64 protein-coding genes, 1 tRNA gene and 1 pseudogene (2 of these 66 only partly in view) are annotated in these 53956 nt (G+C 65.5%); 9 read left to right on the top strand and 57 right to left on the bottom strand.

What is annotated here, in order from left to right; all coding sequences use genetic code 11:
• Both BN948_RS07180 and BN948_RS26925 read left to right on the top strand, forming a co-directional pair.
• A protein-coding gene (locus BN948_RS07180) for a phospholipase D-like domain-containing anti-phage protein (RefSeq protein WP_009518707.1) crosses the window boundary here: on the top strand, positions 1–2585 show its 3' portion. The gene continues 151 nt to the left of window position 1, outside the view; the window shows 2585 of its 2736 coding nt (coding positions 152–2736); the start codon falls outside the window, past its left edge; its stop codon occupies positions 2583–2585.
• 3 nt (positions 2586–2588) lie between these two features.
• Positions 2589–3374: a PD-(D/E)XK nuclease domain-containing protein gene (locus BN948_RS26925; protein ID WP_009518709.1), complete on the top strand. Its 786-nt coding sequence runs from the start codon at positions 2589–2591 to the stop codon at positions 3372–3374.
• 1075 nt (positions 3375–4449) lie between these two features.
• Here the strand turns inward: BN948_RS26925 and BN948_RS27200 are convergent.
• The 30 genes and pseudogenes from BN948_RS27200 to BN948_RS07030 all read right to left on the bottom strand — a co-directional run.
• A pseudogene (locus BN948_RS27200) lies at positions 4450–4584 on the bottom strand (glycoside hydrolase family protein); the annotation flags it as partial.
• Between the two features lies 1 nt (position 4585).
• The gene (locus tag BN948_RS07165; protein ID WP_009518711.1) at positions 4586–5086 is read right to left on the bottom strand and encodes a hypothetical protein; all 501 of its coding nucleotides are present in this window, start codon (positions 5084–5086) and stop codon (positions 4586–4588) included.
• Entirely contained in the window at positions 5083–5586 is a 504-nt protein-coding gene (locus BN948_RS07160; protein ID WP_009518712.1) for a lysozyme, read from the bottom strand. The genes BN948_RS07165 and BN948_RS07160 overlap by 4 nt, the downstream gene beginning before the upstream one ends.
• Positions 5583–5807 carry a DUF7940 domain-containing protein gene (locus BN948_RS07155; protein WP_035620921.1) on the bottom strand — a complete coding sequence of 75 codons (225 nt, stop codon included), beginning with the start codon at positions 5805–5807 and terminating at the stop codon, positions 5583–5585. The genes BN948_RS07160 and BN948_RS07155 overlap by 4 nt, the downstream gene beginning before the upstream one ends.
• Positions 5804–6109, bottom strand: a complete 306-nt coding sequence (locus tag BN948_RS07150; protein WP_009518714.1) for a DUF6127 family protein — start codon at positions 6107–6109, stop codon at positions 5804–5806. Before BN948_RS07150 ends, BN948_RS07155 begins: the two co-directional genes overlap by 4 nt.
• Before the next feature lie 65 nt (positions 6110–6174).
• Complete coding sequence (locus tag BN948_RS07145) at positions 6175–6525, bottom strand: DUF2793 domain-containing protein (protein WP_009518715.1); 351 nt, start codon at positions 6523–6525, stop codon at positions 6175–6177.
• A gap of 2 nt (positions 6526–6527) precedes the next feature.
• Positions 6528–7124, bottom strand: a complete 597-nt coding sequence (locus BN948_RS07140) for a glycosyltransferase family protein (protein ID WP_009518717.1) — start codon at positions 7122–7124, stop codon at positions 6528–6530.
• Positions 7124–9397, bottom strand: a complete 2274-nt coding sequence (locus tag BN948_RS07135) for a phage tail protein (RefSeq protein WP_009518718.1) — start codon at positions 9395–9397, stop codon at positions 7124–7126. The genes BN948_RS07140 and BN948_RS07135 overlap by 1 nt, the downstream gene beginning before the upstream one ends.
• Complete coding sequence (locus BN948_RS07130; protein WP_009518719.1) at positions 9397–9609, bottom strand: hypothetical protein; 213 nt, start codon at positions 9607–9609, stop codon at positions 9397–9399. The genes BN948_RS07135 and BN948_RS07130 overlap by 1 nt, the downstream gene beginning before the upstream one ends.
• Entirely contained in the window at positions 9606–9833 is a 228-nt protein-coding gene (locus BN948_RS07125) for a hypothetical protein (protein ID WP_009518720.1), read from the bottom strand. Before BN948_RS07125 ends, BN948_RS07130 begins: the two co-directional genes overlap by 4 nt.
• A 21-nt stretch (positions 9834–9854) precedes the next feature.
• On the bottom strand, positions 9855–10643 hold the full coding sequence (locus BN948_RS07120) for a DUF2163 domain-containing protein (protein ID WP_009518721.1): 789 nt from the start codon (positions 10641–10643) through the stop codon (positions 9855–9857).
• Positions 10640–12208, bottom strand: coding sequence for a hypothetical protein (locus BN948_RS07115; protein ID WP_009518722.1), 1569 nt, complete (start codon positions 12206–12208; stop codon positions 10640–10642). The genes BN948_RS07120 and BN948_RS07115 overlap by 4 nt, the downstream gene beginning before the upstream one ends.
• Before the next feature lie 70 nt (positions 12209–12278).
• Positions 12279–13337 (bottom strand): hypothetical protein, encoded by a 1059-nt coding sequence (locus tag BN948_RS07110; protein WP_009518723.1) that lies wholly within the window; start codon positions 13335–13337, stop codon positions 12279–12281.
• A gap of 17 nt (positions 13338–13354) precedes the next feature.
• Positions 13355–16051 carry a tail protein gene (locus BN948_RS07105; protein WP_009518724.1) on the bottom strand — a complete coding sequence of 899 codons (2697 nt, stop codon included), beginning with the start codon at positions 16049–16051 and terminating at the stop codon, positions 13355–13357.
• Positions 16051–16692 (bottom strand): DUF6441 family protein, encoded by a 642-nt coding sequence (locus tag BN948_RS07100; RefSeq protein WP_009518725.1) that lies wholly within the window; start codon positions 16690–16692, stop codon positions 16051–16053. The genes BN948_RS07105 and BN948_RS07100 overlap by 1 nt, the downstream gene beginning before the upstream one ends.
• Positions 16693–16696: 4 nt before the next feature.
• Positions 16697–16855 carry a hypothetical protein gene (locus BN948_RS27000; RefSeq protein WP_009518726.1) on the bottom strand — a complete coding sequence of 53 codons (159 nt, stop codon included), beginning with the start codon at positions 16853–16855 and terminating at the stop codon, positions 16697–16699.
• A gap of 26 nt (positions 16856–16881) precedes the next feature.
• Entirely contained in the window at positions 16882–17271 is a 390-nt protein-coding gene (locus BN948_RS07095) for a DUF6631 family protein (RefSeq protein WP_009518727.1), read from the bottom strand.
• 23 nt (positions 17272–17294) lie between these two features.
• Positions 17295–18041 carry a phage tail tube protein gene (locus BN948_RS07090; protein WP_009518728.1) on the bottom strand — a complete coding sequence of 249 codons (747 nt, stop codon included), beginning with the start codon at positions 18039–18041 and terminating at the stop codon, positions 17295–17297.
• 2 nt (positions 18042–18043) lie between these two features.
• Positions 18044–18232, bottom strand: coding sequence for a DUF7210 family protein (locus tag BN948_RS07085; protein WP_009518729.1), 189 nt, complete (start codon positions 18230–18232; stop codon positions 18044–18046).
• A gap of 7 nt (positions 18233–18239) precedes the next feature.
• Positions 18240–18665, bottom strand: a complete 426-nt coding sequence (locus BN948_RS07080; RefSeq protein WP_009518730.1) for a hypothetical protein — start codon at positions 18663–18665, stop codon at positions 18240–18242.
• 10 nt (positions 18666–18675) lie between these two features.
• Positions 18676–18957 carry a head-tail joining protein gene (locus BN948_RS07075; protein ID WP_009518731.1) on the bottom strand — a complete coding sequence of 94 codons (282 nt, stop codon included), beginning with the start codon at positions 18955–18957 and terminating at the stop codon, positions 18676–18678.
• Positions 18957–19979 carry a major capsid protein gene (locus BN948_RS07070; protein WP_009518732.1) on the bottom strand — a complete coding sequence of 341 codons (1023 nt, stop codon included), beginning with the start codon at positions 19977–19979 and terminating at the stop codon, positions 18957–18959. The genes BN948_RS07075 and BN948_RS07070 overlap by 1 nt, the downstream gene beginning before the upstream one ends.
• Before the next feature lie 68 nt (positions 19980–20047).
• Complete coding sequence (locus tag BN948_RS07065) at positions 20048–20425, bottom strand: head decoration protein (RefSeq protein ID WP_009518733.1); 378 nt, start codon at positions 20423–20425, stop codon at positions 20048–20050.
• Between the two features lie 3 nt (positions 20426–20428).
• On the bottom strand, positions 20429–21736 hold the full coding sequence (locus tag BN948_RS07060; RefSeq protein ID WP_009518734.1) for a S49 family peptidase: 1308 nt from the start codon (positions 21734–21736) through the stop codon (positions 20429–20431).
• 1 nt (position 21737) lies between these two features.
• On the bottom strand, positions 21738–23252 hold the full coding sequence (locus tag BN948_RS07055) for a phage portal protein (RefSeq protein ID WP_009518735.1): 1515 nt from the start codon (positions 23250–23252) through the stop codon (positions 21738–21740).
• 2 nt (positions 23253–23254) lie between these two features.
• On the bottom strand, positions 23255–23476 hold the full coding sequence (locus BN948_RS07050) for a phage head-tail joining protein (RefSeq protein ID WP_009518736.1): 222 nt from the start codon (positions 23474–23476) through the stop codon (positions 23255–23257).
• Positions 23476–23868, bottom strand: a complete 393-nt coding sequence (locus BN948_RS07045) for a hypothetical protein (RefSeq protein WP_009518737.1) — start codon at positions 23866–23868, stop codon at positions 23476–23478. The genes BN948_RS07050 and BN948_RS07045 overlap by 1 nt, the downstream gene beginning before the upstream one ends.
• Positions 23868–24359, bottom strand: coding sequence for a hypothetical protein (locus tag BN948_RS07040; protein ID WP_009518738.1), 492 nt, complete (start codon positions 24357–24359; stop codon positions 23868–23870). Before BN948_RS07040 ends, BN948_RS07045 begins: the two co-directional genes overlap by 1 nt.
• A gap of 26 nt (positions 24360–24385) precedes the next feature.
• Positions 24386–26344, bottom strand: coding sequence for a phage terminase large subunit family protein (locus tag BN948_RS07035; protein ID WP_009518739.1), 1959 nt, complete (start codon positions 26342–26344; stop codon positions 24386–24388).
• Positions 26344–26880: a hypothetical protein gene (locus tag BN948_RS07030; protein ID WP_009518740.1), complete on the bottom strand. Its 537-nt coding sequence runs from the start codon at positions 26878–26880 to the stop codon at positions 26344–26346. Before BN948_RS07030 ends, BN948_RS07035 begins: the two co-directional genes overlap by 1 nt.
• A gap of 116 nt (positions 26881–26996) precedes the next feature.
• On the opposite strand from BN948_RS07030, the gene BN948_RS07025 reads away from it, so the two are divergent.
• Together BN948_RS07025 and BN948_RS07020 are read left to right on the top strand one after the other, a co-directional pair.
• A complete protein-coding gene (locus BN948_RS07025; RefSeq protein WP_009518741.1) occupies positions 26997–27530 on the top strand; it encodes a DUF3489 domain-containing protein in 534 nt (177 codons plus the stop codon).
• A gap of 96 nt (positions 27531–27626) precedes the next feature.
• Entirely contained in the window at positions 27627–27992 is a 366-nt protein-coding gene (locus BN948_RS07020) for a hypothetical protein (RefSeq protein WP_009518742.1), read from the top strand.
• Here BN948_RS07020 and BN948_RS07015 read toward each other — a convergent pair.
• The 23 genes from BN948_RS07015 to BN948_RS06910 all read right to left on the bottom strand — a co-directional run bounded on the left by BN948_RS07015 (position 27959) and on the right by BN948_RS06910 (position 46052).
• Positions 27959–29221, bottom strand: a complete 1263-nt coding sequence (locus BN948_RS07015; RefSeq protein WP_009518743.1) for a site-specific DNA-methyltransferase — start codon at positions 29219–29221, stop codon at positions 27959–27961. The genes BN948_RS07020 and BN948_RS07015 overlap by 34 nt on opposite strands.
• Complete coding sequence (locus BN948_RS07010) at positions 29218–30615, bottom strand: site-specific DNA-methyltransferase (RefSeq protein WP_009518744.1); 1398 nt, start codon at positions 30613–30615, stop codon at positions 29218–29220. The genes BN948_RS07015 and BN948_RS07010 overlap by 4 nt, the downstream gene beginning before the upstream one ends.
• A gap of 351 nt (positions 30616–30966) precedes the next feature.
• Positions 30967–31365, bottom strand: a complete 399-nt coding sequence (locus tag BN948_RS07005; RefSeq protein WP_009518745.1) for a DUF6362 family protein — start codon at positions 31363–31365, stop codon at positions 30967–30969.
• On the bottom strand, positions 31358–31561 hold the full coding sequence (locus BN948_RS07000; RefSeq protein WP_009518746.1) for a hypothetical protein: 204 nt from the start codon (positions 31559–31561) through the stop codon (positions 31358–31360). Before BN948_RS07000 ends, BN948_RS07005 begins: the two co-directional genes overlap by 8 nt.
• Before the next feature lies 1 nt (position 31562).
• Positions 31563–32039, bottom strand: coding sequence for a crossover junction endodeoxyribonuclease RuvC (locus BN948_RS06995; protein WP_009518747.1), 477 nt, complete (start codon positions 32037–32039; stop codon positions 31563–31565).
• 140 nt (positions 32040–32179) lie between these two features.
• Positions 32180–34462 (bottom strand): phage/plasmid primase, P4 family, encoded by a 2283-nt coding sequence (locus tag BN948_RS06990; protein ID WP_009518748.1) that lies wholly within the window; start codon positions 34460–34462, stop codon positions 32180–32182.
• A complete protein-coding gene (locus BN948_RS06985) occupies positions 34455–34682 on the bottom strand; it encodes a helix-turn-helix domain-containing protein (protein WP_009518749.1) in 228 nt (75 codons plus the stop codon). Before BN948_RS06985 ends, BN948_RS06990 begins: the two co-directional genes overlap by 8 nt.
• On the bottom strand, positions 34679–35413 hold the full coding sequence (locus BN948_RS06980) for a PD-(D/E)XK nuclease family protein (protein WP_009518750.1): 735 nt from the start codon (positions 35411–35413) through the stop codon (positions 34679–34681). The genes BN948_RS06985 and BN948_RS06980 overlap by 4 nt, the downstream gene beginning before the upstream one ends.
• Entirely contained in the window at positions 35410–35892 is a 483-nt protein-coding gene (locus BN948_RS06975; protein WP_009518751.1) for a DUF6511 domain-containing protein, read from the bottom strand. The genes BN948_RS06980 and BN948_RS06975 overlap by 4 nt, the downstream gene beginning before the upstream one ends.
• A 9-nt stretch (positions 35893–35901) precedes the next feature.
• Positions 35902–36543 (bottom strand): hypothetical protein, encoded by a 642-nt coding sequence (locus tag BN948_RS06970; RefSeq protein WP_009518752.1) that lies wholly within the window; start codon positions 36541–36543, stop codon positions 35902–35904.
• A gap of 5 nt (positions 36544–36548) precedes the next feature.
• A complete protein-coding gene (locus BN948_RS06965; protein WP_009518753.1) occupies positions 36549–37403 on the bottom strand; it encodes an ATP-binding protein in 855 nt (284 codons plus the stop codon).
• Positions 37403–38161, bottom strand: a complete 759-nt coding sequence (locus BN948_RS06960) for a BRO-N domain-containing protein (RefSeq protein ID WP_009518754.1) — start codon at positions 38159–38161, stop codon at positions 37403–37405. Before BN948_RS06960 ends, BN948_RS06965 begins: the two co-directional genes overlap by 1 nt.
• Before the next feature lie 2 nt (positions 38162–38163).
• A complete protein-coding gene (locus tag BN948_RS06955; RefSeq protein ID WP_009518755.1) occupies positions 38164–38445 on the bottom strand; it encodes a hypothetical protein in 282 nt (93 codons plus the stop codon).
• A gap of 2 nt (positions 38446–38447) precedes the next feature.
• Positions 38448–38927 (bottom strand): hypothetical protein, encoded by a 480-nt coding sequence (locus BN948_RS06950; protein ID WP_009518756.1) that lies wholly within the window; start codon positions 38925–38927, stop codon positions 38448–38450.
• A gap of 11 nt (positions 38928–38938) precedes the next feature.
• Entirely contained in the window at positions 38939–39214 is a 276-nt protein-coding gene (locus BN948_RS06945; RefSeq protein WP_009518757.1) for a helix-turn-helix transcriptional regulator, read from the bottom strand.
• A gap of 174 nt (positions 39215–39388) precedes the next feature.
• The gene (locus BN948_RS06940; RefSeq protein WP_009518758.1) at positions 39389–39853 is read right to left on the bottom strand and encodes a hypothetical protein; all 465 of its coding nucleotides are present in this window, start codon (positions 39851–39853) and stop codon (positions 39389–39391) included.
• The gene (locus BN948_RS06935; RefSeq protein ID WP_009518759.1) at positions 39850–41271 is read right to left on the bottom strand and encodes a recombinase family protein; all 1422 of its coding nucleotides are present in this window, start codon (positions 41269–41271) and stop codon (positions 39850–39852) included. Before BN948_RS06935 ends, BN948_RS06940 begins: the two co-directional genes overlap by 4 nt.
• Positions 41268–41738, bottom strand: coding sequence for a DUF2924 domain-containing protein (locus BN948_RS06930; RefSeq protein ID WP_009518760.1), 471 nt, complete (start codon positions 41736–41738; stop codon positions 41268–41270). The genes BN948_RS06935 and BN948_RS06930 overlap by 4 nt, the downstream gene beginning before the upstream one ends.
• Positions 41735–41950, bottom strand: coding sequence for a hypothetical protein (locus BN948_RS26060; protein ID WP_009518761.1), 216 nt, complete (start codon positions 41948–41950; stop codon positions 41735–41737). The genes BN948_RS06930 and BN948_RS26060 overlap by 4 nt, the downstream gene beginning before the upstream one ends.
• Before the next feature lie 87 nt (positions 41951–42037).
• Positions 42038–42889, bottom strand: coding sequence for an OST-HTH/LOTUS domain-containing protein (locus tag BN948_RS06925; protein ID WP_009518762.1), 852 nt, complete (start codon positions 42887–42889; stop codon positions 42038–42040).
• Between the two features lie 24 nt (positions 42890–42913).
• The gene (locus tag BN948_RS06920; protein ID WP_009518763.1) at positions 42914–44749 is read right to left on the bottom strand and encodes a DUF262 domain-containing protein; all 1836 of its coding nucleotides are present in this window, start codon (positions 44747–44749) and stop codon (positions 42914–42916) included.
• Between the two features lie 25 nt (positions 44750–44774).
• A complete protein-coding gene (locus tag BN948_RS06915; protein WP_009518764.1) occupies positions 44775–45626 on the bottom strand; it encodes an ImmA/IrrE family metallo-endopeptidase in 852 nt (283 codons plus the stop codon).
• Positions 45627–45710: 84 nt separating this feature from the next.
• Complete coding sequence (locus BN948_RS06910; RefSeq protein WP_009518765.1) at positions 45711–46052, bottom strand: helix-turn-helix domain-containing protein; 342 nt, start codon at positions 46050–46052, stop codon at positions 45711–45713.
• Positions 46053–46287: 235 nt separating this feature from the next.
• On the opposite strand from BN948_RS06910, the gene BN948_RS06905 reads away from it, so the two are divergent.
• The 3 genes from BN948_RS06905 (at position 46288) to BN948_RS06895 (ending at position 48815) form a co-directional block, all read left to right on the top strand.
• Complete coding sequence (locus BN948_RS06905) at positions 46288–47523, top strand: hypothetical protein (RefSeq protein WP_009518766.1); 1236 nt, start codon at positions 46288–46290, stop codon at positions 47521–47523.
• A gap of 4 nt (positions 47524–47527) precedes the next feature.
• Positions 47528–48511, top strand: coding sequence for a hypothetical protein (locus BN948_RS06900; RefSeq protein ID WP_009518767.1), 984 nt, complete (start codon positions 47528–47530; stop codon positions 48509–48511).
• A gap of 73 nt (positions 48512–48584) precedes the next feature.
• On the top strand, positions 48585–48815 hold the full coding sequence (locus BN948_RS06895; RefSeq protein WP_009518768.1) for a DUF2188 domain-containing protein: 231 nt from the start codon (positions 48585–48587) through the stop codon (positions 48813–48815).
• Between the two features lie 292 nt (positions 48816–49107).
• Here BN948_RS06895 and BN948_RS06890 read toward each other — a convergent pair.
• The 3 genes from BN948_RS06890 to BN948_RS06880 all read right to left on the bottom strand — a co-directional run bounded on the left by BN948_RS06890 (position 49108) and on the right by BN948_RS06880 (position 50933).
• A tRNA-Ala gene (locus BN948_RS06890) sits at positions 49108–49183 on the bottom strand.
• A gap of 28 nt (positions 49184–49211) precedes the next feature.
• Complete coding sequence (locus tag BN948_RS06885; protein ID WP_009517185.1) at positions 49212–50105, bottom strand: NAD(P)-dependent oxidoreductase; 894 nt, start codon at positions 50103–50105, stop codon at positions 49212–49214.
• 96 nt (positions 50106–50201) lie between these two features.
• Positions 50202–50933, bottom strand: a complete 732-nt coding sequence (locus BN948_RS06880; protein ID WP_035620958.1) for a GntR family transcriptional regulator — start codon at positions 50931–50933, stop codon at positions 50202–50204.
• Positions 50934–51028: 95 nt separating this feature from the next.
• On the opposite strand from BN948_RS06880, the gene BN948_RS06875 reads away from it, so the two are divergent.
• Positions 51029–51925, top strand: a complete 897-nt coding sequence (locus BN948_RS06875) for an alpha/beta hydrolase (RefSeq protein ID WP_009517187.1) — start codon at positions 51029–51031, stop codon at positions 51923–51925.
• Between the two features lie 21 nt (positions 51926–51946).
• Here BN948_RS06875 and BN948_RS06870 read toward each other — a convergent pair whose 3' ends face one another.
• Entirely contained in the window at positions 51947–52924 is a 978-nt protein-coding gene (locus tag BN948_RS06870; protein ID WP_009517188.1) for a GMP reductase, read from the bottom strand.
• Positions 52925–53135: 211 nt separating this feature from the next.
• Between BN948_RS06870 and BN948_RS06865 the strand changes: the two genes are divergently transcribed.
• Positions 53136–53956: the 5' end (the start) of a UvrD-helicase domain-containing protein gene (locus BN948_RS06865; protein ID WP_009517189.1), read on the top strand. It continues 1543 nt past the right edge of the window; only the first 821 of its 2364 coding nucleotides appear in the window; it begins with the start codon at positions 53136–53138; the stop codon falls past the right edge of the window.

Raw genomic sequence — 53956 nt, 5'->3', positions numbered from 1 at the left:
CGGAGGTCAAGATCGTCTGCAACGTGGACATCCACCCGGACGACTTGAAGGTGGCTCAACTGCGCGAGAGCAAGATGCTGGGCCGCTGGAACGAGCGCGGCCTGGAGGCCGAGGCGCTGTTAAACCGCGAACGCTACCGGCGGCTGGACGCCTTTCTCCAGAAGCATGGGCAAGCAGTTCGCGTTGCGCCTGACGACATCTGTGGCTTCGTGCATGGCAAAGCGGGTGTGATCACGCTGGCCGACGGCCGCAGGCTGGGCTTCATCGGCTCGATGAACGAAACGCGCAGCGGCTGGCAGCGCCACTACGAAATTCTGTGGGAAGACGAATCGCCAGAAGGCGTGGCGTGGATTGAGGAAGAATTCGACTTCCTCTGGAACGCCGCCAAACCGCTGCCGCAGGCCGTGATCCGCGAAGTGCATCGGCGTGGCTACCGGCGCGAGATCGAGTTCACCGAGATCGAGGACGACGAGAGCCTCGCGCCTGCGGCGCTGATCGAGTCGCCGCTGTACCGCGAAGGGCAGCAACTCCAGCCGTGGCAGCAGGGCTTTCTGACCGAGTGCCTGCGGCACCAGCGCCTGTACGGCACGGTGCGTCTCCTGCTGGCCGACGAGGTGGGCTTGGGCAAGACGCTTTCACTGGCCACCGCCGCACTGACTCTGTGCCTGCTATCCGACAAGGACAATGGCCCGCGCCGTCCGGTGGTGATCTTCGCTCCCGCCACGCTGACCGAGCAATGGCAGACTGAAATGCTGGACAAGCTGGGCATTCCGACTGCGCGTTGGGATACCGTGGGCAAGGTTTGGCTGGATACGGACGAACGCGTTCTGTCGCCTGCGGGGCGCGAGCAGATCGCTCACTGCCCGCTGCGGATTGGCATCGTCTCCACCGGTCTGATGATGCGCGATTCGCTGGAGAAGCAGCATCTGCTGGGCATGCGCTTTGGCGTCGTCATTCTGGATGAAGCGCACAAGGCCAGAACGCGTCAGGGCTTCGGCAAGGAAGCTGGAACACCGAACGAACTGCTGGCCTTCATGCGTGAGATCGCCGCGCGGGCTGACCATGTGCTGTTGGGTACGGCCACGCCAATCCAGACCAACCCCGCCGATCTATGGGACTTGCTCGGTATCATGCACCAAGGCCCGGGGCGCTTCGTGCTGGGTCACGACCTTGCACCGTGGCACCGGCCTGACGAAGTGCTCGACATCCTCGCGGGCCGCGTAGAAGTGGAGACGCTTGCCCATGCTTGGGAACTGCTGCGCTCGCCGCTGCCACGCATGGAATCAACCAGCGAACCGCGCGCCCGGCGCTTGTTCTCCGCCATTCGGCAAGACTTGGGGCTACAGAATGGCGAGTGGCAAACCAACCGTTCGCTGGCCGACCTGACGGAGGAAACGCGGGAGATTCTGGAGGAGGAACTGGAACGCCGCATCGCCGGCGCCACCTTGTTCCAGCGCGAGAACCCGTTGGTGCGCCACGTCGTGCTGCGCAAGCGCCAGCAGCTTGAAGATGCAGATCTTCTGGCTCGCGTGGGCGTGGACGTCCATCCGGAACGCGAGCAGGTATCGGAACAACGCGCCTTCGATGCCTTGTTCGAGGGCAAGGCGCTGCGCACGTCGGAGGACTTCCGGCAGGCGTATGGCGAAGCCCGCGCCTTCGGCAAGGCGCTGGCCAAGCGTGGCAAGGGCAGCGGTTTCATGAAAAATCTGATGGAGCAACGCATCTGCTCCAGCATCCACGCAGGATTGGCGACGGCGCGGCGCTTGCTGCAAGGTAATTCCGAGCACGAGGAAGACGAAGAGCAGGAAGCCGACATCAAGATCGAAACGGGCGAAGAACGCGAAGTGCTGCAACGCCTGATCTCCCGGCTCGAACGGTTGGAAACCGATCCTAAGATGGAAGCCGTCGTCCACTTCCTCGACAAGGAGAAGTGGCTGGGCTTGGGCGTAATCATCTTCAGCCAGTATTACGACACGGCGAAATGGCTGGCTAACTCTCTGGCAGCCCGCTATCCGGAAGAAGCCATCGGCCTGTACGCAGGCGCAGGCCGCAGCCGCCTCTACCAGCGCGGCGACAGCGTGACCGTCGAACGCGAAACGCTCAAGCGCATGGTGGCCGAGCATCAGATTCGCGTCATGGTGGCCACCGACGCCGCGTGCGAGGGCTTGAACCTGCAAACCTTGGGCACATTGATCAACGTTGATCTTCCGTGGAACCCCACGCGGCTCGAACAGCGCATTGGACGCATCAAACGCTTTGGGCAACGGCGTGAAACCGTGGACATGCTGAACCTCGTTTTCGAGCAGACCGTAGACGAAAAAATCTACGAACGCCTGTCCGAACGCATGAAGAATCGCTACGACCTATTTGGCTCGCTGCCGGACACCATCAAGGACGGGTGGATTGATGACATCGAGACGCTGGGCGAACGGCTGGACGAATACATCAACGCCCAGAAGACCGCGACGGGCTTCGATCTGCGTTACACCGGCACGATGATGCCGCCGGAAAAAGATTGGCGCGAGTTCTCGGAAGTGCTTTCGAGGCGCGATCTCGCCACGCTGATGAGCACGGCGTGGGGATAAATCATGGAACCTGATCGCGCAATAGAAATCTTGGAACGGCAGCGTGCCGCCATTGATGGCTTGCGCTCATCGCGCCGTTCGCAAGAGTTCACAAAGTGGCAGCGTGACACCGAAGTGGCTGTGCAGAGGATTTTCGGGACTGATAGCCGCCACTCGGCGGATTTTTCTGAGATTCGTTACTCCTTGAGTATCTTCACGACCAGCACGCCGGACTCTGACTTCCATGAGGCGTATCTACGCGGGCTGGATACTGCAAAGTCAATTCTGTCCTCAATGATCGATGAGATTCGTGAATACGATCTGGACTCCGATTCCGATAGCCCGACAAGGGTACTTGGCGCATTGGAACAGGTGTGTCTGCGCTTTCACATGATCGCGCGACAGCTTCGCGTCCGGCACTCCAACAGAACGACACTGGAAATCAACGACGAATACGACGTCCAAGACCTGCTCCACGCCCTGCTGAAACTGAACTTCGACGACGTGCGTCGGGAAGAATGGACGCCGAGCTACGCCGGGGGATCGGCAAGGGCCGATTTTCTGCTGAAGGAAGAAGGGATTGTCATCGAGGTGAAGAAGACACGGCAAGGACTCAGCGTCTCGGATATTGGCGCTCAGTTGCTGGTTGACGTCGCCCGCTATCAGGCGCACCCGGATTGCAGGCAGCTTGTCTGCTTCATCTACGACCCAGAGGGACGAATTGGAAACCCGGTTGGCCTTGAGCGCGACCTCGAAAAAACTCCGGCCAAGATGCCGGTGAGGATCATCGTTGGCCCGAAGGGAACGTAGAGAGCCATGAGGTTCTGTCCGTGACGCAAGAGAATCCGCCATCCGGCGAGAAGCCGAAGAAGAACACATTGAAGTTGCTGCTTCGGTCGAAGCCTGCCGCACAAGTCGAGACCTTGGCGGGCCGCGTCTACCTGTATCCGCTGCGGGTGCGTGACATGACTGATTTCGGGAAGCTCAAACCTGGCGATGCGGTCAGCCAGATCAGGGCTTTCCTGCCGAGCATTGGCAGCTTGACCGTTGAATCCGACGAAGCACCGGAGCGCGTTCCGCTCGATGCCGCGATTACTGCTGATCTCTCGAACGACGAGATCGAGCGGATTGCTGACGCTTATGCCCAGTCGTCAGCGTGGCAGACGATCCGCGAAGGTTCGCAAGAGCGCACGCCTGCCGTGCGAGAAGCCGATGAGACGGCGTCTGTCTATCTGGTGCGGTTACTCAAGGCCGAAGTCGAGGACTATCACCAGAGATCGAAGCGAATGCACGAGAAAATGTTCGGCTCTGCGCAAAGTCTTTTCGATCAAGTTCGCAAGAGCACATCGGCCTTAGGGTCGACCTTGAGTGCCTACGAGGAGCTCACGAAAATTGCAAAGCCAGCGCCATTGGAAATCCAGCCTATTCGCACGGATCACTTTGATGCTTTGAACATGCAGATGGCGCAGCAAGTACGCGAACGCGCGGAAGAGCGTGCAGAAGAAATGGAGATGACGCGCCTGACGGGGAAGATGACTGCCGAATCCGCCAAGACTCTCAAAGATTTGGCGGAAGCTGCAACGACCCTGATGGAGCAGATGGACGAGCGCGACCGGAAAACCGATCAGTCCACACGCACACAAATCAAGATCGCGTTGTGGTCTGTTGCGTCTTCGGCAGTCTTGTCGCTGGTCGCTGCTGTTTTCGCGGGCTTCTCATTCTTCCAAGACCGGGACAACAACACCTCCGGCGATCAATGGCAGGTGAAGTTGCTGACCGTCATCGAGCAAGGAAATCAGCAGCGATCTACCGTCGAACGGGAGAATCAGGCTCTTCGGGAGCAGATGAAGGCTCTGGATGCCCGCATTGTGGATCTGGAAGCGGCTCAACGAGCCGAAGCCAGCAAGGCAGCTTCAGCAGCACGGCGCGAAACCAACCCCGGCAACACCCGCCCGCCGCCATAGACCCTGCGCAGCAGTTCCCGCGCTGCACCGGGCCAGTCTCGCTGGTTCACGCGACACTCAATGTTTGGCAATTGCCTTCATCTCATTCACCCACGCCTGCAACGCCCTCAGTTGCTCGGCGTTTTCGTGACAGGTCTGGTAGTTGCTGGCGACGGTTCTGGCGACGGCAGAAAGCGCAATTCTTGCGGCGGCCGCATCAGCATCTCCGGCGGGTTCGGGCAGATCACCGGCGGCGGCAGCGTCGTGCAGGCGCACAAAGCCACGGTTGATAGTGCAAGCAACATCGGCTTGAACGGGCACATAGACGGGAACCTCCTTGATGATGGTGTCGCCCTTCTCGCGGACGACGCGGACGCGGTCGACGTACTCGGTGACGACCTTGACGGTGGCTTCGGCCTGACGCTGGCGCATGGTGGCGGCTTGCAGGGTTTGTTGCTGGATGGCGGCGTCCCATTGCGCCTGAACGTGCCCGGCCCCTTTGATCCAGCCGAAGCCGATCAGCGCGGCGGCGAGTAACGCCAAGGCCAGCAGGCGGTACGGCCAAGGGATCAGCGTCATGGCGTGCTCTCCCCGAGGCACTGGCGGTACTCGGCCTGACGCCGCGTAGCGAGGCCACCGCACAGCCGCGCATTGACGGGCAGCGCGCAGTCCTTACCTTGGAAGAAGCGCCAGCGCAGCAGTTCTGCGCACGCTCCGGCGTAGTCCTCGGTGTTGAGTTTCCTCACCAGCGTGGACTGGCAGAACGCGCGGCTGCCGACGTTGTAGGAGAAGCTCACCAGCGCGTCGTATTCATGCTGCGCCAGCGGCACGGTCACGCATTGCTTGAGCGCACCCTCGAACTGCTGCACATCGGTGAGCGCCCGCGCCAGCGCTTTCGGCGGCGTGATGGTGTCGCCGATCTTTACGCCCGATGTCGTGCCGAAGCCGATAGTCGGCACATCGCCCTTGACCGGAATCACCGCGCGGTCGGTGTAGCCCTCGTGCAGCACGATGCCGACCAGCGCGGCGGCGGACAGCGTCAGCGCGGCCACAGTTCTGCATTGCGGTGGCCGGATCATCGGTGCATCTCCGGCTGCGCCACCAAGCGTGCAATCGCCGCGCCGATGCTGGCGCTGAAGGCCAGCAGCACGAACACGCCACGCGGCAGCACGTCGCTGAACAGCGGCACCACCACTTCCGCCGCCGTGAAGATGGCCGCGACGATGGACAGACGAATGCTCCACGCGTGTCGTTCGATCTTGCGCCAGTCGTCCAGCAGGTAGATCTTGCGGGCGGTCATTGCGGGCCTCCCATCAGCTTCAACTTGATGGCGGCTCCGACCAGCAGCGCGGCCAAGAGGCCAGTGGTGATGACTTTCACGGCGGTCTGCCACGCAGTGCGGCGGGCATCGCGCCATGCCTCCAGCAGATCACGCAGTTCGCGGATGTCGCGGGCGGCGTGGCCGTTTTCGAGGCCGAGGTGGGCCAGCACACGTCCGGCACCGCGCTCGGCGGCACGGTCGAGCAGTTCGTCAAAGTCCTCGCGGCGCAGGAGAAGCATGTTCTCGACGAGCGCAGGCTGTTGTTGTTCGGGTTCGGTCATTGCAGTCTCCAGAAATGCAAAACCCGCCTCGGGGGCGGGTTCGGGTGGTTGCGGGTAAGTGGAAATCAGATGGCGATGCCCGCGCTCCAGCCTGCGGGTTTGTAGGCACTGAGCTTGGCCTCGTCCTCGATGTAGCAAAGCCAGCCGACCTTGGGCGCGTGGTATTCCCACACGCCCTCGATGCGCACGGCGATCTGGTTAGTCTTGCCTGCCCACGCGCCGGTGGCGGCGGCAGGAATGAGGTAGCGGTCGCCATTGGCGGGGCTGGCCGGTGGCGCGGTTAGATCGCGGTCTTTGACGGACAGGCCCACTGTCGCGCCGAGGCGTTTCAGATTGGCGTCCATGCCGCTGGCCCAGCCGGACTCGCCGAGCGTCCAGCCGTAGGTGAGTCCAAGGTTCGGATCGGTCGATGACATGCTTATCTCCAGAGATGGGCGGCTTGCCGGATGCGCCGGACGGATTCGGGATCGCCGCTGCGATGACTTTGTTTCGGGTGTTGCCGCCAGCGCCGCCCGACGATGGGCAGGTGCAGCACGCCGCCACGTTTGGCGACCAGCAGGGTCAGCAGCCAGTCGGCGAAGTTGTTGAGGTCAGCGGTTCCCGCGAGCGCGGCTTCCACGGCAGTTCGGCGCATCACGATCAGGCCGTGAACGTGGCTGGCGCTGTTGGCGTGCTGCCAGCGGCTGTAGGCCAGACGCCGCACCGCGATGTTGCGCCCGGCTTCGTCCATCAGCGCTTCGTCGCTGTAGGCCATCACCGCTTGCGGGCAGGCATCCAGCGCGTCGGCCAGTTGCGTGAAGGCGCTGGCCTCGTACAGATCGTCGGGATCGACGAAGGACACCAGCGGCAGAGCACCCTGCGCGTAGCCAGCGGCGCGGGCTTCACCGATGCGCCCGGCAATGCCCGGCACGACGTGCAACTGGATCGGCGCGCCGTCGAGGCTGGCGATGCAGGCCTCGCGCCATTCGACAGGCTCGTTCAGGGTGAGCAGATGCACATCGATGCGCGGCTCCATCAGTTTCCTCCCCAATACTGGCCCCAGCGCAGGCCGTAGCCCGCGCGATCCATGACGCGCGCCTGCGGCTGCCAGCTCTCCAGCCCGTCGCGTTCGGCGCTGATTTCCACGCTGATGCGGTCGCCCAGCGCCCCGGCGTCTGTGGCAGCCGTGGCCACGTCCCACACGAAATCCGTTCCCGCGATACCAGACGCCGTATACACCAGCGTGTCGTTGCGATCACGGATGCGCACGGTGTAGGTCACGCCCGGTTCCGGGCCGATGTCGCCCTCGTCTTGTTGCACGAGGTAGGCGGTCTGCTGGATGCGGTCGCGGTGCGCCCACGCCACGGCGAGATCACCGGCCATCACGGCAGGCTCGATCTGGCCGTTGAGGCGGATGCGCCCGGGCGGATACGGCAAGGCCTGCCGACCGGTGAGCAGCAGCGGCTGGCCATTGGCGGCCAGTTCCGCATCGCCCTGATCGGTCGAGGTGCGAGGTATCGCGGCCACGAACACGGATTCGCCCGGTGCACGTTCCGTCCCTTCGGCAGCCAGCCATTCGCCGACGCCGATCAACTGCGTACCACTGGCGTGCGACTGCGGCGTGGTGTCGAGCACGCCGCGCGCCAGATCGATGCTGGCCGCACCGGCATCGAAGGCCAGCACGGCGACGGCTTCGCGGATTTCGCCAGCGGCATCGACCAGATAGGCGTAGCTGCCCACGGCCAGCCGTTCCGGTTGGCTGATCGCTGTCACCGACACCGCGATGGCATCGGCCTCGGTGGCGGACAAAGCCGCGTCGAGCGTGAGCAGCGGCGCATAGTCCTCGCTGGCGATGGCCTCGATGTCGCCCGCCGATGCGCCAGTGGCGAGCTGCCAGTTGAGTTGCCCGGCACCACCCACCGCCGCCAGCGCGCCCACTGCCGCATCGGTGTCGGTCAGGTAATCCAGCTCGGCCCGCGACAAGGTGCGCGCCAGTTCCCAATACGGGATCTCCACCGCCAGCACCAGGGCGGGCGGCAGCGGCTCCAGTGTGGGTTCGTCGATGATGGGTGGCGGCGGGGCCAGAACAGCGCTGTCGAGGCCAAATACATCTTCCATCGCATCAATGCGCCATTCGGCTGCACCCAACGTGCCGGTGTCGATGCTGGTGACGCGCGCCACCATCTGGTCGATGCCCAGACGCGGCCAGTTGAGCAGAAACACATCGCCCGGCAGCGGCGCGCGTTCCAAGGTGTCGCGCGCTACGGTCAGGCTCATCCGCGCCAACGGCGACCCCAAGGCGCGCAGATCGCGCAGCGCCAGCCGTGCGGCCAGCGGCCCATAGTTCACACCCGGATAGTTGCGGCGCTGGTTGATCACGCCGCCCTGCAACTGGATGGCGGCGAGGTTTTCCACAGTGACGGTGGTGTCGCCGCCGGTTTGCCAGTCGGTGTAGACCACGCTCAGTTCGTTCGGAAGTTCGCCCCACTGCGCACGCTCGAAACGCTCCAGTCGCACGATCTCGTCCGGCCCCAACTGCGGCAGGCTGTCGATCCAGTAGTCGTCGCGCAGCAGTTTCAGCTCGAAGGTGCCTTGCTCCGGATCGGTGTAGAGGATGCCGCCGATGTGGTCGATCACCTGACCGATGAAACTCTCGATGGATTGCTGGCGCGTCCAGATCAGGTTCAGGCCGAAGCCCTCGTCCGACAACGCCCACGCCGCGTTCCAGAAACTCCAGCCGATGCAGTCCTGCGGATAGCCCATGCCCCAGTGCGGATCGGTGAGGCACTGCACCAGAATGTGCGCCGGGTTCATGCCCACGCTTACCTCCTGGCCGCTGTCGTCATCCCAGACGCGCACCTCGGCGTTCCACTCCATCCACGGTGTTTCAAACCAGCCCGCCGTGAAACGGCGCACACGCACCGCCCACGGTTTGAGGTAGGGATTGTTGGCGGCGAACTGGATTTGCCGCGCCACCAGCGACAGCACGCCCCGGAATGCCGGAATCGCGCTGCCGAGACGCGCCATCAGGTAATCGTTGCGCCCCTGACCAGAGTTGCCGGGTAGTACATCGATGGTGCCGATCACACCGCCTTCGCGCTCGTCGCCGCCAAACAACGTCGGCTTGTTGATGGACAGACTGGCGAGGCCGTGACCGCTGGACAGCGGGCCACGGTCGGCATCGCCCCACGCTGTGCGCTCGCCCATCTGGATTTCCTGCACGGCATCGACCGGGCCTTGGCAGAGCACCAGATGCAGACCCATGCGGTAGCGGTAGCCGACGGTTTGCTTCTTGCTGCTGCCGCCCATCAGCCGTGCTCCTGCGCAAATCGGGCGCGGGCGTGCTCGACCACACGCAAGGCCATCGCGTCATTCGTGGCCAGCAAGGTGTCGGAGGCCACGCCGTCGTGCAGAAAGGCACGGAAATCCAGAGCGTGCCGTTCAAACCACGCACGCGAGCCGTTCACGCACAGGCCCACGGCGCGCACGTCGTCGATGGTGACGATCACATCGATGCTCATTTCTTTCCACCTTTCTTGCGGATCGGATCGGCGGCCAGATCGCCGTACCAGACCACATTGGCCCCGCGCAGCAGCACGGTGCCGAACACGACCGGGATCGGTCGGCCTTCTTCGGCGGTGGGTGCATCGACGTCGGAAAGCGATGCCGGTTTGGGTTCGGGCGGTTTCGGCGCGAGCGCGACCGACACCAGCGCCGCCACCACGATGACGACGAGGTACCACATGGAAATTCCTAAGAAGGGGGTTCAGAACACGCCCGTCGAAAACGGGTTCTTGCTCGGGATGGCGGGAAAGCCGCCGTAGTTGTCGAGGTTGTCGAAGCGCGACTGGCAGGTGGCCGTGCTGTGATCGCAGCCAACGGTCAGCAGCACTTCCGCGCCGGGCTCGATGGACACCGGATAGAGCAGCTCCACACCGCTTCCGTAGTCGCTGATGATCATGTGGCGCGCGCCATCGGGCGTTTGCAGCCAGCCACCGGCCAGTCCGCCGCTGACGCTGCCGGGCACACCGCGATCGAGTTCCACGTTGCGGCCATAGACGTCGAGGACGAAGGCGCTGCCGGTGATCGGCGATGCGCCGCAGGCACTGGAATACAGCACATGGGAACACTTGCGGCTGTAGAGCCTGCGCAGGCCAATGCGCTTCAAACTGACCTGCGCGGATTCGCAGCGGATGCGGGCTGCATCGGCGTCGATCTCGACGCCCAGCACCCGGCCCATCCAGCGTGTGCCCGACAGCCACCAGTAGTCGCCCCAGGTGTCGCGCCGCCCGATGCGCAAGGTAACCGAAGTGGTGTCGCCGGTCAGCGAGGCCGCGAGCAGGTGACGCACCAGATCGCAGCTCGGCGGCAGCTTGAGTTCCAGCGCCGATTTGGCGGCTTCAGCCCCCAGCGCCAGTTCGTTGCGTTCGATGGACAGGCTGGTGTACGGCGTGCCGTCGAGATCGACATCGAATTCGTGCGGGGTCAGAAAAAACTGCGCGTTGCTGCTGGAGAAGGCGTACAGCTCGACTTCCATCAGCGGTTGGTTGCTCATACGGCGTACTCTCCATACGTTTGGCGGTCGTTACCGCGCGGCTCGGGCAACTGACGCGCAGTCAGCGCGATCTCCAGCAGCGTCGGGCTGTGCCAGTACAGGTCGATGGCGTCGTGGTCGAGGCGGCAGCGCGCAAGGCGAATCACCCGGCTGCCTTCGGGCACCCAATCGTCGAGGCCGGAGCGCAGCACCAGTACGCCGCCCTGATCCAGATGACAGGTCGCCGTCAGCGCGTACTGCTGATAACCGTCCGGATGCACGATCAGGCAGGCGGCAGGACGATGCCAGAAGGCGGAGAGGTCTTGGCCCTCCACCCGCAGAAAACCGTCCTCGGGATCGGCCTCGAAGCGCACCCACAGGATCGGAGCCAAGCCATCGGGCAGCCAGAAGGCGTTCAAGCGGCCTTCGGTTTGCCACAGACGCTCGCGCCAGATCGCGATGTCCTCGGGCGTGCTGGCCAGATAGCGGCGCTGGAAGGTGGTGGTCGGCCACGGATCGTCACGGCGCAGCCACGGATCGGCAGGCGAAAAATCCTGCCGGGTGATCGTCGCTTGCGCGCCAACCGCCGGATCGTCACGCCAGTTGCCATCGGGCCAGACCGGCAGATCGTCGAGCCACGGGTCTGCCAGCAGACCGGTATCGGGTGGCGGCGCGGGTTCGACCTGCGCCACCACCGTGCCGCCGACCATGCCCGGCACCCACTGGGTCAAATCCGCCGGATCGACGGCGCGGCCCCACACCAGCGGCATCACGCTGCTCCCAGTTCCGGCGGCGCGCGCCAAGGGTTCCGCTAGCCACAGCACCTCGCTGTCGATGCTGTTCAGGCGCACTTGCTGCCAGCCATCGGGGGCGATGAGCAGCGCGAACACGTCGGCCTCGTTCCAGCCCTCGATGCCATTCCACGTCAGCCGCAGATCGGCGCTGGCCGCCACGAAGTGCCGCCAGTCCGCGTCGGCCACATCCAACGCAAAGGCACCGGCTTCGGCGCTGGCGGTCAGCGGCACCGCGTACTGCGGCAGAGGCCACCACGACGCCTTGCCCAGATGATCGGCCAGCCAGTCGGCGACCAGCGCATCGGTCGCCCGTGCGTGGCCGACGTGGTAGCTCAACGAGCGCCGGGGCACCTTGCGCCGCGCCTGCCGCGATTCATTGCCGCTGGCCAGCCGCGTGACGCTGGTTTGCCACTCCAGCCGTTCGACCAGCGCTTCAGACCAGTCGTGGCGGAAGGCGAACACGCCGTGCTGCGCGTCCGGCCACGGCGCATCGCCGAAGGCATCCATGCCAGTGGCAACGATGGCGCTCGATGCCGTGTCCCGGCGCAGTACCTCGACCACGAACACCGGCCCGACCAGCGGTGGCCAGGGGCGCGCCAGCGATTCCACCAGCCAGTGAGCGGCCTGATCCGGCGGCCACGGCGCGCTGGCGGTTTCTGGCGTGAAGGTGGCGACAGCGCTGCCTGCACCGGCACGCGACAGCACTTCGCCGAGAACACGCGATGCTTCGTTGCCCGGCGCGGGCTGGCTGCCGGTTTCGGCGATGTGCGCCGCAACTCTCCGGTCGGTCATGCCGCACCTCCCTGTGCGGCACCCTGATGGGCAGCCTGCGGCTGTGCAAAGCGCCGATCCTGTCGTTTTGTCACGCCGACTCCACGCCGAACTCGGCGGCATTGAAGGCGCTCTCCGTCCACTGCACATTGCCGTTCGGATTGCGTTCGAATAGTGCGCATTGCCACGCCTGCTGTTCCTGCAGGATCACCTCGGCGCTCGAAGCGGTCTGTGCACCACTGACCACCAGCCCTTTCAGCTTGCCGAGGCCCGCATCGGTCTTGCGCGAGAGCATCGTCAACTGCACGCCAAAGATCGCGGGCGTGGCCATCACCGGCAGCGGCTCGACATCGAAGGACTGGCGCAGTCCGGCGCTGGGTGCGCTGATGAAGGTGGATTCATCCTCGTCACTGACGGCCTCCCAGGCATTCACGCCGGACGGTGTCACCGTCCACTGGTTCAGGCTGCCCGCGCCGCTGGCCTGCAAGGCATCCACGCGGACGTCGCCCAAGAAGGTGTTGTTGATCGTGCCCGTGGTGTCGGCGATGTAGAAGTCGTCGACGTCGATGGTCAGCGGGCAATACTGGCCGGGAATCGCGCCGAGAAACGCCGTGAGCAACTGCCCGCCGCCCTGAATCGTGTTCTGCGCGCTCATCTGGATGGCGAGCACGCCGTTCAGTCGCACCGACAGCACGCCATTGCTGGTGCCTTGCGTCACCTGCAGTTCGACGTAGTGCCAGCCGCGCGCCGGGGCGGTGCTGACCGAGGTGGTGATCAACTGCTCGTAGCCATACTGCCAGCGGTAGAGCTTGAGCCTGCCGTCCTCGCCGATCTTCACCAGATGCGCGATCTGCGCGTTGGCGTCGCGCACGCCCAGCAGCAGCGGCTCGGTGTAGGTGTTCTCATAGGCCACGACACGAATGGATGCGCCCACGATCAGACTGGTCTTGGTGGCGTCCAGATTCTTGACGTAACCACCGCCCGACCCTTCGGGCAGGCGCAGCGCGAACGATGAAGGTCGCCGCCCCTGCTCGCGGGTGGCCTGTGGCGAGAGGTAGGCCGCCTTGCCGCGCGCCAGCCACGGTTGGCCGTAGTCGTCCAGCGCTTGCGGGTCGTAGTGGTCGAAGCCATCGATGAACAGCAGTGCCATGAGAGGCTCCTTGGATTTCAGTTCTGCAGCGCCGAGCGAATGGCCCGCGCGTTGCGCCCGATGATGTTGACGATGACCCGCTCGCCTGCCGGTGTTTGCAGGTGGTCGTGGGTGACGCCGGGATCGATGGCGTTGACGATGCGCACCGCCTGATTCATCTGTGGCTGCGTGGGCGGCACCTTCACCTCCGGCACGAGGCCGCCTGCCGCGAAGGCCAGTTCGCCGCCTTTGAAGCGCGGCCCGATGGACAGGCCGTTGAGCGAATCGAGAAACGCCACGCCAACCTGACGCACGGCGGCGGCGCGCACCACGTATTCGCCTGCCGACAGCCGCGCCGGAATCGAATCGCTGGTCGCCGTGCCCGCGCCCGACACCAAGCCACCGGCGGCAAACTTCTTCACCTTGCCCAAGAGCGCCATGACGGCGGCGACCATCGCTACCATCGCAGCAATCGCCAGCCCCGGGCCGACGATGGGGATCGAGGCCTGCGACGCCGCCGCACCGGCACCGGCCTTGGCGGCATCCATCGACACTTCCGCCGTGGTCTGGGCCGATTTCTGGGCGAGCGTGGTGGCGCTGGCGGCGGCATCGGCCACTTGTTCCTGCTGGATGAAACCGAGCTTGAGCGCCAGCATTCGTGCCTGCATGGCGATCCACTGCTGGAAGGGCTGGATCACGATCTGTTGCAGGAAGGCGTCGGCCACCTGCTGGAACAGGCCGGCCATCGCACTGCGCCAGGTCTGCGCGCCGGTGATCATGCCGCTCAGTGCGCTGCCAAAACTCTCACCGATGCGGTTCCACAGCGGAGCCATTTCATCGACGACCAGACGCGTGCGCGCCAGCTCGTTCTTCCACGCTTCGACGCGCAGCACCGCATCCGGGCCGATGGCCACCGCCGCCTGCTGCATCGCGGGCAAGAGTCGCTCCATCTCGGTGGCCGATTGCCGTTGCAGCGTCACGATCTGCTGGCGCGCCTGCGCTTCGGTCAGCAATCCGGCCTGCTGCTGGATGCCGATGGCCTCCTGCGCATTGCGCAGACGCTCGGTGACTTGACGCCATTGGGCTTCCAGCGCGGCGAGGTTGGCCTGCGCTGCTTTCACGTCGATCAGCCGATCCACCAGCGACACGCCGTCGGTATCGCTTTCCGCCGCCAGCCGTGCCCGCAGATCGCGGTAGCTGCGCGCAATCGCCGCCTGCCGGTCGGCATCCGTTGCCGTGCCGGTGATCTGCGCCAGTTCCTCACGCGCCTGCGCCAAGGCATCGGCCAGTTCGCGCTCGGCCTGCGCAGCCTTGCGGGCGTTGGCCTGCTCGATGTCGGCGCGGTGGTTGTTGAGGACGATCAGTTCAGCTTCGGTCTTGGCAACCTCCGCTTGGGCCTTGAGGCGGTCGTTTTCTGATTTACCGCCCGTGGCCGTCTGTTGGCTGCGCGCCAATTCCTGCTGTTTGCGCGCGATTTCGGCATCGAGTTCGCGCTGTTCCAGCGTTTTTTTTTGCGCGTAGTAGTCGCGCACCGACACCAGACGATCTTCCAGTGCCGCATCCAGCGCGGTCTGCTCGCGTTGCAGCTTGTCCTTGAGCAAGGCGAGTTCCGCATCCAGCCGTGCTTTCAGCAGCGTGGTTTGGGCACCCGAAGTGTCCTGCGCGGGCTTGGGCCTCGCCATGCGCGCCAGCAGCGTCGGATCGGCCTGAATCTGCGGCGCTTTGACCTCGATGGGCTTGGGGTCGAACAGGCTGTCACGGAACTCGGCCAGTTCGTCGAGGCGCTGGATCAGGCTGCCCTTGAGGTCGGCGATGATGGCCTTGGCCCCAGCGGTGTTGCCCTTGAGGGCTTCGACCGCTGCCGCCACGCCCGCGCCGATGGCCTCGCCCAAAGCGACGAAGGCCTTGCCGACGGTGGCCGCGCCCAGCGCCAGAGTTTTGAGCACCAGCACCACGCCATCCAGAATCGCCCGCAGCGTGCCGCCTTCCTTGGCCGACTCGACCATGCCCAGCGCCATCTCGTTGAGCGCGGGCAGAAAAGCGGTCATCACCTGCGTGCCGATACTGGTGGTGGCCAGTTTCACCTTGTCCAGGGCATCGTTGAACACCTCGGCCTGCGCGGCGGATTCGCCGCTCATCTCGATTCCGAGCGAGCGCAGCTCGTCGGTGAGTTCGTTGATGCCGTCGCGCCCCTGATTCAGGAACGGAATCAGCTCGGCTCCGGCCTTGCCGAAGATCTGCACCGCCAGCGCCGATTTCTCCGCGCCATCGGGCATGGCTTTGAAGCGCTCGGCCAAATCGAGCAATACGGCATCGGTGCCGCGCAGCGTGCCATCCTGATTCTTGAATTCGACGCCCACCGCCTTGAAGCTGTGCGCCGCATCTTCGCCGCCGGTGGCGGCATCGACCATCGTCGTGGAGAGCTTGCGCAGCCCCTTCTCGAAGGCTTCGCTCGACACTCCGGCCTGTTGGGCCGCCGGGTTCCACAGCGACAAGATTTCTACGCTGATGCCCACGCGCTGGGACATCTTGGATAGCTCGTCTCCGGCATCGATGCTGGACTTGACCAGCGCGACCATGCCCGCCGCCGTCACTGCCAGTCCCAGATTGCCGAGCATGCCGTTGACGCTCTGCGCAGCCGAGGCCAGCCCGGACAGCCCGCCCTTGACGGCATTGAAAGCCGCTTGGGTCTGGTTGACGGCGGTGATGAGGATTTGCGCGCGGTTGCTTGCCATCAGAGTTTGTCCAGTTCCTGTCGAATCGCCCGCGCCAAGGCAGGCAGTGTGCGTTGCACGCTGCCGCCCAGATCGAGGCGGCGCTTGAGATCGACGCGCTTGACCAGCACGGCTATCGGGACTTCCTGCCCGCGTTTGATCTGCTTGGTGCCCGTGCGGCCGCGTTCGGCGCGTTTGAAACGAGCGAGCTGGCTACTGTTTTCGGCGCTGTTTTCTGCCATCAACAGCACGCGGCCGTCTTTCTCGATGAACCAGGCATTGCCCGAACGCATCAGGCCGTCGATCACTGCCTTGAAACGTTTGGGGCCGATGCGGCCCGGCAAGAGCGGAATCAGCAAATTGCCGCTGACGGTGCCGCCGCGTTGGTGGATACCCAGCCACGGAATCTTGCTGCCCACCCACAGCGCGGGCAGCTCATTGGGCTTCTTGTCGAACAGCTTGGTGCTCATCGAAAACGCGAAACTCGCGCGTTTGATCGTGAAAGCACGGCGCATCTCGGCCCGCGCCGCTTCGCGCACCTCACGCCCGCCGCCTTGCATCCCTTTGGCCACCGCCGCCCGGATGGCGCGCTGGCGCTCGAGACTCCACGCCGACAACTGGCGCGGATCGAGCAAGCCGGAGGTGGTGAGCGTCAGGCGCATGGCCTCACTCCTTCGAGAGATCGCGTTGCAGTTGTTCGATGGAACGCTTCTCGCCCTGTGCGGCGACGGCGACCACGCCGACGAGTTGCGCCAGACGCTGGCGTTCCAATTCCCCTTCGATGCGCAGAAAGGCCAAGGCCTGCGGCACGCTGTAACCGAACACGGCGTGCAGGTCGTGCCCGGCGTGGATCAGGCGGGCGACGGCGCTGTCCCAAGCGTGCGGATCAGCGGAGCCAGCTGATCTGCCGAGCGGGCGATGCCTGGCACCACCCGGCGCACGAAAAAATCCGCATTCACCTCGAACACGGCGGCGGCCAGTTGTACGGCGTCGTCCAGCGACAGGTCGTCGATCCACGCCCGCTCGCGCCGGGTGGTGAGCGCGAGCAGTTCCAGCACGCCGTTGCCGTGGCGGGCCAGCAAGTCCAGCCAGTCGGGTTCGGCGCTGATGGCGTCGGCAAAGGGCCGCACCACGGCCAAGAGGCGCGGCAGCTCGCCCAGACGCACGGGCGTCAATTCCAGTGCGCCGCAGGAAATCTGAACCACCACCGGCGCAGGCGGAAAGGTTTGGAAGTCGGTCATCGTCGCCATCTCCGCGAGTGTCGTCACAGCAGCACCAGACGACCGAACTGGCCGAGATCGCCGCCGACCGGCTTGGTGAGGTCGGCCAGTACCTGACCCGATAGCTCGAACTTCAGCAGTTCATCCGTGATGATCGACAGCTCCTTGGCCGGGTTGATGGCCACGCGGTAGAGATCGATCACCACCTCGCGGTTGCCGTCGGCGGTGTTCAAGCCCTCGAAGCGAATCCAGCGCTCGGGCAGCGGCTGGGTGAACATCGCCGTGCTCTGCGCCGCGCCGTAGGCGTAATCGACGGTGAAAGGTTCGGTGTACGGGCCGCCGGTGGTGGCATCCAGAATCACCAGCGAGCCGTGCTTGGCGTTGACGCTGTACTGGGTGTCAGGCAGCAGATTGGCATCCGCATCCTGGATCTGGACGGCGGAGACGTTTTGCAGCGCCAGTGGATACAGGCTGCCGGGCGTGACCGGGTTGGGCAGCAGCTCGCCGGTGACCGTGCCGGGCGTGATCGTGGTCGTCGTGCCGTAGAGCGCGAGCGCCAGATTGGTGGCGATCAGTTCTTCCAGCGTGCAGGCGAATTCGCCTTTCTTGGTCTTGATCAGCTGCAGGTCGGTCAGGCGCTGGCCCGACTGCGCTTCCTGATGCTCGATGGTGTCCACCGACAGCGACACCTTCAGCTCCGGCACGTTGCCGACGAAGGTCAGTCCGGCCGGGTTGCCGAGTTCATCGCGCGCGCCGATGTAGACGCGGCCTTGTCCAGAAAAGTAAGCCATGGTCAGTCTCCTCGGGTAGTGCCGGACGTGGCATCGCGGCGATTGGGTTTGAAATCGGCGACAGGCGCGGCAGCCTTGGCCACGCCCTGCGCGATCAGCCAGCGGGCACTGGCGTCGTTGAGTTCAATTCGGTCGCCCACGGCGTGGCGTTTGCCCGCGTGGGTGTGCGGTTTGATCAGTTCGATGTGCATGGAAAGTTCATCCTGTTTGGGTGAGATCGAGGGCGTGGGTGCGGTAGCGGACTTCGTAGCGGGCGGGCAGCAGGACGGCACCGGCATCGGCGTCGTCGACGTCCCACTCGCAGTCGATTTCGCGCACGGCAATCGCCAGCCCGGAGAGATTCGGGTCGGCCAGAAAGGCCGCGTGCGCCGCCACCAGCGCCCGGTCGGCGACGTCGAAGGCATCCGTTCCACGCGCCACTACGGCGAGCCGGACGATCAACAGCCGGTCGACGAGGTGGTTGGCGTGGGCGGCAATGCTGTCGCCGTCGACAAACAGCAGCAGCGCGGGACTGGCCTCGCGGGTGACCGGAACGGCGGGCATGCGCAGCACCGGGATCGGTGCAATGGCAGATGACAGGCGCGCGACCACTTCCCGCAAGACGCGCTCGCGGACGGAGTTCATCGTGGAATCCTCAAAGTTGGGAGAGCGAAGCGCGACGCTCGGTGCCGTCGCCGATGGCGCGCACGTCGCGCACCTGATAGGCCGCGCCCGCAACCTCGACGGTGTCGCCAGCGGCCAGCGTCAGCCACGCCGCCGGATAATCGAGCTGGTAGTCGCGTGACAGCGCGAAACCATCGAGAACGGTTTCATCCGGCGCACGAAAGCCGCAATGCACCACCGGACCGCCCGCCACCGTGACGGCGGTGAGCAGCCCGGCGTTGCGCGCGGCCTCATAGAGCGTCGTGACGTCCATCAGGCCGAGGTCAGCTTGATCAGCACGCCGGGGCGATGGCACATCGGCAGCGGATTGCTCTGCGTGTGCAGATCGGTGCCCCGGTCGAACTTGCGCGGCTCCTGCTTGGCGTACAGCGGCTGGCCCAGCGTATTCACCGTTTCGTTGAAGTCCGCCGGTGCAAAGTAGGTGGCGAAGGTGTCCACCGTGCCCAGCGGGAAGGCATGGGCCTCCCCGGCGGCGATGAAGCGGCGCGTGCCCAGCGTGCCGTCGGCCTGCACGTAGGACGCCTGACCCCGGTACTCCTCGAAGGTGATGCCGCTGTAGTTGAAGCCTGCGCGCATGTCGTTGATCAGCACCGCGCCTTGCTGCCAGTTCTGGTAGGCGGTCTTGACCTCCTTGTGGGTGGTCAGCGCGCGGAAGAACTCTGGCGAACACAGTACGTGGATGCCGGTGGAGAACTCGCCCGCAAGGCCCACTTCCATCAGCCCCAGCAATTCCAGGCAGGCGCTTTTGAGCTGGCCGTTGTCGGTGGCGGTGGAGAACTCGAAGGGCACGCTCTGCGCGCTGATGTCGAACTCGTCGAACAGATCGACCAGCGTGCTGCCGTCGGCGTCGAGGATTTCACCCTTGAGCGCGCCCATGCGCAGGTGCTCCAGGGTGATGGCGTGCTTGTTGCGCATCGTCTCCAGATGACGCGCCATCACGCCGCCGATGGCCTCCATCTCGGTTTCCGAGCCGAAGGCGCGCAGGCCTTGCACTTCTTCCGGCAGCACCACGTCGTCGTGCGGGATGTGCGGGATCACGAAGGAGCGCAGCTTGCGCTGGCCACGCTCGCCCACGGTGCCGGGTGAACCCGGCGCACGGGTCGGCAGCAGGTTCAGACGTCCGGCGAATTCCTCGACGAGGATCTGTCGGGTGCGCACAGGCCGGGCCGGAAACAGGTTGAGTTGTTCCAGCCGCCCGTAGCGGTTGGGCAGCAGGTTGATGGCGGTGGTGAGGCTGGCCATCGAGAAGCCGGGGTTTTCAAAGGGGTTTTGCATTTGGGTTCTCCAGAAATGACGAAACCCGCCAGCGGCGGGTTTTAGCGGGGATGAGGTGATGCGTTAGCTCAGGCGCTGTCGCGTACCAGCACGCCGAGGAAGGTCAGATGTGCTTCGGCGGCAGCTTTCTGCGTGGGCGTGATGCCGGTCGGCCAGATGAGCGCGCCGCGCGCGACGATGGCGTGACGGGCGATCAGGATCGCGTCGTCGCGGTCGATCAGCGTGGCGTCCACGTCGTTACCGAGCACACCGATGGCGATTTCGCTGCCGTCCGATGCACCGGGATCGAAAGCCTTGAGCTTGGCCGTGGCGGTATCGCGGCCCACCACGGTGCCGAGGGCGAGGTTCTGTGCGGCGGCGACGGTGTTGGTTTCACGCGAGTAGAGATTCGGCGCTTCGTACTTGAGCACGTCACCGAGGTTCTTGGGCTGGGCAATGGCAGTCATGGCTTACTCCTTGTGGGCGAGTTTCTTGGCGGCGGCCACCACCGGGCTGTGCTCGGGATGCAGTGACGTCCCGGCGTCGGCAGTGATGCGCGAGGCGATTTCCGGCTGCTCGGCACGGGCGTCGAGCAAGGCGCGGCGCACCTGCGCTTCGGACAGACCAGCAGAGAGGAACTCCGCCGTGCGTTGCGGTGTACCTGCGATCAGGCAGAGTTCGGCAATGGCCTGTGCCTGGCCGATACCGGTGGCACGCGCTTGGGCCAGCGCAGCGCTGGCGGCAGGCGTCGGTTGCGGATCGCTTGCGGGTTGCTGTGGCTCGTCCTGCGAGGCGGGATCGATGGGATCGAGCGCGTCGTCGTGTTGCGGGTCATGGTCGGTCATGGGGTTCTCCAGGGTGAATGAACGGCTTTGGGTCAGGGCTGTGGATGGCAGGCTCAAAGGCGACGCGCGCGCCAGCCCCGGCTGCACCAAGCGGCGTTGCGATGCCAGCGCTTCGGCAAATTCGGTGAGCACCTGATCGAGCGGCAGCACCGCATCGGCAAGGCCTACCGCCACCGCCTGATCACCGTGGAACACAGCGGCTTCGGTGGCGCGCACAGCGTCTGCATCGAGGCCGCGCATCGTGGCAACCTGATTCACGAACAGGTCGTAGAGCCGATCCACTTCGGCCTGCAGCACCGTGCTGGCCTGCGGACTCAAGGGCTCGTGCGGCGAGAAGTCGTTCTTGTGGCCACCGGCGTAGACGGCGGTGTAGGAAATGCCGTCCTTGGCATCTTTCACTGACTGATCGACGTGCAGCGCGATCACGCCAATCGAACCGACGCCGCCGGTTTGCGACAGCGTCAGGCGCTGGCAGGCGGCCGCGATGGCATAGGCCGCCGAGTACGCGGCATCGTTGGCGTGCGCCCAGATCGGCTTGATGGCACTGGCGGCGCGAATGCGTTGTGCCAGTTCGAACACGCCACCGGCCTCGCCGCCGGAGGAATCCAGATCGAGCAGGATGCCGCCGATCTGCGGGTCGGCCAGCGCCGCATCCAGCCGGTCGTCGATCTCGTCGTAGGACATGAGGCCAGACGCGGCCTCGATGCCCATCGCCCGTTTGACCAGCGTGCCCACCACTGGGATCACGGCGATGCCCGTCTGCGCCGATGGAACTGACTGACGTGGCGCAGGCAGTGCCATGTCCAGATCGGGCAGGCTCTGGGGGAGCAAGCCAATGCGCGAACCCAGCACCGACAGGATCACGTCGAGTTTGGGGCGCGCGATGAGCAGCGGCGTGCCGTAGAGGCGCGACGCCAGATGGATGAGGGTCATATCAATCGTCCTGTGGATCTTGCGGTGGTGCGACGGGTTGCGTGCCCACCGCTGCAATTGGTTGTTTGTCGTGACGCGGGTCGGAGTCGAACACCAGCCCGAGTTCGTCCGCACGCTGGTTGTCGGTGGCGATTTCGCGGTCGATGTCCTCGGCGTCGTAGCCGAAGGCCGAGATAGCTTCCGAGCGCGACAGCAGCCCTGCGCGAATGGCCGTGAGCATCGCGTCGAATTCCTTCTTCGGATCGACCCACTGCCAGCCCTGCGGAATCCAGCGCGCCGACAGGTAGTCGCGCTTGTTCTGGTTGAACTGCGGCCATGCCAGCGCGCCCTCCAGCGCCGCCTGTTCCATCCACGCGCGCCAGATCGGGCGGCACAGTTGGTGCACGATCACGTTGTGCTGGATGGCTTCGCAGCGGCGACGAAACTCCAGCAGCCCCGCGCGGATCGACGAGTAGTTCACCTGCGTCAGATCGCCGGTGAGCATCTCGTAGGTGATGCCCATCGCGGCGGCCACCGCCCGAAACTGCATCCGTAGGAATTCGGCGTAGCTCGCGCCGACGTCGGCGGGCTGGCTGAATTTCACATCCTCGCCCGGCTCCAGAATCTGCATCGTGCCGGGCTCCAGTCCCGCCATTGCCGCGCCATTGGCGTCCGGCAGCCCTTCGCCCATCAGGTTGTCCTCGGGCGAAAGGCGCGTGATGAAGCCCGCGAACATCGCGGCGGTTTTCTTGCGCACCAGTTCGGCGTCGTCGTACTGGTCGAGTTCGTTGAGCTTGACCAGCGCGCGGGCGAGCCACGGTTCACCCCGGATCTGGCCGGGACGCAGCGGGCGGAACAGATGGACGATCTCGCTGGCCGGAACACGCACGGTGTCGAGGCCGCCCACCCAGCCACCGGTACCCGACATCGGGGCCATCGAACCGTCACCGGGATGCGAGCGGTACAGGTGGTAGGCCGTGCGCCGCCCAAGCCGGTCGAACTCGATGCCCGCGCGGATCACGTTGCCCGACGGCAGCTCCTGATTGAGCGTGGTCGGCAGGTGCTCCGGTTCGAGCAACTGCAATTGCAGCCCGACCGGCAGGCCGTCCTCGGGGCGACGGTAGCGCAGTCGCACCAGACACTCGCCGCCTTCCAGCATCGCCCGGCAGGCCAGCGCCTGCAGGCCATAGAAGTCGGTCAGGCCCGCCGCATCGGCTTCCTCACACCAGTCCCACCACAGGCTGTGGATGGCCTCGCGCAGCGCGTTGTCCGCCACCATCGACTGCGGCTTGATGCCGGTGCCGATGGCATTCGACACGAAGGCCTCGACGCCTGCCGCCGCCCATGCATTGCGCCGTACCAGATCGCGGCTCTTGGCACGCAGCTCGTGCTGGGTCGAAGCCAGCGCCGCCACTGCGCCGGGGTTGCCGACCTGCCACGCCAGCGAACGGCGGCCACCGCCGATGCCGTCGTAAAACGGGGTGCCAGCCAATAGACGCACGCCGACGCGGCGGCGTATCCGGTCAAACCACTGCATGTTCAGAACCCCTTGCCGGTGGTCACACGGATCTGGCGCGGTGCACCCGGCCACAGGCCCGTGGCGGCGGCCTGCTCGAACAGGTTGCGTTTGACCGCCTCGATGGCTGCCATGAGTTCATCCACGCTGCGGTACTCGACCGTCTTGTCGCCGAAGGTGACGCGCTTCTCGCCTTTGGCGAGCGCGGCTTCGAGCGCATCGAGTTGGGCTTGTGTGTAGGCCATCAGCGGTACACCGTGAGGTTGATTTCGTCGGCATCGGTCGCCGCCGTCGGGGACGCGCAGCTCACATCGAGCACCTGCGCGGTTTGGGTGTCGCCGCTGGCGCGGACGATGCCGAGGCGTTGCAGCCCGAGAATGTTCGGCGTCTTGAGGGCGACGGCCATCCAGCTGTAATTGGCGTTGGGCATGGCGCTGGCGAAGGTCACGCGGTAGCGGCCCGTACCCAGCCGGGTGACGCTGGCGACGTTGTGCGCAGCGCGGATCACCACCTGATTGCTGACGTAACCGAAACACACCCACGCCTTGGCCACGCCCGGGTGGCTGGCGTCGATCTTGGTTTTGACCTCCTGCCCGATGCGGCTGGCCAAGGCGGTGATGCGGGTGGCGAGGCTCATCAGACCAGCGCGCCTTCGAACACGGCCACGAAGTCGGTATCGGTGTCACCCACGTCGCTGGCGGCCACCGCGCCGATGTTGTTGCGCGCCTGGGCCTGCTCGGGTGCGGTCAGTGTCTGCGCGGCATCGAAGCGCACGCGGTTGTTGACGGCGGCGAGCAGCGCATCCAGACCGCTGGTGCCGTTTTGCAGCAGTTGCTGGATTTCCACCAGCGTGTCGTAGGCCGCGTCGGCACCACCCAAGATTTCGGCTTTGAGTGCATCGAGCAGCGCGACGATCTTGGACGACGAATAGGTAGTGGTCGTGGTGATCTGCGCGTCGTCGATGGCACCGGACGCGGCAACGGCGGCCTGCAATTCATTGATGGCGGCGACCAGATTCGACTTGTCGGTGGTGGTCAGGTTGGCGAGGTTGCCGGTTTTGGCGCGCACGTCGTTGAATTCCTGCGCGACGCGGATGACCAGCGATTCGATACGGGTGGTGAGGCTCATGATGGCTCCTTGGGACAGTGGGTGGTTCAGCCCAGCCAGCGGCTTTTGATGACGCGCCGACCGGGGTTGCGGTTGCCAGAAACAGCGAGGCCACCGCTTGGGGTGGCCTCAACAGGTGATTCGATTTGTGAATCCAGGGGTGGCGGACTGGCCATCCCCAGTTGTCGTTCCAGTTCGCGCCAGTGGCGCTCCTCGAAACGATCCAGCCCTGCGGCCGCCGCAGCGGCGCGGGCATAGACGTAGCAGTCGAGCGCTTCGTTGCGCTCGCGCATCTTTTGCCATTCGCGCACCGGGAAGCCGTTGCGGTCGCGGCGGGTGATCAACTGCTCGGCGCAGAGCTGCTGGATGAACTCGGCATCGATCTTGGGCAGGTGGACGAAGCCTGCGGGGAACGTCGTGGTGACGCCGTCCTCGCCGACGTTGGCCGCCTTGCGCAGGTTGTTGTAGAACTCCAGCTTGGCGATGCCGACCGCGACCGTGAACACCTTGATGCCCCGGCGCAGCCGCTTGCCGCCTTGGCTCATGTCCACCGCCGTCGGCGTGCCGATCAGCGCCGCGCCACGCGCCGCGCCCTTGACCGGCATCACCCGTGCATCACGGCAAGCGCGCACGAAGGCATAGGCTTCCTGCGTCGCAAAGCCAGTGTCCAGGGCGAAACGTGCCAGCGGCATCGACGCGCCGGAGGCGTGCGTCCAGTGCTCGGCAAGCATCGCAGCCAGCGCTTTCCACACCGTGTCGCGGGCGGTGTCGCCCATCAGCACGCGGTGCTCGATGAGCCACGCTTCCTTGCCGCGACCGAAGGCCCAGATCGAGGCTTCGATGCGATCCTTCTGCACGTCCGCGCCACCGACCAGCAGCAGACCACCTTGCGGCACGTTGCCGATGCGGTAGTCCTCGCGGCGTTCGACGAGGCGTTGCCAGTCGGGCGCTTCGCCTTCCTCGACCCACGTCTCGCCGAGTTCGGTGTTCTTGAAGGTCTTGATTGCCGCCGCTGATCCGGATTCCTTGCTGACGGCGGCTTCCCATGCGGCGGCGATGTCGCGCCAGGAGCGCCAGCCCACCGGGCTGTAGAGCGAGGACAGGTGGAAGCCTGCCGTCTTGCCCGTGCCCTCGACCATCTTTCGCCATTCGCCGTGTTCGAGCATCCACGTCTTGTGATGCTCGGCAATCGCGGTGTCGCAGGATTCGCAGACGTAGGTCGCCGTCTCCGGCGCGCCCTTGTCCCAGCGCAGCTGCTCGAAGCGCAGCCACTGCCGGTGCGAGCAATGCGGGCACGGCAGGAAGTAGCGGCGCTGGTCGCTGGCCTCGTATTCGCGCTCGATGGACGAGGCTCCGGCAATCGTTGGCGTGGAGACGATGAAGATTTTTCGCCGCGCGAAGGTGCGCGTGCGCGCCTCCGCCAGCGAGATCGCATCGCCTTCGCCCTCGACGTCCAGCGGATAGCCGTCCACCTCGTCCAAGAACAGATACCGCACCGGCATCGAGCGCAGGCCGACGGCGCTGTTCGCGCCCGTCATCACCAGCACGCCGCCGCGAAACTCCTTCGCCAGAATCGTGTTTCCCGAATCGCGCGAGCGCGCCGGTGCGATCAGTTCGGCCAGCACACCGGACTCCTCGATCAGCCGATCGATGCGTTGCTTGCTGTTGCGCTTGGCCATCTCCACCGTCGGCCACACGGCCATCATCGGCCCCGGCGCATGGTGGATGACGTAGCCGATCCAGTTCGATCCCATCTCGGTCGCGCCGAGCTGCGCGGCCTTCATGAACACCACGCGCTCGACCGGCGAGGTCGGCGACAGGCAATCCATGATGTCTTTCAGGTACGGCGTGCGGCTGGTGCGCCAGCGTCCCGGCTCGGCGGATGCCTTGCTGGATAGCATCCGGTGGCGATCCGACCATTCCGACACGGTGAGCAGCGGATCGGGCGTCAAGCCTTCGCGCCACGCGCGTGCGATCTCGGCAGCGCCTTCGTAGTCGATGTCCATCAGTCCACGCGCGGGCGCAGATCGCCCAGTTCCTGCAAGTGCTCGCGCACGGCGGCCTCCAGCGCGACGTGCATCGTGTGCGGATCGACCGCCAACCGCGCCGCCATCTGCGCCGACACGCGCGCAGGCCAGTTGAGCCACGCATCGCGTTCGGCGCGCGCCAGCTTGAAGATATGGGCGATGGCCTGATTGCGGTCGACCAGTTCGCCCTTGAGCCGCGCCAGCCGCACCTTGTTGGTCTGCGCCTTGACCACCTCGTTGACGGTGCGGGCCTGAAGCAGCGACGCGCCACCTGCGGGCAATGCACCCTGGCCGTCGCCCGCAGGCGCGGGTTCGGGCGGAACCGCCACACGCACGGGCTTCGTCCGCGTGCCGCTGCGCGGCGCTTCGGTATTGCGCGCCCACTCCGCATCGGCGCGTTCTGGATCAACGGTTCCGTCGGCCTCCGGGGTGATGCGACCAGTCGCGATGGCCTTGCGCACCGCCGCGTCGGAGACGCCACGGTGGCGCGCGTAGGCGCGAATCGAGAGTCCCATCGGCACCTTCTTCAATCATTTTTTGGATGGCTCCTGTGCGAGCAGAAAGAGCTTGGCTTCCATCGGGAACAGCGCGTTCATCACGATCCCAATCAACCACTGCAAAGGAGCAGACCATGAGCACCACGCAACTCACCCCGGCCCAGCACGCCATCCTCGCCAAGGCCATCAACACCAGCGGCGGCAAGATCGAGTGGTTTCCCGACAACATCAAAGGCGGCGCGCGCACGAAGATGCTGGAAGGCATGTTCAACCGCGCCCTGATCACGCCCGACGGCAAGGATCGCAAGGGCTGGCGCGTCGCCGCCGAGGGCTACGACGCACTGGGCATGCCGCGCCCCGGCAGCCAGCCCGCGAAGGCCTTGCCTGAAGTCGATCCCGAACTGGACGCCGCCGTCACCGCCGCCGAAGCGACGTGGGCCAAGGGCGACAAGCCCGCGCCGCGCAGCCGCGAGAACAGCAAGCAGGCCGAGGTCATCCGGATGCTCCAGCGTCCGGAAGGCTCGACCATCAATCAAATCTGCGCCGCCACCGGCTGGCAGGCGCACACCGTGCGCGGCACCTTCGCCGGAGCGTTCAAGAAAAAGCTCGGTCTGACCATCACCTCGGACAAGGCGCAGGGCGGCGAGCGCGTGTACCGCGTGGCGTGATCGAAACGGCGAGGAAGCCAAGCAGAAAGAGCTTGGCTTCCTCGGCGCACAGCGCGTTACTACAAGCATCGCAACGCAGCCACCAAGGAGCACGAAATGAGCAACGACACCAACATCCCCGCCACCCGCAACGAGGGTTGGGGCTTCTGGGGCACGATGGGCGGATACGCCAGCATCGCGTGGCCCTTGGCCATGAACGCCGTCGCCAATGCCACGGGCGAGGACTTCGACATCGTCCGCGCCTTCCTCGACAGCCGCTACGGACGCCACTTCGCGGACGAAGTCCACAACGGCCTGTTCGACGGCAAGAGCATGCAGGACGCCATCGACGCGGCCACGCAGCAGTGGATGGGTTGGACGATTAGACGCCAGACCAGCCGCGACTACGGCATCCCGCGCGGTCTGCCCTACCTGACGGGCTTCGTGATTCACTGCGCCATCAGCGAGGAACTCGCCGCCTGATCGTCGAACGGCAGGCCATCGGCCACGCGAATCGCCTGCTTGCCGCTCCAGTCCTGCCACCGCCGCACGATCACGTCGGCGTACTTCGGATCGAGTTCGATCAGGCGCGCAACGCGCCCGGACTTCTCGGCGGCAATCAGCGTCGTGCCGGAACCGCCGAAGGGGTCGAGCACCACGTTGCCCGGACGGCTGGAATTGCGCAGCGCGCGTTCCACCAGTTCCACCGGCTTCATCGTCGGGTGCAGGTCGTTCTTCTGCGGCTTCTTGATCTGCCACACGTCGCCCTGGTCGCGGTCGCCGCACCAGTGACGCTCGCCGCCTTCCGGCCAGCCGTAGAGGATCGGTTCGTACTGGCGCTGGTAGTCGGCGCGGCCCAGCGTGAAGGTGTTCTTCGCCCAGATGATGAAGGTCGACCACTTGCCGCCCGCCGCGCGGAAGGCCGATTGCAGTGTGTCCAGTTCGCTGGACGACATCGCCACGTAGATCGCGCCACGGCAGTGCGCGACCATCGGCGTCAGCGCCGCCAGCAGGAAATCGTGGAAACCATCGCCGAGGTTGTCGTTCAAGATCGCGCGATCCTTACCACGCAGTTTGTCTTTCGCGCTGTTGGCGTAGTTGACGTTGTACGGCGGATCGGTGAACACCATGTCCACGGCCTCGCCATCGAGCAGCGCCTCGTAGCTCGCGGCCACGGTCGAATCGCCGCACAGCAGTCGGTGCGGGCCGAGCTGCCAGACGTCGCCGGGCCGTGACACTGGCGTTTCGCCAACATCCGGCACTGCGTCCTCGTCGGTCTGGCCCTCGTTGACCAGCTCGTCGCCCGCCAGCAATTCGGCCAGCGCATCGGCGTCGAAGCCGGTCAGGTCGAGGTCGAAGCCTTCGTCCTGCAAGCCTTCCAGTTCGACGCGCAGCAATTCTTCATCCCACCCGGCGTTCTCGGCGATGCGGTTGTCCGCGATCACCAGCGCGCGACGCTGCGTTGGCGTCAGATGGTCGAGCACGACTACCGGCACGGTGTCGAGGCCGAGCTTCTGCGCGGCGGCCAGTCGTCCATGACCGGCGACGATCACGCCGTCGCTGCCCGCGAGGATGGGGTTGGTGAAACCGAACTCCACGATGCTGGCGGCGATCTGCGCCACCTGCGCATCCGAATGCGTGCGCGCGTTGCGAGCGTAGGGCACGAGCTTCGGCGTGGGCCACTGCTCGATCTTGTCGGCCAACCAGTTCATGCCGCCACCTCGACTTCGCGTTCGGCGGCGACCTCGTCGAAGCTCTGGCCGGTGGCCAGCAGGGTGATGGCGGTGTCGGGATGGTTCTGCCGGAAGCGCCGGATAGCGACATCGACGTACTCCGGCGCGATCTCAATGCTCCGGCAAATGCGACCGGTGCGCTCGGCGGCCAGCATCGTGCTGCCGCTGCCACCGAACGGCTCGAACATCACATCGCCCTCGGTGGTGAAGGACTCGATGACGAACTGCGGCAGTGCGACCGGGAACACGGCGGGATGGTCGATGCCTTCGCCGATCTTCCCTTTGTGGCGCATGACGCGGATCACCGAGTCGGGGATGCGCATGTCCTGCGTCGGCTGGCCTGCGTGCGTCCAGCCGTTGACCTCGCCATCCTTGCCGCGCATCGCGGTGGACGAGCCGTCTGCGCGCAGGTGCGTTTCCTGCCCGGCGAACTTGCAGGGCACGATCTTGTTCGGCTTGCGGCTGGCGCGGTTGAAATGGAACACGAACTCGAAGCTGGGCGCGAGACGGCCCTGCCAGTCGCCGGGCATTCCCGGCCCCTGATCCCAGACGTACCAGCCGAAGCGCCGCCAGCCCTGCGTGCGCATCCAGCCGAGCCACGCCTCCCAATACGGGACGAACTCGTTGTCGCGGTGGATCAGGCCGAGGTTGACCAGCACCTGGCCGTCGTCGGCCATCGGCAGGCGCGCGAACACGCCGCGCATCAGGCCATCCCAATCGGCGATGCCACCGGAGGTGTAATCGCGCTGGTTGCCGTAGGGCGGCGACGTGAAGCACAGCGCCGCGCGCTCGTCCGCCATCAGCGTGGCAACCACATCGGCATCGGAAGCGTCGCCGCAAATCAGGCGATGCGCGCCGATGGCCCAGACGTCGCCCGCGCGGGACACCGGCGTGGCCGGAGCATCAGGCACTTCGTCGGCGTCATCCCTGGCGTCGTCGTCCTGCGCCTCGGCGTCGGAGGCCTCCTCGTCCGCGAGCAGAGATTCCAGTTCGGTGGCATCGAGGCCGGTGAGCGCGAGGTCGAATCCTTCCTGGGACAGCTCGGCCAGTTCCAGCGCCAGCATCTCCTCGTCCCAGCCCGCGTCCAGTGCGAGCCGGTTGTCGGCGATGACGTAGGCGCGCTTTTGCGCCGAGGTCAGGTGCGCCAGTTCGATGACCGGCACATCCGCCAACTCCAACTTGCGCGCGGCGGCCAGACGCCCGTGGCCCGCGATGATGCCGTTGCCGCCATCGACCAGGATCGGGTTCGTCCAGCCGTACTCGACGATGCTGGCCGCGATCTTGGCGATCTGCGCGTCGTTGTGCGTGCGCGGATTGCGGGCGTAGGGGATCAGCGTCTCGACCTTGCGGTACTCGACGTTCAGAAGGTTCAAGGGTTCGGGTTCCAGAAAAACGAAACCCGCCGACGGACGATGCCGTTGGCGGGTTGGAGTGAAGGGTGCGAACTGGACGGGGTGCGAACCTGCGAACCGTGCGAACCTTGGTTCGCACCCTGACGCTAGGAAAGCGTCGCGCTCGCGCCCCCCGCATGGGTTATTCCGCAGGAAGGGCCCATTTCGCCTCGGGAGCGTGGCTTTGAAGCGACTGTGGCTTCTTCGTCACTGATCCCGAGCATGGACTGAATACTACGCTCGGGAGCCGGTTTTTGTTGCACGCTCAAAAACCGCTGATGCCCGCCGATGCACTCGCATTGCAGACCACGCGCGCCAAATCACGCCAAATCACTACGCGACGACAACGCCATTGAGCTGCTCGGCGACCGTCTGCAAGGCGCGCTGCCAGCGCCGCCATGCCGTCGTGCGGTCGCAGGCGAAGCGGATGGTGATGTCGCGCCAGCCGTACCGCTTGGCGCGCATCCACACCAGATGCCGTTGCTCGACCTCCAGCCACTGCACCCACTTCATCGTCTCCAGCATCCGGTCGATGGCGTCCGGGGTCGGAGGAAACGGTCGGTAGACGTGCTCGTCGGCGGCAAAGGCTTCCCACTCCTTGCGCACGATGATCGGCCACGTGTTGAAGTAGCCCTGTACCCGCACGGGTGGCAGGCGACGCCCGGTGCTGGCCGCTTCCTCGAAGCGCGCCGCCACGTCGTCAATCGTCCACGAGGTTCGACGGTCAGCCATGACGTGTCCCTCCGTAGAGCCGTTCGCCGAGGCGACGGATGAACTCCCGCTCGATGAAGTCGGGGCGTTCGTCGGTGGCATTGACGACGAGGATGTGCTGGTCGCGCCAGCCGCGTTGTTTCATCGCTTCGAGGTCGGTGGTCTCGGGCTGGACGCGGGCCAGCGGACAGCGATAGGTGGGCGTGGGAATCTTCATCTCACACCTTCCGTTCCAGATCGTGCTGCGCGATGGCCCAGTGCAGCAGCGCCAGCGCGTCGGCCTCGTTGTCGTCGGACGGGGCGTGACCGCGCGCGCGGACGGCAGCGATCACGTCCTCCTTGCCTGCGTTGCCTTTGCCCGTGGCGTGCTTCTTGATCGTGCCGACCGGCACGCCCTGATACGGAATCTGGTGGTGCTCGCACCACGCGGTGAGGGTGGCGAGGAAGCCGCCGTAGGCGTGCGCCGCATCGGTCGAGACGTGGCGGCGCACCTCCTCGAAGTGCAGCGCGTCGATGCCGCTGGTCGCGGCCTTCAGTTCCGTGAGCCACCGCTTGAAGCGCAGGAAGCGCATCCCGCCGCCTTCGAAGCGTTGCGGGCGGAAGCTCTCGGAGCCGCTGGTGATGTGGCCATCGCTGCCGCGCAGCGCCCAGCCGGTGGTGGTGCCCAAGTCGAGGGCGAGGATGGTGGTGGTCATGGTTGCGTTCCTCGTTCGGTGAGGACTGACGCATCCGACACTCGGTATCGAAACTCCCATGAGACGTGCGCACGCGCCCGCGCGGGGAAAGTTACGACGTAGTGCGTCAAATGTGTCAGTCGGATGCGTCGGCATGGCTGTCAGTCGTCGGCGTATGGGGTGTAAGCGGGCATGGGCGGGTTCTTGAGGCCAATGCCACGGAAGCCGCGAACGCCCGCCGTGTTGCGCCACTTCTCGACGCCACGGGTGATGAGCAGGTCGGAAAACCGGCGCTGCGAGCCGATGAACTCGCCTGCGGAGTCGGCCCACTGCTTCCAGTCGTTGAACAGTTCGGCGGTCAGCGATTTCGCGTTGGCGTCGCGCACGCAGCGTTCGTCGAGCCAGCGGCCCAGCGCGTCCTCGGCCTCGAAATACTCCTCGGTCGCTTCGAGCACCTGCTGCGGCGGATCGAGCCGACCCAGACGCTGCCAGTCGAGACAGCCCTGGACCGCCCACGCCAAGACGCCGTCCCGCTCGGCCAAGAGTTTCTGCTGGAGATGCTTGTCGCGGCGTTCGGGCGGCACGGTGATCGTGAACGGGATCAGGTGCAGACGCCGCTTCATCGCTTCGTCGATGTTGCGGATGGCGGGCTTGTGGTTGCCCGCGACGAACAGCTTGAACTGCGGGAAGAACTCGAAGAAGTCCTGCCGCATGAAGCGCGCGGAGATCTTGTCGCCGCCCGTGAGGTTCTTGATCTTCGACTCGGCCCAACGCCGCCCTTGCTCGGTTTCGATGGCGGCGACGAACCGTGCGCCGCGCAGACCCGCCATGTCGGTCGGATGCCGGTCGGTGCGCGTCTCCATGAACGTGTCCATCGGCGCGTTGGCCGCGTAGTCGCCCAAGATCGTGGCCAGCGTGTTGACGAACACCGACTTGCCGTTCGCGCCCGTGCCGTAGAGGAAGAACAGCGCGTGCTCCTGCGTCGAGCCGGTGAGCGCGTAGCCGGTCATGCGTTGCAGGTAGGCTTGTAGCTCGGCATCGCCGCCCGTGACCTCGGCGAGGAACTGCCGCCAGATCGGGCAGTCGCCACCGGGCGTGGCCGTGGTGATCTTGGTCATCCGGTCGGCACGGTCGTGCGTGCGCTGCCTGCCGGTCTTGAGATCGACCACACCGCCGGGCGTGTTGAGCAGCCACGGATCGGCGTCCCATTCGGCGGTGGTGGCCGCGTGCCTGCGATCCGCGCGCGCCAGCCGTTCGACGCCGCCGACCGTGCCGGAGGTGGCGAGCTTGGCGGCGATCTTCGGGTTGTCGGCGTGGACGGCGGCGTGGCGGCAGACGCTGCGGATCAGGTCGGTCGCCGCCAGCGTGTCCTCGGTGCGCCAGCGGTGCCCGTCCCACACCAGCCAGCGTCCCCATGCCGCGACGTAGCGCCAGTCGCGGTGGTAGCGCCGGGTGAAGGCCAGCGCCAGCGCATCTTCGGTGCCCCACACCGATTCGTCGCTGCTGACGACCGGCGCGGCATCCTCGTCGATGTCGTGCATCTGGAGGCGCGGGCCGTGGGTGAGGAAGGCCGCGACGTCGAAGCCTTCGGCCACGGCGTCCGCCGCGTCCCAGCCTTCCGCCGCTTCTTCGGGCGGGTACAGAATGTGGCAGGTCTTCGCGCCCGCCGACAGGATGGCCTGCGCCGCCTGCGTCGCGTACTCCCAGCCCGGCTTGTCGCGGTCGGGCCAGACCAGCACGGCCTTGCCCGCCAGCGGCGACCAGTCGGTTTTCTCGACCGGGGCGTTCGCGCCGTGCATCGCGGTCGTGGCGGCGATGCCTGCGTCGATCAGCGCTTGCGCGCATTTCTCGCCTTCGACCAGCACCACCAGCGCGGCGCTGGCCATGCCCGGCTGGTTGTAGAGCGGCCGCGGATCGGGCGGAGCCATCTTGCGGCGGCGCGCGTCCCACGGGCGGAACTCCTTCTTCCTGCCGGGCGGGTCGTAGCGGTAGACGACCGCGATCAGCTTGCCGGAGGCGTCGAGGTAGTCCCACTTCGCGGTGGCCGGGCCGAGGTCGTCGACGGGCGCTTCCTTCTTCGATTTGCGCGCCAGCGCCATCGGAGCACGTCCGAGCAGTTCGGTCGCCGCGTCGAGCGTGCGCGGGAAGCCGGCGTGGGCATCGATGCCGTGGTGGGCGGCGATCAGCGCGAAGATGTCGCCGCCGTCGCCCGTGGCGCGATCCGTCCACAGGCCCGCCTTGTCGCCATCGAGCACGATCTCCAGACTGTCGCCCGGACTGCCGAGTACGTCGCCGGTGAGGAACTTGCCGCCGCGCTTTCGGCCTGCCGGAAACAGTGCGGCCAGCATCGATTCCAGCCGCGCCAGCAGTTCGGCGCGGATCGCTTCGCGTTCGGCGCCGAGGTCACGAGGAACAGGGGTGTGCGTGTCGTTGAAATCAAGCATCCACAGCCTCCTCGTCGGAGGGCTGCTGCGCGACGATCCACGCTTCCAGTTCGTTGGGCTTGAAGCGAACGAGCTTGCCGACGCGGTAGTGCGGAATGCGGCGCTGCTGGCGTTCCTTGGCTTGCGAGAGCCAGTAGGTCGGCAGATTGAACATCAGCGCCGCTTGGCGCGCGTCGATGAATTGCTCGCCGAGCACCTGATTCAAAGGGGTGTGGTTCATGTCGGACTCCAGCAGCGGTCTTGCCACGCGCACATGCGGCACTCGAAATGGGTGAGGTCGTTGAAGTTGCGCGGCAGCAGCTCACCGGCTTCGGTTGCGGAGATGACCTTGACCGCGCGGTCGGTCATGCGCTGTGCCAGCGACGGATCGAAGTCCACCAGCTCGACGTAGACGTCCATCGTGTCGGCGTTGATCGCGGTGAACAGCGCCGGGTGCTCGTGCAGTTGCAGGTGCGCCTGATACAGCGCGACCTGCGCCGCATACACCGGTTTGGCGACCGCGAGGCCTTTGGCTTCGAGCTCGCGCCACGCCTTCGCGCCGAGGCATTTGTTCTCCCACAGCGCGGGATAGCGGAAGCCCTCCGGCCCGTCGACGAGTACGCCATCGACGTGACCGCGCAGCCGACCGTGCGCGTCGGAGAAACCGAACTGGCCGCCGTCGGGTCTCTGCGTGCGCAGGTCGAAACCCGCGCCGCGCAGCCACGCCACCATGCAGTCCTCCATGACGTGGCCGCGTTCGAAGATGCGCAGCATCCGCCCACCGGTGTCGCGCCCGTGATCCACGGGAGCCTTGGCGTATTCGAACTGCAAGGCGCGCTCGCACTCGATGCCCAGACGCGATGCACCGAGATAGTCGCGTGCGGGTTGTTGCTCGCGCATGCGCTGCATCCCGATGTCGATCAGTGCCGTGATCTGGCCGGAGACGCTGGCCGAGGAATTGAAGTCCATCATGGCTTCTTCCCCTTTGGCTCGTCCCAGAACTCCTTGTCCTCCAGATCGGAGAAGCCGAACGGATCGGGCGTCGGCTCCATGCCGCGCACAGGCGGGTACTTGGTCACCTCGTGGTGCTCGACCATCGCCTCCGTGTAGCAGGTGACGATGGCGTCGATGACGCGCAGCGCCTCGGCTTCGGCGTAGTCGCCCAGCGGTTTGCCGAAACCAATCTCGCCCGCTGCCTCGCCGAAGGCCTTCAGGCATTTGCGCATCGCGCCCAGCTCGACATCAGACGGATCGATCATGGCGACCTCCGTCTTGGGCGTGCGCCCTTCCTGCACGCGCGTCCAGTTGCCATAGAGCGCGTGAAAGGCGTCCTGACAGCGGCGTGAGCAGAACACCCAGTCCATCACGTAGCGGCGCGGATCGGCGGTCTGGAACCGGCCATCCGTGTGGCCGTAGCCGCGCGCCTGTCGTTTGCAGACCCAGCATTTCATTCGCCTCCCTCACTGCGCCCACGCGGGCTTGCCGGTCACCGGCGCGCGCTGCGCTGCGGCGGGCGTGGCGGTGGCGTAGGACGAAGGCGCGGCCTGTGCCGGAGCGCCGGAGTTACCGCCGCCGGTCTTGGTCTTGGGCGGCACGCCCATGAACTTGGCGTAGTCGGGGTGGTCGGGTTCGACCGCCAGCTTCACGACGTTGCGATCACCACCCTTGGCATCCTTCTCGACGTCCACGCGTGCGAGGAACTCGATGCCGTCCAGTTCATGGAAGCCCTGAATGCGGCGTGCGGCAGAGGCTTGCGGGCTGTTGTCCTGCGGGTGGACGTTGCGGGCACTGTTGAGCGCAGCGCGGATAAACGTGCGCCCCATCTGGCCCCAGGTTGCCCCCTTTGGTGAGTACAGGCCGATGTTCGACCACATCTTGCGTTTGGCGTGGTTGCCTGCAGTCACCACGAATTCGGCGGCGAGATAGACCGACCCGGTGTCAAAGGACTGGGTGGCGTAGCCGCCCGTCCAGTTCTGCGACGGGTCATCGTGACCACCGGGTTTGATGGTCATGCGCACCGGGACGATGGTGCCCTTGGGGATGAGGTCGAAGCCTTGCTGCTGCTCGGCGTCGTTGAAGTCGTTCCAGTTCTGCGTGGTCATGGCGATTACTCCTGAGATTCGTGGGATTTGGGAATGGCGGTGCTGGCGGGCACGGGCGTGCCTGCGCACTTGGCGATCAGCGCGTTCAAGTCCGGCGGTTCGAGCAGGTCGAGGCGACCGCTGCGGTCTTTGGCCGGGAAGCCGTAGGGATTGAGGGTGTGGGTGACGAAGGCGCGGAAGCTGCTGTCGCTGCCATCCGGGTTCTGGGCCTTGATCTCGGCCAGCGTCACGACCTCATCGACGATGCCAGGCAGTTCGAGGCTGGTCTTGCTGCCTTCGATCTGCGGCACGAACACCTTGCGGTTGTAGTCATCGAGCCGTTCATCGAGGATGGCCACGAACACCACGTTCTTGCCTCGTGCGTGCTGGAGGTGGGTCAAGGCGCTGACCATCTCCTGGCCAAGCTGCCCGTAGGCACCGCGCATGTCCGGTTTGCCGGTACGGTCGCTGACCGCGCCCGGCTGGGTCTTGCACCACGCAAAGCACTGGCGGGACAGCTGCGTGATCGAGTCGAGGAAAAATGTCTGGTAGCGGTCGAGCTGAGTCGGATCGCCAAACTTCTCGATGACGTGGTCGTAGTGCGCCTGGGAGAAAGCGCTCTCCGGCGGCAGCGACTTGTCCGGGCCCGCAAGGAACACGAAGAAGTCGCGGCTCTCCGGCCACGATGCCGGACGGATGGTGTCGCCCGGCCAGTCGGCCACGGCAAGATCGCCCGCCTCGATGTCGAGGAACAGCGTGGTGGCCGGGTCGAGGTCTTTGAGCCGGGTGGTCTTGCCGATGCCGGACTTGCCCAACATCAGCAGCTTCACGCCTTTGCGTTCGGCCATGCGCTGCTGCGCGGAGATGATGGGGAGGCTCATCACGCGGCCTCCTTCAACTGCTCGGCGACGGCAGGGTTCCAGAGGATCTGATAGCCGCTATGGCCGTTGCGCGAGTACGGCATGGCCTCGGCCCAGGCTTCACCGGCCTCGGTCAGTTCCCATTCGTCGCGGTCGTTTCGGAACTGGAAGCCGTGCGATGCCAGCGACTGGTTGGTGGCCTTGGCCGAGCGGTTCAGCAGCTTGCCAAGCTGGGTGGCGTTCAGGGCGCAGATCGGCTCGTTGGCCGACGGCAGCGCGCGGCGCAGCACCTCGGTGGTGATGCCGGTGTTCTCCTGAATGCAGGTCAGCGTCGCTGCCGCCGCGATGCCCGGCTTCACGCCCGGCACCTTCGCCACGGCCTCGCCGATCAGCAGGATCGCGGACACGCGGTCGTGGGTCGGCGCGGGCAAGGCCGCCAGCGCGCCGGGGACGGCGTAGCTGCCGGTCTTGCGGATCGCTGGCAGCACCTCGCCGGTCACCCAACGCTTGAAGCGTTTCGCGGCGTCCTTCGTGCTGCCGAGGATCAGGGCGTAGAGGCCGGATTCGTTGACGTGGTTCTGGCGCTGGCGACCACCTGTCGTAAGGGTCTCCAATTTCTGGAGATCCTCTGCATCGACATGGGACTTGACCGCCTGAGACGGGTTGCCCATCTCCAGCGCGTCGCAGACGTCGCTGGCGTTGAACCACGGCAGGCCCGCATCATCGACCTGCACGCGCACGGCGTGCGCCTCGAACTGGAAGGGAATGATCGCGCTCATGATCAGCCCTCCCAAGCGACGTCGGCGATGCGGTCGGCACCGCGTGCGGCACGCTTGCGTGCTTCGGCGTGGAGGTCTTCCAGCGCGTTGCGGCGACGACTCAGAGTCAAGGCTTCTGCGTTGGCGGTCTGGATGGCAAAGGCCAGTTCGTCCACCGTGGCCACTTCGAGCGCGACGGCGATCAAGTTGCCGTCGGCGTTGCGGTAGTGGATCTCCCTCGGCAGGGAATCGCCGTAGATGGACGGCAGCTGCTCGCGCAGCAAAGCGATGAGGCTGGTGCTCATGATCAGTGTTCCGAATCGAGAGAGAGGGTGAAAGACGGCTTGCCCGGCTCGACCGTTCGAGCGGCGGCGAACTCCTGCTGGAGCGACGGCGGCCAGTTGGTGAAGCGCGATTCGGAAACCGCCAGCTTCACGTCGAGGAAGTGCTCGACCTTCTCGCCGGAGGCCACGATGTGGGCGGCGATGACGCCCAGCTTCTTCTGATCCCAACTGACCTTCTTGGGCAACTCGAACTTGATGTGCAGCGCGCCGTCGTCGATGTGCGCGGTGCCGAAGTCGCGGCCGGAATCGCGCAGTGCCGTGCGGGCCTGTTCGCCGTAGGCAGCATCGAGCGCCGCATCGAACTTGGTACGCGCCTTTTTGAGCCAGTCGAGGGCTTCGTCGAGGTTCTTGTCGATCTCGGCCTTCTGCGCGGCGGGCAGTGCGGCCAACTGGCTGACGGACATCGCGGCGATGTCGGCGGGAAAGAGGGTGATGTCGTTCATGGCATCGCTCCTCAAACCGCGGCGCGTTCGGACGTCGAGTCGTGGAGCGCGTCGCGCTCGAACTCGATGACGGCGTCCACGGGATAGCCGACGCGCTTGGACAGCTTCAGGTAGCGCGGGCCACGACCTTCGCTGCGCCAGCGTTGCAGCGTCTTGGGGCTGACGCCCCATCGCTGGGCCAGTTCGTTTTCGTTCAGCACCCGGCGGTCGCCGGGTGAAAGGCTGTTGATCGCCTGAGAATTCGCCGTTGAGGGCGACCGGGGGATACTGCTTGCTGATGTCTGCATGGAACGCTCCTGTTGCGTTGTTGAGGAACAGGTGTCATTCCAAATTTCGGGTGGCGAACCTTGAAGGGACGCAATGGCGAACCACGCGGAAACTTCGGGTTCGCCAATCCGCCCGCGCCAACGAAAACGGCGAGCACATGGCTCGCCGTCGTCAGCGGAAATCGGGGACGGGGTTCAGGCGTCGGTGAAGCCCAGCAGCCGACGCTGCTCGCCCCAATCTCGAGGCAGCAGGTCTTGGCGGCCGCGCAGCGTGTGCAGGTTCAGATGCCGGGGTTGGCGGCCCTCGAAGATCGCCTCGACGATGTCCGGGGCCAGCATGGTCATGCGCAGTACCTCGGCCGCCCAGCCTGTCTCCACTTTCAGCGCGCGCGCCAGATCTGCGGTCGTCGGATAGACGCCTTCGTCGATCAGCCGCTTCCAGTAGAAGGCCTTGCCGAGCGTCTTGATCATCGGCGCGTCGAAGCCGCCTGCCGCGCCAGTGGCGTCGGGGGCGGGCGGGATCAGCAGTTTGCGGTTCTGGCGGTGCTTGATCGTCAACGGTACCAGCGTGACCCGCTGACCGCCGCTGACGTAGCTGCGGGCATCGGTACTGACCTCGATGTGGACGGTGCGCTTGCGCGGGTTCGCCGTGGTGTTCATGCCAGCGCCTCTTCGGCCTGCGCGCGGGCTTCTTCGACAAGCGGGTGCGCGCCGATGTCGGCCCCGAACCCGATCCAGCCGTCCTCGCGCCAGACGATGTCCAGCCCCTGCGCGTGTAGTTGCACCCGTTCGATCAGCAGCCGCGTGATGCGTTGCTGCTCGGCGGGGAACAACTGCGCCCACACGTCGCCGATGCGCTGCATGGCCACGACCACCTGCGCCTCGTCGAGCTTGCTACCTGCAGGATGCTGCTGGCAGGATCGCCACACCGCGATCAGCATCTGCGGCGCGGAGAGCGCCGCGTGGATTTGCGCCAGCACCGCGTTCTCGATTTCGGCGGCGGGCAGATGGCCGACGTCCGGCCGATCCGGAGTATGGGGCGACAGGCTCGCACCCGCGTTGCGTCGCTTGTGCAGGTAGGGAACGTAGTACCGGTACTGCCGCCCGTTCTTCTTCTTGACGAAGGAGTGCAGCATGCGCTGGCCATCGGGCGCGAACAGCAGGCCCGCCAGCAGCGCCGGATGCTTGGCGGCGTGTTCGCGCGGAGCCTGCTTGCGCCGTTCGATGAAGGCGTGCGCCGCATCCCACAGCGCCGGGGTGGCGATGGCTTCGTGTTGGCCCTCGTACCACTGGCCGTTGTTGGAGATTTCGCCGAGGTAGATGCGGTTGCGCAGCATCGTGAACAGGTACTGCTGGTCGATGGTGCGCCCCGGTCGCTGCCGTCCGGTTTGCGTCACCCACGCCTTGGTGGTGTGGCCTTCGATGTCCAGTTCACGCACCAGTCGCGCCGCCGAGCCATGCTCGCCGTAGCGCCGGAAGATGTCGCGCACCAGCGCCGCCTCGCGTTCGTTGACGATGAGCTTGCGCTCGACGACGTCGTAGCCCAAGGGCGGAACGCCGCCCATCCACATGCCCTTGGCCTTGCTCGCCGCGATCTTGTCGCGGATGCGCTCGCCCGTGACTTCGCGCTCGAACTGCGCGAAGGACAGCAGGATGTTCAGCGTCAGCCGCCCCATTGAGGTCGTGGTGTTGAACTGCTGCGTGACCGAGACGAAGGACACGCCGTTGCGGTCGAACACCTCGACCAGCTTGGCGAAGTCCGGCAGGCTGCGCGTCAGGCGGTCGATCTTGTAGACGACCACGGTGTCGATCTTCCCGGCCTCGATGTCGGCCATCAGGCGGCGCAGCGCCGGGCGCTCCATGTTGCCGCCGGAGTAGCCACCGTCGTCGTAGCCGTCGCCGACGGCGATCCAGCCCTCGTGCCGCTGGCTGGCGATGAAGGCGAGGCCCGCGTCGCGCTGGGCTTCGAGGCTGTTGTATTCCTGATCCAGCCCTTCGTCGGTGGATTTGCGGGTGTAGACGGCGCAACGCTTCTTCGGCGTGACCGTCGGCAGGGAATGAGCGCGCGGGGAACTCATGCCGTCACCTTCTTCGTGGCGGGCGTCTTCAGGCCGAAGAACACCGGGCCAGACCAGTGGCTGCCGGTGATGTGGCCCGCAATCGCGGACAGGCTCTTGAAGCGTTGCCCCTGATACTCGAAGTCGCCCGTGCCGCGCACCAGCACGCGATGCTCGACGTCGTCGTAGATGCGCGTGAGGATGGTGCCGGGCAGCAGGCGCTGGCTGTCGCCGCGCAACTGCTTCGGCAGGATGCCGGTTTCGCCGACCTCTTCGAGCTTCTTGCGCAGAGAGGGTTTCAGGCCGCCGAAGGCGTGCTCCTGAATCTTGTAGGCCAGTCGGCTCTCCAGCCAGCCGCGATGGTGGTGGCCGGGCCGTTCATCGAAATGCTCGTCCCACAGTGCCCAGAGATCGCCCATCGACAGATGGGGGATTCCGGCGACCTGGGCGGCGACCGTGGTGGCGGGTGGTGGTGCGTGTGCCGTCATGGGCGAACTCCGTAGTGGTGATCGGGGTTCGCATTCACGCGCTGTTGGCCGGAGAAGCCAAGGCGAACGCGCTCGCTGTTTTCGAGGGTGTGGCTGGCGGGACGCGCGCGCAGGCGCAGCAGTGCTGCGGCCAGCAGGTCGGCAACTTCCTGCTGCGGGTGCCGAGGCCGGTCAGACGGCGGGGAAATAGAGAAGGGTTCGCGTTCGGACATGGCAGGCGTTTCGATGGAAAACGCTGCTCATGCTATGAACCGAAGGCACTTCGCGTAACGCGATTTGGCGGGAATACGCGGGGCTGGCTATGTCTGCTTGGCTCGATACCAAGCCGCACGCTGGCCGCCCACATCACGATATCGAAGCTCGAACAGGCGAGATTCGTGCACGACCTGCCGCCAACTGCTGCAGCCGTATTTGGCTGGCAGGTGTTCAGGGAGCCGATCTACGATCCAGCGTCCCGCCGAGGCAACCGGCGTCCAGCCCTCGACGGCCAATTCGGCGGCGGCCTCCCGCAGCGCGCGCACGATCCCTGCAGCAGGCCAATCCACCGAACCATCCGGTGCGATGCCGTGGATGACCAGATCATGAAAGGTATCGGACTGGGCGAATTCTGCAGCCAACCGTCGAGCTTGATCCATGTGTTCAGCCCAGCCCCGCAGTTGCTCGAAGTGCTGATCGATGCGGACATAGGCGGCCGTCAGGGTGTCATGCGCGCCACGGCATCCGTCCAGGCTCCAAAGGTCGTGCTGGTCGATGAAATGATGTACCAGGTTGTTCCGTAGCAGCACCAGTTCCTTCAACTCGTTCTGCGTCCTGTCGTAATCCTCAACCGACATGCGCAGATTCATCTTTACCTTGAACGAGATGATGTCGTCGCGTGCATCGGACTCGGAAGCAGCTTCCACCTCGTCGGTGGTGACATACGAACCGAGGAGTGTGCCGACCAAGGTGCCCAGCGTTTTGCTGGCGGCATCCGCGATGCGCTGCTCCTGATCCGACGCCAGCGGTGATCCAGCAGCCGAGATTTCGTGGTGGGCCACGATGGCCTTCATCAACTTTTCGTACTGCTGCAGACGCAGCAAGCAGCGGCCCAGCAATCGCTGAACCTCACGTTGCTGCATCGTCAGCGCATCATCGGCGGGCAATGTCGTCATGGATGAATCGGCAGCGATTGCCGATCAGACGTCGATGGGCGACGTCTTCCAGACATCCTGCGCCAAAGTGATCAGCAGTCCGTGGCGCTTCTCGATGGATGCAGCATTCCACGCAGGAAATGCAGCCAGCTTGGCGTTGATCCGGGAAACGGATGTGTTCTGTCCGACGTCGGTCAGCGCCTCCAGACTGCGGGTCAGGTAGTTGCCGCTCTTGCCATACTCGACCTGCTTGGCCGTGTAGAAGTCGTTGCCCGCGACGATGTTGATCGGCTTTTCCAGCAAGGTCAGATTGCCGAGGCGATTCTTGTAGTCGTCGTAGACGGCATTCGGGTTCTCTGCCGCCCACGTGGCGCGCAGTTCCGCCTTCGGGTTGTCGGGCAGGATGTGCTCGATTTCCAGTTTGGTGAAGGGCTCCAGACTGCCCGGGGTCTTCAGGCCGCTGAACGCCATCTCGACGTGCTGCGTCAGCCGCGCCAGCAGGTAGCGCGTGCGGTACTGCTGCATCGAGTACAGCGTGAAACGCTTGAGGGCGTCGGCCAGCTCCTGCGACTTGCCAGCCATGTTCTTCTCGAAGCGGTCGGCGACGAAGGCGTTGAGCTGCACCTTCTGCTTCACCGGATCGCTGGCGTCAGCAATCGCGCGCAGCTCGTCGGCCCATTGAGAGAAGCTGCGTTCTAGATCCTTGGTCGGCGTTTTGGTGAAGATGTAATAGAAGAGGAAGCTCTCCAGCTGCGCCACGAAGTGATCGAACAGCGGCTTGGGGAAATTCGCCGCCGCCAGCAACAGGACGTAGTGCAAACTGAACGCACCACCGGCCAGCCGTTTGAGGCTGTCCATCGCCAGGCTCGGTTTGCCATCGTTGCCCATTCCATTGGCGAAGGCGAGGTAGTGCTCGACGTTGCGGATGACCTTGCGGACGAACTCGAAGGGCTTGCCCGCGTAATCGCACAGCGCAGCGTTGTCCTTGGCGATGAACCAGTCGTAGATCTCGTCTTCGCGCACCACCGCATCGCCGCGCTCGTTCTTGATGACGTAGTTGGCCATCAGGAAGTAGCGCAGGAAACGCAGCGGCTTTTCCTTCTCCTTCTCCAGCGGCTTGGTGATCTTCTTCCACTCATCTTTGAGCTGGGTGAACTGCGCTTGCTTGACCTGCGTGAACAGCAGGTTCTTGAGCAAGTCCATCGGGTTCAGGCCCACGCCGCGCTCGTTGATGGTCTCGAAAATCTTCAGCGCGCTGCTGACGTCGGTGGAGATCTGAATGAACACCACGTTGTTGGCCAAGTAACCCCAATACTTCTTCAGCTTGGGCGTGTCGTCGTAGTTGTCCTTCAGGTAGCGATACAGCGTGCCGTAGGCACTGACCAGGTTCTCCAGCGAGCCGAAGCTGGCAATTCCTGCCGCCTGAATGCCTGCGCGCACGGCCATAGGATCGGCGTCGAGATCCACCAGCTTGGCCATCACTTCGCCCGCACTTTCGTAACGCGGCTCCAGTTTCAGGTTGGTGCGCACCTCGCCGTCGCTGTCAACATAGCTGGTCGAGATCAGCCCGGAAATCATTTGCCGCTGCGGCTCGCCCTGGAACAGATGCTTCAGCGCGCACAGCAGCAGGAAGAAGGTGGTCAGACGCTGCTGGCCGTCGATCACCTCGTAATGGTTCTTCTGCTCGGTGGGCGACACCAGCACGGTGCCGATGAAGTATTCCCGCGTCGTGCCCGCATCAATCTGCTCGCCGATGTCCTCCAGCAGCTGATGCACTTCCTTGTCGGTCCAGACGTACTCGCGCTGGTAGTCCGGGACGATGTAGAAGCACTCCCGGAAGGCTTCCTCGATGCTGTATTTGTGGTTTTCTATGCGGGCCATGTTCTTTTTCCTGGGTCGTTCAAATCTATCGCCGATCCGGCAACTGCCCGTTCGTCACGAACTGATCGAAGCTGTCGAAGCTCTCCTCGTCCTGCCACGACCGATCCCACGAGCGCGGCTCGGCGCTTTCGAGCAGGAGCAGCGTGAGGACGCGATCACGCGCACCGAAGGTGTGTTTGAACTCGCGCAGCTTCATGTGCTGCGCTTCTTCTGGACACCAGATCGCGGCGGACATCTCCGTGCCGTCCCATTCCTGCGTGATGCTGGCATCGGCAGCCAGAGTGCCCAATGGCGGTTCCGCCGGATCGCCGTTGCGCCGAATGCGCGCCCGCGTTCTCCTCGCGCTGCCGCTGCGCCACTCGTACTTCACATAACCGTTGTCCCAATAGACGAGGATGGCGCGTTCCGTCGTGAACTTGATGTAGCGGATGCACAGCGCCTCCAGCGAGACCTGAAAACGCTTGGCGATGTCGCCGAGGACGTGGAAGTCGATGCGCTGGCTGGAAATCCACGCGCGCAGCAGATCGCCGGGCATCAGCAGGTTGCTGGCGAAGTCATCCGCCTCCCGTTCGATGTCGCGGAGCGTGTCGATGCCGGTGTGGACACTCTGCTTGTCGCAGTTGAAGCTCTGCTGCCGACTGCGATGCAGGATGAAGTGGCCCAGCTCGTGGGCGATGGTGAAGCGTTGACGTTCGGGACGCGATTTGCCGTTGTAGGCGATACCCCACACCTCGTGGTCATTGGGGTCGCGCGCCAGCATGCCTTCGAAGGCATCGTCGTTGAACTGCACCGGCGGCCTGATCTCACGAACGCCGGTGCCGTAGGGAGTGGTCGGCAGCATCTGCCGGACGACTTCGAGATCGATGGCGTCGGGCATGCCCGTGCTGTACCACGCACGCAACCATTTCTGGACGGTGTTGGCGGCGATGGAACCAGTGAGGGGCTGCGCTGCGCTCAATCGTCAGTCCCCGTCTTTTTCCTTGCGGGAGAACATCATCTTGAGGACGTCTTGATAGTTCTTTTTCTCTTCCTCCGTCATCCCGGCGTACTCGCGGAAGAACGCCACGTCCTCGGGGCTGGCGTCGGGTGCCTGCTCCATGGGTGTGCCCATCACGTCTTCCATCGTCACGCCCAGCACCTTGGCGATGGCCTGAATCCGTTCTGCGGACGGACGCTGCCCGTCCTTCATTTCCAGTTCCCAGATGTAGGCCTTGGTGCAGCCGACCGCGTCGGCGACCTGTTGCAGGGTCAGTTTCTTCGCCTCGCGCAAGCGCCGCAGGCGTGCTCCGAATGCCGAAGCCATCAATTTGCTCCCGTCAGGGGTAAATGTCGATCAAGCCCGCAAGTATAGCCACAAGATACCACGGAGTGCCACAAGTGCCCCATTGATTGACAAGCGGAAATGCGAGGGGCAGAATCGCCCTTGTATCTCGCAGCTTTACTTCTACGGGGTGCGAGTTCAGAAGCCCTGTCGCTGGCCCGTGCAGCCCGATCCCCGGTCGCAGACCTCCGACGCCGATCCAGAAAGGACGAACAAGATGAAGAAAACCTTTGTCGACGTGATGCTCGAGCTGCCGGTGGATGCCACGCTGCGCGACTTCCTGACCTCACATGGCCTGCCCGTGCCGGGCGGGTTCGCGTGGGACGACACGCCGGAGACCAGCCAGTTCTTGGTGGAGGCAGTCAAGGTCTGGCCGGACACCGCCGCCCGCGACCAGATGACCGCCAACCTCATGGCCAGCGTCCAGTTGGGCGATCCGGCGGGCAAGCAGGCGATGTTCGAGGCGGTGGTCTCGGATGCTGCCGCGCTGGCGGGCCTGACGCTGTGCCGCAGTGACGTCCACCGCTCGTTCTGGCTCTACGTCACCCACCCGACGCTGTTCGAGCGCGCCTACGACTTCAGCTTCTGGGAACATCACGGGCCGCAGACCCAGCAATACGATTTGGGGCTGAAGCGCCAGCCGAACGGCTCCGACCACAACCTGACTGGTCTGCGCAACGCGATCTCGGCCTTCTACAAGCGCGAGATGCAGTGCGGCGACAGCAGCGTGGCACATCTGGTCGAGCGCAGCCCCGGCGTGTTCCTGCTAACCGTCCACGTCAAGGACATGGCCATGCTGCGGCTGGAGTTCGAGGGTTCGACCCTCAAGCGCCGCGTCGGCAATCCCAACATCCACATGGTGCTGGAGTACGCCAAGACCACCGGCGTCGTGCGCACGCTGGTGCGCGGCGGCCAGAAGTACCAACAGATGCTGGTCGAAGCCTTCGCCGAGCATGTGCTCGGCGTCAAGGCGAGCGCGAGCCGGATCAAGTCGCCGACGCTGGACTTGTCGATGCTGCGCACCGGCTTCGACGTGCCGGAAGCGTTCGAGGACGGGTTCTCGATGGTGCAGTTGAAGGCGTTGACCTTCCTCAGCCCGGACGGTGCACTGAAACTCGAATGCACCGCGATGCAGTCCAGCCAGCAACGCTCTGTGCATGAGCTGCTGAAGGAAAAGTTGAACGGCCCGCTGGAAGGCAACTGGACGGTGACGGCGGCTCAGGTCAATCTCTACTACCCGCCGGAGCCGGGCCGCACGCGCGCGAAGGTCGTCACCATCGAGGTGACCAGCAAGGGGCGGCTGAACCTGCACAAGTTCGACGCCAAGATGCAGGCCCAGTTGGAAGGCTATCTGGTCGCGGTGGGCATCTTGCAGAAGGGCCAGACCCTGAGCGCCCACGAAATGCCGCCGGAAGCGGACGCGGTTAGTTCGACGCCGGTGATCGAGGACTGATCCGATGGCGGCGCACGACGCTTGGGCTTTGATCTGCCGCCTGTTTGCGGGCGGCACGCCCGTGCTGCGCGCCACGCTGTCGCCGCGCGAGGCATCGGCGCTGTCCGTTCTCGGCAAGGCGGTCAAGCCGACGGTGGTGGATCAGTCCTTCGTGCTCTGCCCGCACTGCCAGCAGCACCGGGCGCAGGTTTGGGGCAATGGCCGTGGCGGACGCATGTGCCGCTGCCCGGACTGTGGGCCAGTGGCCGTCGAAGCATACGACGGCACGGCGTTGGCCCTGGATGAGGATTGGCTGCGCCAGAAGATGCGCCTCGCGCTCGGCATCGAAAGCCGCGACGGCATCGATGATCTGGGCGGCAGCGTGTGGCGGCTTGGCGAAGCACGACGGTCGCCCATCCTGTTGGCCCGCGACCTGTCGCGGGTGCTGCACGAACCCGTGTTGCTGGATCGGGTGCGTGTGGCAGGCGGTGACATCCGGGTGATCACACCGAGGCCGAGCACGACGCGCGGCTTGCCCTTCGGCGCAGGCGTCCAGTGGCTGGTGCTGGAGGAACGATTCACGTTCTACGGCGGCGGAATCACGTTCATCGCCACGTCGCCGTCCGCGACACCAGTGGTCGTCGATTCGGCCACGCCGGTGAACGGGCCGTTCTCGGCGGACTTCAGATGGGCGACGCTGCCAAACGACGGCAAGCAGGTTCGATTCACCGATGGTCAGGCCAAAGTGTTCGAGTCGTTGTGGTCGTTCAAGGGCGAAGCCGTGACGGCGGAACGGATCATGCAGCGCGCGGGCTTGGACAGCGCCAAGCCGAGCGACCTGTTCAAGATCAAGACGAAGGACAAGGGCAAGCCGGAGCCTGTTGCACAGCACGCGGCCTACGGTGCGCTCGTGGTCACGCAGCAACGCGCGGGGCTGTACGCGATGCCCTGCGCGGCGGCGTCCTCCCTGCACCAGATATCGGGAAAGGAGGAGACGCTGATGACATGAGTTCCATGCATGAAGCGCCTGGGCTCGCGCTGACTTCAAGAGCCTGTCCTTTTCAATTTTTGGAGCATTTGAAATGAGCGGAAAAAACCAATGGGTCGTTCCCATCAACGGCGGTGATCAGTGGGGCGTGCGCGGTGAAGGCAACGACCGCCTCACCTCTGTCCACGACACGCAGCAGCAGGCGATTGACCGCGCACGGGACATCGCCATCAACCAGCAGAGCGAGATGTTCATCCAAGGTCGTGACGGCCAGGTCCGTGAGCGCAACAGCTACGGTGACGATCCGTTCCCGCCCAAGGGGTGATGCTGGGGTTGGCCTCGCGGGTTTGCTTCTACTTTGCTCGTGCAAACCCGCGAGCCAACCGTTCTCGTCGGCGCATGCGCAAGTGGTTGACGAACAACACCGTCTGCGTGTGCCACGGCGAAGAAGTTGGCGCAGGTTTCGAGAGAAGATAGGGCGGAACAGGGGCGAACCGGGCGGGTCATGTCGCCCGTGCCCGGAACGGCTGGCACACGCAGAACGGCGTGGAAGCCCGCGTGGTGTGCGGAAGCCGCAAAAGAAAACGCCCAACCGAGAACGGTTGGGCGCTGAATAGTGGTGGAGACGAGGAGGATCGAACTCCCGACCTCCGCATTGCGAACGCGGCGCTCTCCCAGCTGAGCTACGTCCCCACGCAGAGCGGATTCTACTCAATGTTTCTCAGGCCATCCCGTTGCGGCTGGCCAGCTCCACGAACAGCGCGGAATGGTCGAGGTCGGACAGGCCATGGTCCGCCGCCTCGGCGAACAGGCGCTCGAACAGCGCGGTGATCGGCGCCTCGAAGCCGATCTCTTCGGCGGTGTTGAGCGCGTTGCGCATGTCCTTCAACTGCACCGTCATGGCGGCGCGCTTGGCGAAGTCGCGCTCGACCATGCGCTGGCCGTGCACCTGCAGGATGCGGCTGTCGGCAAAGCCACCCGAGATGGCCTGACGGACCTTGGCCATGTCGGCGCCGCCCTTCTCGCACAGCAGCAGCGCCTCGGCCACGGCGCCGATGGTGATGCCCACGATCATCTGGTTGGCCAGCTTGGCGAGTTGCCCCGATCCGTGCGGGCCCACGTGCGTCACACGGCCCAGCACCTCCAGCACAGCGCGGGCGCGCTCCACGTCCGCCGGTTTGCCGCCGGCCATGATGGCCAGCGTGCCGGCCTCGGCGCCCACGGTACCGCCCGACACCGGCGCGTCCAGGTGGTGCACGCCCAGGGCCGCCAGGCGGGCCGCGTGGTCGCGCGCCTGGCGCGGCTGGATCGAGGACATGTCGATCACCAGGGCGCCACGGCGCAAGGCTTCGGCGACGCCCTGGTGGAACAGCACGTCCTCCACCACCTGGCCGTTCTCCAGCATGGTGATCACGAGGTCGGCGCCGCGCACCGCGTCGGCGGCCGTGTCGGCCACGCGCGCGCCGAAGGGCGCGAGCCGATCGGCCTTGGTGCGTGAGCGGTTCCAGGCGCTGACCGCGCAGCCGGCTTCGCACAGGCGCTGGCCCATGGGGAAGCCCATCAGGCCGATGCCGAGCACGGCGACGGCGGAAGAGGACGTGGTGGTGTCGGTCACGGTGCGGATCCCTTCAGGGCGGGGCGCGGGGGCGGGTGTTCGGGCAAAAAAAATCGCGGCCCCCGGTTTTCACCAGGGACCGCGCAAGTGGACCGGCTATCGAGATAGCTGGGGACCACGGAGTTGAACGGTGTCCTCGGCGGCGGGCTCAGCCGACGCAAAGGCGATCTGCTCGGCCAGGGTGCCGCTGGCCTTTTCGGAATGGTCGGTGATGAGCGCTTCGGCCAGGGCCGCGTTGCCCTGTGCGATGGCTTTCGCGATCGCCTCGTGTTCGTCCCACACGGGCGCGCGCAGGTGCTCGAGTTGCAGCGCCAGGCCCATGGCGCGGCGGATGTGGTGCCAGTGCAGCAGCGCGCTCTGTTCGATCAGCGGGTTGCCGGCGGCGCGGTAGATGGCGGTGTGGAAGGCGAGGTCGCAGTCGATCAGCGTCTTGACGTCGCCCTCGCGTTCGGCGGCGCGGCCGGCCGCGAGCACGGTCGGGTCGATGCGCACGCGCCGCTGAGCGGCCAGGCGCACAGCCAGCCGGTCCAGCGCCACGCGCACCTGGTAGACCTGGGCGATCCACTGGCCGTCCAGCGGGGCCACCTGCAGGCCGCGCACGCGTTCGCCATTGTTCTGCGGCGCGTCCTGCACGAAGCCGTCCTTGCGCAGCAGGCGCAGCGCCTGCATCACCGGCTGGCGCGACACCGCGAACCGCTCGGCCAGCTCTTCCTGGCGGATGCGCTGGCCCGGTCGCAGCGAGCCCGAGCTGATGGCATCGAGCAGCGCCCGATAGACCTGGTCGGCCAGGTCGGGCGTGGTTTCGAGGCGGAGCAACTGGGCGGTCATGCCGGGGTGCGAATTCTGTATACGGAATTCGCGCAGCATACCCCAGATACCCCTTGGCGCAGGTGGTCTCAAGGGGAAACCCCAGGGGCCTCTCGATGACACAATCGCCCGCCATGGACCTGAGCTTCAACCAAGACCCCGCCTGGCTCGACCGCGAGTACAACAACCGCGCCCTGGTGCCCGATCACCCGGCGTACTTCGAGCGCTGGGCCGAGGCCTCGAAGCAGGCCCGCGAGCGGGGCGGAGCGCTGGTCGACGTGCGCTACGGGCACGGGCCGCTGGAGCAGCTCGACATCTTCCCGGCCCAGGGTGCGGCGGGTGCCGCGCCGGTGCTGTTCTTCATCCACGGGGGCTACTGGCGCGCGCTCGACAAGGCCGACCACTCCTTCCTGGCGCCGCTGTTCCAGCAACTGGGCGTGTGCGTGGTGGTGGCCAACTACGCGCTGGCCCCGGCCATCACCATCCCCGGCATCACGCTGCAGATGGTGCAGGCCCTGGCCTGGACGCACCGCCACATCGCCGCGCACGGTGGCGACCCGAGCCGCATCACCGTGGCGGGCCATTCGGCGGGCGGGCACCTGGCGGCCATGATGCTGGCCTGCCGCTGGCCCGAGGTGGGCGCCGACCTGCCGGCCTCGCTGGTGCGCAACGCGCTGTCGATCTCCGGGGTGTTCGATCTGGAGCCGGTGCGCCTGGCACCCTTCGTGCAGCCCTCGCTGAAGCTCACGCCCGATCAGGTGCGCAAGGCCAGCCCGGCGCGGCTGCCCTCACCGGGCCTGCGCCAGGGGCGTGGCGCGCTGGTGGCCGTGGCCGGTGGCGACGAGAGCGGCGAGTTCCGCCGCCAGAACCGCCTGATCCGCGAGGCCTGGGGGGCCGAGGTGGTGCCGGTGTGCGAAGACCTGCCCGGCCTCAACCATTTCAGCGTGCTCGACGCGCTGGTGACGCCCGGGCACCGCCTGCACACGCTCGCACGCGGTCTGCTCGGCGTGTGATGTGAGGCGCCTGTCGGCGCCTCACATCAACAGGTGTTCGCCGGCGTTGTCCCCGCCCAGGATCACGTAGTTCACCTTGCGGATGTCCAGCAGCTTCGTGCCGCCGGCGTAGCTGATGGAGCTCTGCACGTCCTGCTCCATCTCGGTCAGCGTGTTCGCCAGCGGGCCCTTGATGGGCTCCAGGATGCGCTTGCCTTCCACGTGCTTGTACTCGCCCTTGTTGAAGTCGCTGGCCGAGCCGTAGTACTCCTTGTAGAGCACGCCGTTCTCTTCCACCGTCTGGCCGGGCGATTCCTCGTGGCCCGCGAACAGCGAGCCGATCATCACCATGCTGGCGCCGAAGCGCACGCTCTTGGCAATGTCGCCGTGGCAGCGGATGCCCCCGTCCGCGATGATGGGCTTGGTGGCCACGCGCGCGCACCACTTGAGCGCGCTGAGTTGCCAGCCGCCGGTGCCGAAGCCGGTCTTGAGCTTGGTGATGCAGACCTTGCCCGGCCCCACGCCCACCTTGGTGGCGTCGGCGCCCCAGTTCTCCAGGTCGATCACCGCCTCGGGCGTGGCCACGTTGCCCGCGATCACGAAGGCCTTGGGCAGCTTGTCCTTGAGGTAGCCGATCATGTTCTTCACGCTGTCGGCGTGGCCGTGCGCGATGTCGATGGTGATGTACTCCGGGCTCAGGCCCTCGGCCACCAGCGTGTCCACGGTCGCGTAGTCGGGCGCCTTCACGCCCAGCGAGATGGACGCGAAGCAGCCCTTGGCGTGCATGTCGCGCACGAACTGCACGTTGTCCAGGTCGAAGCGGTGCATGACGTAGAAGTAGCCGTTCTGCGCCAGCCAGGTGCAGATGGTTTCGTCCACCACCGTCTTCATGTTGGCGGGCACCACGGGCAGGCGAAAGCGCCGCCCGCCGAGTTCCACACCCGCGTCGCATTCCGAGCGGCTTTCCACGCGGCACTTGCGTGGCAGCAGCAGGATGTTGTCGTAGTCGAAGATCTCCATGAACCAGGCTCCTGAGGGCTGTTGTTGAACAGATGAGCGCTTGGCCTGGCCGGTTCCCTTTGCCGCGCGTGGGGCAAAAAGAAAACCGGGCGCAAGAATCTTGGGCCCGGTGCGCGATTCTAGACCGATGGTCCGGTGACCGATGCTTATGGCGTCCATATGCCCCCACGTATGGTGCGGTCGGTGCGCGGGCGCTTCCTACAATCCCGTGATGCCCCTGGACACCCCCCCGAATGCCTCGCCGCTGGTCGCCGGCCTCAACCCCGAGCAGGCCGCCGCCGTCACCCTGCCCGCCGAACACGCGCTCATCCTCGCGGGCGCCGGCTCGGGCAAGACGCGCGTGCTCACCACGCGCATCGCCTGGCTGCTGCAGACCGGGCAGGTGGGCCCGGGCGGCGTGCTGGCCGTGACCTTCACCAACAAGGCCGCCAAGGAAATGGTCACGCGCCTGTCGGCCCTGCTGCCCGTCAACGTGCGCGGCATGTGGATCGGCACTTTCCACGGCCTGTGCAACCGCCTGCTTCGTGCCCACCACCAGCTCGCGGGCCTGCCCGCCACCTTCCAGATCCTGGACACGCAGGACCAGCTCTCGGCCATCAAGCGCCTGTGCAAGCAGTTCAACGTGGACGACGAGCGCTTTCCGCCCAAGCAGTTGCAGTACTTCATCAGCGGCTGCAAGGAGGATGGCATGCGAGCGCGCGACGTGCCCGCGCGCGACGAGGACACGCGCAAGAAGGTCGAGCTGTACGCGCTGTACGAGGAGCAGTGCCAGCGCGAGGGCGTGGTCGATTTCGGGGAGCTGATGCTGCGCAGCTACGAGCTGCTGCGCGACCAGGACGCCATCCGCGCGCACTACCAGCGGCGCTTTCGCCACATCCTGATCGACGAGTTCCAGGACACCAACAAGCTGCAGTACGCCTGGATCAAGCTGTTCTCGCCGCCGCCGATGGAGGGCCTGGACGTGCAGGGCAACGCGGTGTTCGCCGTGGGCGACGACGACCAGAGCATCTACGCCTTTCGCGGCGCGCGCGT

It is taken from the genome of Hydrogenophaga intermedia, assembly GCF_000723405.1.
GTDB lineage: Bacteria > Pseudomonadota > Gammaproteobacteria > Burkholderiales > Burkholderiaceae_C > Hydrogenophaga > Hydrogenophaga intermedia.
Note: the sequence above shows the minus strand (reverse complement) of the source record. Positions and strands in the feature narration are given on the sequence as shown.

Bases quoted from the DNA above. Each gene is read 5' to 3' on its own strand.
- BN948_RS07150 (WP_009518714.1), bottom strand. From the start codon at position 6,109: ATGACCGAACCCGAACAACAACAGCCTGCGCTCGTCGAGAACATGCTT.
- BN948_RS06945 (WP_009518757.1), bottom strand. From the start codon at position 39,214: ATGCAGACATCAGCAAGCAGTATCCCCCGGTCGCCCTCAACGGCGAAT.
- BN948_RS07165 (WP_009518711.1), bottom strand. From the start codon at position 5,086: ATGACGCTGATCCCTTGGCCGTACCGCCTGCTGGCCTTGGCGTTACTC.
- BN948_RS06870 (WP_009517188.1), bottom strand. From the start codon at position 52,924: ATGGAGATCTTCGACTACGACAACATCCTGCTGCTGCCACGCAAGTGC.
- BN948_RS07130 (WP_009518719.1), bottom strand. From the start codon at position 9,609: ATGAGCATCGATGTGATCGTCACCATCGACGACGTGCGCGCCGTGGGC.
- BN948_RS07140 (WP_009518717.1), bottom strand. From the start codon at position 7,124: ATGGAGCCGCGCATCGATGTGCATCTGCTCACCCTGAACGAGCCTGTC.
- BN948_RS06965 (WP_009518753.1), bottom strand. From the start codon at position 37,403: ATGAGCCTCCCCATCATCTCCGCGCAGCAGCGCATGGCCGAACGCAAA.
- BN948_RS06975 (WP_009518751.1), bottom strand. From the start codon at position 35,892: ATGAAATGCTGGGTCTGCAAACGACAGGCGCGCGGCTACGGCCACACG.
- BN948_RS26925 (WP_009518709.1), top strand. From the start codon at position 2,589: ATGGAACCTGATCGCGCAATAGAAATCTTGGAACGGCAGCGTGCCGCC.
- BN948_RS07160 (WP_009518712.1), bottom strand. From the start codon at position 5,586: ATGATCCGGCCACCGCAATGCAGAACTGTGGCCGCGCTGACGCTGTCC.
- BN948_RS07070 (WP_009518732.1), bottom strand. From the start codon at position 19,979: ATGCAAAACCCCTTTGAAAACCCCGGCTTCTCGATGGCCAGCCTCACC.
- BN948_RS06940 (WP_009518758.1), bottom strand. From the start codon at position 39,853: ATGAACACCACGGCGAACCCGCGCAAGCGCACCGTCCACATCGAGGTC.
- BN948_RS07145 (WP_009518715.1), bottom strand. From the start codon at position 6,525: ATGTCATCGACCGATCCGAACCTTGGACTCACCTACGGCTGGACGCTC.
- BN948_RS07155 (WP_035620921.1), bottom strand. From the start codon at position 5,807: ATGACCGCCCGCAAGATCTACCTGCTGGACGACTGGCGCAAGATCGAA.
- BN948_RS06875 (WP_009517187.1), top strand. From the start codon at position 51,029: ATGACACAATCGCCCGCCATGGACCTGAGCTTCAACCAAGACCCCGCC.
- BN948_RS06930 (WP_009518760.1), bottom strand. From the start codon at position 41,738: ATGACGGCACACGCACCACCACCCGCCACCACGGTCGCCGCCCAGGTC.
- BN948_RS06880 (WP_035620958.1), bottom strand. From the start codon at position 50,933: ATGACCGCCCAGTTGCTCCGCCTCGAAACCACGCCCGACCTGGCCGAC.
- BN948_RS07040 (WP_009518738.1), bottom strand. From the start codon at position 24,359: ATGAGCCTCACCACCCGTATCGAATCGCTGGTCATCCGCGTCGCGCAG.
- BN948_RS07030 (WP_009518740.1), bottom strand. From the start codon at position 26,880: ATGGGACTCTCGATTCGCGCCTACGCGCGCCACCGTGGCGTCTCCGAC.
- BN948_RS07000 (WP_009518746.1), bottom strand. From the start codon at position 31,561: ATGAAGATTCCCACGCCCACCTATCGCTGTCCGCTGGCCCGCGTCCAG.
- BN948_RS07110 (WP_009518723.1), bottom strand. From the start codon at position 13,337: ATGGCACTGCTGTTCATCGATGGCTTCGACCACTACGACCCGCAAGCG.
- BN948_RS07095 (WP_009518727.1), bottom strand. From the start codon at position 17,271: ATGACCGACTTCCAAACCTTTCCGCCTGCGCCGGTGGTGGTTCAGATT.
- BN948_RS07105 (WP_009518724.1), bottom strand. From the start codon at position 16,051: ATGGCAAGCAACCGCGCGCAAATCCTCATCACCGCCGTCAACCAGACC.
- BN948_RS06950 (WP_009518756.1), bottom strand. From the start codon at position 38,927: ATGAACGACATCACCCTCTTTCCCGCCGACATCGCCGCGATGTCCGTC.
- BN948_RS07085 (WP_009518729.1), bottom strand. From the start codon at position 18,232: ATGCACATCGAACTGATCAAACCGCACACCCACGCGGGCAAACGCCAC.
- BN948_RS07120 (WP_009518721.1), bottom strand. From the start codon at position 10,643: ATGAGCAACCAACCGCTGATGGAAGTCGAGCTGTACGCCTTCTCCAGC.
- BN948_RS07080 (WP_009518730.1), bottom strand. From the start codon at position 18,665: ATGAACTCCGTCCGCGAGCGCGTCTTGCGGGAAGTGGTCGCGCGCCTG.
- BN948_RS06915 (WP_009518764.1), bottom strand. From the start codon at position 45,626: ATGCCCGACGCCATCGATCTCGAAGTCGTCCGGCAGATGCTGCCGACC.
- BN948_RS07100 (WP_009518725.1), bottom strand. From the start codon at position 16,692: ATGCGCCTGACGCTCACCACCTCCGGCTTGCTCGATCCGCGCCAGTTG.
- BN948_RS07005 (WP_009518745.1), bottom strand. From the start codon at position 31,365: ATGGCTGACCGTCGAACCTCGTGGACGATTGACGACGTGGCGGCGCGC.
- BN948_RS06990 (WP_009518748.1), bottom strand. From the start codon at position 34,462: ATGCTTGATTTCAACGACACGCACACCCCTGTTCCTCGTGACCTCGGC.
- BN948_RS07055 (WP_009518735.1), bottom strand. From the start codon at position 23,252: ATGCAGTGGTTTGACCGGATACGCCGCCGCGTCGGCGTGCGTCTATTG.
- BN948_RS06985 (WP_009518749.1), bottom strand. From the start codon at position 34,682: ATGAACCACACCCCTTTGAATCAGGTGCTCGGCGAGCAATTCATCGAC.
- BN948_RS06980 (WP_009518750.1), bottom strand. From the start codon at position 35,413: ATGATGGACTTCAATTCCTCGGCCAGCGTCTCCGGCCAGATCACGGCA.
- BN948_RS07035 (WP_009518739.1), bottom strand. From the start codon at position 26,344: ATGGACATCGACTACGAAGGCGCTGCCGAGATCGCACGCGCGTGGCGC.
- BN948_RS06960 (WP_009518754.1), bottom strand. From the start codon at position 38,161: ATGAGCGCGATCATTCCCTTCCAGTTCGAGGCGCACGCCGTGCGCGTG.
- BN948_RS06920 (WP_009518763.1), bottom strand. From the start codon at position 44,749: ATGGCCCGCATAGAAAACCACAAATACAGCATCGAGGAAGCCTTCCGG.
- BN948_RS06995 (WP_009518747.1), bottom strand. From the start codon at position 32,039: ATGACCACCACCATCCTCGCCCTCGACTTGGGCACCACCACCGGCTGG.
- BN948_RS07135 (WP_009518718.1), bottom strand. From the start codon at position 9,397: ATGGGCGGCAGCAGCAAGAAGCAAACCGTCGGCTACCGCTACCGCATG.
- BN948_RS06905 (WP_009518766.1), top strand. From the start codon at position 46,288: ATGAAGAAAACCTTTGTCGACGTGATGCTCGAGCTGCCGGTGGATGCC.
- BN948_RS06970 (WP_009518752.1), bottom strand. From the start codon at position 36,543: ATGACCACGCAGAACTGGAACGACTTCAACGACGCCGAGCAGCAGCAA.
- BN948_RS07025 (WP_009518741.1), top strand. From the start codon at position 26,997: ATGAGCACCACGCAACTCACCCCGGCCCAGCACGCCATCCTCGCCAAG.
- BN948_RS07060 (WP_009518734.1), bottom strand. From the start codon at position 21,736: ATGACCCTCATCCATCTGGCGTCGCGCCTCTACGGCACGCCGCTGCTC.
- BN948_RS07125 (WP_009518720.1), bottom strand. From the start codon at position 9,833: ATGTGGTACCTCGTCGTCATCGTGGTGGCGGCGCTGGTGTCGGTCGCG.
- BN948_RS06900 (WP_009518767.1), top strand. From the start codon at position 47,528: ATGGCGGCGCACGACGCTTGGGCTTTGATCTGCCGCCTGTTTGCGGGC.
- BN948_RS07015 (WP_009518743.1), bottom strand. From the start codon at position 29,221: ATGAACTGGTTGGCCGACAAGATCGAGCAGTGGCCCACGCCGAAGCTC.
- BN948_RS06895 (WP_009518768.1), top strand. From the start codon at position 48,585: ATGAGCGGAAAAAACCAATGGGTCGTTCCCATCAACGGCGGTGATCAG.
- BN948_RS07090 (WP_009518728.1), bottom strand. From the start codon at position 18,041: ATGGCTTACTTTTCTGGACAAGGCCGCGTCTACATCGGCGCGCGCGAT.
- BN948_RS26060 (WP_009518761.1), bottom strand. From the start codon at position 41,950: ATGTCCGAACGCGAACCCTTCTCTATTTCCCCGCCGTCTGACCGGCCT.
- BN948_RS06910 (WP_009518765.1), bottom strand. From the start codon at position 46,052: ATGGCTTCGGCATTCGGAGCACGCCTGCGGCGCTTGCGCGAGGCGAAG.
- BN948_RS07115 (WP_009518722.1), bottom strand. From the start codon at position 12,208: ATGACCGACCGGAGAGTTGCGGCGCACATCGCCGAAACCGGCAGCCAG.
- BN948_RS06935 (WP_009518759.1), bottom strand. From the start codon at position 41,271: ATGAGTTCCCCGCGCGCTCATTCCCTGCCGACGGTCACGCCGAAGAAG.
- BN948_RS07065 (WP_009518733.1), bottom strand. From the start codon at position 20,425: ATGACTGCCATTGCCCAGCCCAAGAACCTCGGTGACGTGCTCAAGTAC.
- BN948_RS06925 (WP_009518762.1), bottom strand. From the start codon at position 42,889: ATGACGACATTGCCCGCCGATGATGCGCTGACGATGCAGCAACGTGAG.
- BN948_RS07045 (WP_009518737.1), bottom strand. From the start codon at position 23,868: ATGAGCCTCGCCACCCGCATCACCGCCTTGGCCAGCCGCATCGGGCAG.
- BN948_RS07020 (WP_009518742.1), top strand. From the start codon at position 27,627: ATGAGCAACGACACCAACATCCCCGCCACCCGCAACGAGGGTTGGGGC.
- BN948_RS07075 (WP_009518731.1), bottom strand. From the start codon at position 18,957: ATGGACGTCACGACGCTCTATGAGGCCGCGCGCAACGCCGGGCTGCTC.
- BN948_RS07050 (WP_009518736.1), bottom strand. From the start codon at position 23,476: ATGGCCTACACACAAGCCCAACTCGATGCGCTCGAAGCCGCGCTCGCC.
- BN948_RS06955 (WP_009518755.1), bottom strand. From the start codon at position 38,445: ATGAGCACCAGCCTCATCGCTTTGCTGCGCGAGCAGCTGCCGTCCATC.